At 63.1% G+C, this 57,671-nt stretch carries 47 protein-coding genes, 3 pseudogenes and 1 riboswitch (1 of these 51 running past the window's edge); of the genes and pseudogenes, 26 read left to right on the top strand and 24 right to left on the bottom strand.

Annotation, left to right across the window (positions count from 1 at the left end; translation table 11 throughout):
• Nucleotides 1-382, bottom strand: the beginning of a protein-coding gene (glmU, locus tag NKI10_RS20600; RefSeq protein WP_352444070.1) for a bifunctional UDP-N-acetylglucosamine diphosphorylase/glucosamine-1-phosphate N-acetyltransferase GlmU. The gene continues 992 nt to the left of window position 1, outside the view; only the first 382 of its 1,374 coding nucleotides appear in the window; its start codon is at nt 380-382; its stop codon lies off the left edge, out of view.
• Between the two features lie 792 nt (nt 383-1,174).
• Nucleotides 1,175-1,924, bottom strand: a complete 750-nt coding sequence (locus tag NKI10_RS20595) for a cytochrome c biogenesis CcdA family protein (protein WP_352444071.1) — start codon at nt 1,922-1,924, stop codon at nt 1,175-1,177.
• Nucleotides 1,925-2,142: 218 nt separating this feature from the next.
• On the opposite strand from NKI10_RS20595, the gene NKI10_RS20590 reads away from it, so the two are divergent.
• The 8 genes and pseudogenes from NKI10_RS20590 (at nt 2,143) to rpmG (ending at nt 11,508) form a co-directional block, all read left to right on the top strand.
• A complete protein-coding gene (locus NKI10_RS20590) occupies nt 2,143-2,520 on the top strand; it encodes a COG4315 family predicted lipoprotein (RefSeq protein WP_352444072.1) in 378 nt (125 codons plus the stop codon).
• Between the two features lie 316 nt (nt 2,521-2,836).
• Nucleotides 2,837-5,500 carry a type I DNA topoisomerase gene (gene topA / locus NKI10_RS20585; protein ID WP_352861709.1) on the top strand — a complete coding sequence of 888 codons (2,664 nt, stop codon included), beginning with the start codon at nt 2,837-2,839 and terminating at the stop codon, nt 5,498-5,500.
• Between the two features lie 4 nt (nt 5,501-5,504).
• Nucleotides 5,505-7,811, top strand: coding sequence for a ribonuclease R (rnr, locus tag NKI10_RS20580; protein WP_352861707.1), 2,307 nt, complete (start codon nt 5,505-5,507; stop codon nt 7,809-7,811).
• The gene (locus NKI10_RS20575; protein WP_352861705.1) at nt 7,811-8,263 is read left to right on the top strand and encodes a DUF983 domain-containing protein; all 453 of its coding nucleotides are present in this window, start codon (nt 7,811-7,813) and stop codon (nt 8,261-8,263) included. Before rnr ends, NKI10_RS20575 begins: the two co-directional genes overlap by 1 nt.
• Nucleotides 8,264-8,350: 87 nt before the next feature.
• Nucleotides 8,351-9,091, top strand: a complete 741-nt coding sequence (locus NKI10_RS20570) for an NUDIX hydrolase (RefSeq protein ID WP_352861703.1) — start codon at nt 8,351-8,353, stop codon at nt 9,089-9,091.
• 79 nt (nt 9,092-9,170) lie between these two features.
• Complete coding sequence (locus tag NKI10_RS20565) at nt 9,171-10,346, top strand: MFS transporter (protein WP_352861701.1); 1,176 nt, start codon at nt 9,171-9,173, stop codon at nt 10,344-10,346.
• Between the two features lie 116 nt (nt 10,347-10,462).
• A pseudogene (locus NKI10_RS20560) lies at nt 10,463-10,891 on the top strand (YqfO family protein); the annotation flags it as partial.
• Between the two features lie 449 nt (nt 10,892-11,340).
• The gene (rpmG, locus tag NKI10_RS20555; protein WP_006201775.1) at nt 11,341-11,508 is read left to right on the top strand and encodes a 50S ribosomal protein L33; all 168 of its coding nucleotides are present in this window, start codon (nt 11,341-11,343) and stop codon (nt 11,506-11,508) included.
• A 409-nt stretch (nt 11,509-11,917) separates the two neighbouring features.
• Here rpmG and NKI10_RS20550 read toward each other — a convergent pair whose 3' ends face one another.
• Nucleotides 11,918-13,291, bottom strand: coding sequence for a PleD family two-component system response regulator (locus tag NKI10_RS20550; protein WP_023734458.1), 1,374 nt, complete (start codon nt 13,289-13,291; stop codon nt 11,918-11,920).
• Between the two features lie 31 nt (nt 13,292-13,322).
• Nucleotides 13,323-13,694 (bottom strand): response regulator, encoded by a 372-nt coding sequence (locus NKI10_RS20545; protein WP_023667574.1) that lies wholly within the window; start codon nt 13,692-13,694, stop codon nt 13,323-13,325.
• 239 nt (nt 13,695-13,933) lie between these two features.
• On the opposite strand from NKI10_RS20545, the gene NKI10_RS20540 reads away from it, so the two are divergent.
• Together NKI10_RS20540 and NKI10_RS20535 are read left to right on the top strand one after the other, a co-directional pair.
• Nucleotides 13,934-14,233 (top strand): DUF3572 domain-containing protein, encoded by a 300-nt coding sequence (locus NKI10_RS20540; RefSeq protein WP_023688310.1) that lies wholly within the window; start codon nt 13,934-13,936, stop codon nt 14,231-14,233.
• Nucleotides 14,230-14,883, top strand: coding sequence for a hypothetical protein (locus NKI10_RS20535; protein ID WP_023701190.1), 654 nt, complete (start codon nt 14,230-14,232; stop codon nt 14,881-14,883). Before NKI10_RS20540 ends, NKI10_RS20535 begins: the two co-directional genes overlap by 4 nt.
• Nucleotides 14,884-14,908: 25 nt before the next feature.
• Here NKI10_RS20535 and NKI10_RS20530 read toward each other — a convergent pair whose 3' ends face one another.
• On the bottom strand, nt 14,909-16,438 hold the full coding sequence (locus NKI10_RS20530) for a DUF2125 domain-containing protein (RefSeq protein ID WP_023734459.1): 1,530 nt from the start codon (nt 16,436-16,438) through the stop codon (nt 14,909-14,911).
• A 98-nt stretch (nt 16,439-16,536) separates the two neighbouring features.
• Nucleotides 16,537-17,112 (bottom strand): GNAT family N-acetyltransferase, encoded by a 576-nt coding sequence (locus NKI10_RS20525; RefSeq protein WP_023710630.1) that lies wholly within the window; start codon nt 17,110-17,112, stop codon nt 16,537-16,539.
• A 67-nt stretch (nt 17,113-17,179) separates the two neighbouring features.
• On the opposite strand from NKI10_RS20525, the gene NKI10_RS20520 reads away from it, so the two are divergent.
• Entirely contained in the window at nt 17,180-18,508 is a 1,329-nt protein-coding gene (locus NKI10_RS20520) for a DNA polymerase IV (RefSeq protein WP_352861698.1), read from the top strand.
• Nucleotides 18,509-18,514: 6 nt separating this feature from the next.
• Here the strand turns inward: NKI10_RS20520 and NKI10_RS20515 are convergent, their stop codons facing one another.
• Complete coding sequence (locus NKI10_RS20515; RefSeq protein ID WP_023681578.1) at nt 18,515-19,021, bottom strand: hypothetical protein; 507 nt, start codon at nt 19,019-19,021, stop codon at nt 18,515-18,517.
• A gap of 183 nt (nt 19,022-19,204) precedes the next feature.
• Here NKI10_RS20515 and NKI10_RS20510 point away from each other — a divergent pair, with 183 nt between their 5' ends.
• Nucleotides 19,205-20,086, top strand: a complete 882-nt coding sequence (locus NKI10_RS20510; RefSeq protein WP_023704543.1) for a DMT family transporter — start codon at nt 19,205-19,207, stop codon at nt 20,084-20,086.
• Between the two features lie 12 nt (nt 20,087-20,098).
• Here NKI10_RS20510 and NKI10_RS20505 read toward each other — a convergent pair whose 3' ends face one another.
• The 4 genes from NKI10_RS20505 to NKI10_RS20490 form a co-directional block, all read right to left on the bottom strand.
• The gene (locus NKI10_RS20505) at nt 20,099-20,902 is read right to left on the bottom strand and encodes a potassium channel family protein (protein WP_023695434.1); all 804 of its coding nucleotides are present in this window, start codon (nt 20,900-20,902) and stop codon (nt 20,099-20,101) included.
• Between the two features lie 153 nt (nt 20,903-21,055).
• The gene (locus tag NKI10_RS20500) at nt 21,056-21,454 is read right to left on the bottom strand and encodes a nuclear transport factor 2 family protein (protein ID WP_023667583.1); all 399 of its coding nucleotides are present in this window, start codon (nt 21,452-21,454) and stop codon (nt 21,056-21,058) included.
• A 169-nt stretch (nt 21,455-21,623) separates the two neighbouring features.
• Complete coding sequence (dnaE, locus tag NKI10_RS20495) at nt 21,624-25,151, bottom strand: DNA polymerase III subunit alpha (RefSeq protein WP_023751521.1); 3,528 nt, start codon at nt 25,149-25,151, stop codon at nt 21,624-21,626.
• Nucleotides 25,152-25,404: 253 nt separating this feature from the next.
• On the bottom strand, nt 25,405-27,417 hold the full coding sequence (locus tag NKI10_RS20490) for an acetyl-CoA carboxylase biotin carboxylase subunit (RefSeq protein ID WP_352861696.1): 2,013 nt from the start codon (nt 27,415-27,417) through the stop codon (nt 25,405-25,407).
• Between the two features lie 237 nt (nt 27,418-27,654).
• On the opposite strand from NKI10_RS20490, the gene NKI10_RS20485 reads away from it, so the two are divergent.
• The 6 genes from NKI10_RS20485 (at nt 27,655) to NKI10_RS20460 (ending at nt 32,530) form a co-directional block, all read left to right on the top strand.
• Nucleotides 27,655-28,782, top strand: a complete 1,128-nt coding sequence (locus NKI10_RS20485; protein ID WP_023667586.1) for an S-(hydroxymethyl)glutathione dehydrogenase/class III alcohol dehydrogenase — start codon at nt 27,655-27,657, stop codon at nt 28,780-28,782.
• Between the two features lie 122 nt (nt 28,783-28,904).
• Nucleotides 28,905-29,474: an S-(hydroxymethyl)glutathione synthase gene (gfa, locus tag NKI10_RS20480; RefSeq protein WP_023735314.1), complete on the top strand. Its 570-nt coding sequence runs from the start codon at nt 28,905-28,907 to the stop codon at nt 29,472-29,474.
• Nucleotides 29,475-29,537: 63 nt separating this feature from the next.
• On the top strand, nt 29,538-30,011 hold the full coding sequence (locus tag NKI10_RS20475; protein WP_023735313.1) for a YaiI/YqxD family protein: 474 nt from the start codon (nt 29,538-29,540) through the stop codon (nt 30,009-30,011).
• 21 nt (nt 30,012-30,032) lie between these two features.
• A complete protein-coding gene (locus NKI10_RS20470) occupies nt 30,033-30,725 on the top strand; it encodes a DUF1345 domain-containing protein (RefSeq protein WP_352861693.1) in 693 nt (230 codons plus the stop codon).
• A 136-nt stretch (nt 30,726-30,861) separates the two neighbouring features.
• Nucleotides 30,862-31,737 (top strand): cytochrome b/b6 domain-containing protein, encoded by an 876-nt coding sequence (locus NKI10_RS20465; RefSeq protein ID WP_352861691.1) that lies wholly within the window; start codon nt 30,862-30,864, stop codon nt 31,735-31,737.
• Between the two features lies 1 nt (nt 31,738).
• Nucleotides 31,739-32,530, top strand: a complete 792-nt coding sequence (locus tag NKI10_RS20460; protein WP_023681588.1) for a molybdopterin-binding protein — start codon at nt 31,739-31,741, stop codon at nt 32,528-32,530.
• A gap of 151 nt (nt 32,531-32,681) precedes the next feature.
• Here NKI10_RS20460 and NKI10_RS20455 read toward each other — a convergent pair whose 3' ends face one another.
• Nucleotides 32,682-33,683 (bottom strand): hypothetical protein, encoded by a 1,002-nt coding sequence (locus NKI10_RS20455; protein ID WP_023751525.1) that lies wholly within the window; start codon nt 33,681-33,683, stop codon nt 32,682-32,684.
• 199 nt (nt 33,684-33,882) lie between these two features.
• Nucleotides 33,883-33,969: riboswitch (glycine riboswitch) on the top strand.
• A 149-nt stretch (nt 33,970-34,118) separates the two neighbouring features.
• On the opposite strand from NKI10_RS20455, the gene gcvT reads away from it, so the two are divergent.
• From gcvT to gcvP, 3 genes are read left to right on the top strand one after another with little or no spacing between them, the layout of a single operon-like run.
• A complete protein-coding gene (gene gcvT, locus NKI10_RS20450) occupies nt 34,119-35,219 on the top strand; it encodes a glycine cleavage system aminomethyltransferase GcvT (protein WP_023828674.1) in 1,101 nt (366 codons plus the stop codon).
• A 5-nt stretch (nt 35,220-35,224) separates the two neighbouring features.
• Nucleotides 35,225-35,593, top strand: a complete 369-nt coding sequence (gcvH, locus tag NKI10_RS20445) for a glycine cleavage system protein GcvH (protein ID WP_023725711.1) — start codon at nt 35,225-35,227, stop codon at nt 35,591-35,593.
• Between the two features lie 17 nt (nt 35,594-35,610).
• Nucleotides 35,611-38,421, top strand: a complete 2,811-nt coding sequence (gene gcvP, locus NKI10_RS20440) for an aminomethyl-transferring glycine dehydrogenase (RefSeq protein WP_352861690.1) — start codon at nt 35,611-35,613, stop codon at nt 38,419-38,421.
• A gap of 125 nt (nt 38,422-38,546) precedes the next feature.
• On the opposite strand, the pseudogene NKI10_RS20435 reads toward gcvP, so the two are convergent.
• The 10 genes and pseudogenes from NKI10_RS20435 to cpaB form a co-directional block, all read right to left on the bottom strand.
• Nucleotides 38,547-38,915: pseudogene (locus tag NKI10_RS20435) on the bottom strand (GGDEF domain-containing protein); the annotation flags it as partial.
• Between the two features lie 837 nt (nt 38,916-39,752).
• A complete protein-coding gene (locus NKI10_RS20430; protein WP_352861689.1) occupies nt 39,753-40,223 on the bottom strand; it encodes a hypothetical protein in 471 nt (156 codons plus the stop codon).
• Between the two features lie 71 nt (nt 40,224-40,294).
• Complete coding sequence (locus NKI10_RS20425; RefSeq protein WP_352861687.1) at nt 40,295-41,083, bottom strand: PA3715 family protein; 789 nt, start codon at nt 41,081-41,083, stop codon at nt 40,295-40,297.
• A 230-nt stretch (nt 41,084-41,313) separates the two neighbouring features.
• The gene (locus tag NKI10_RS20420; RefSeq protein ID WP_352861685.1) at nt 41,314-42,279 is read right to left on the bottom strand and encodes a type II secretion system F family protein; all 966 of its coding nucleotides are present in this window, start codon (nt 42,277-42,279) and stop codon (nt 41,314-41,316) included.
• A gap of 1 nt (nt 42,280) precedes the next feature.
• Complete coding sequence (locus tag NKI10_RS20415; RefSeq protein ID WP_352861683.1) at nt 42,281-43,246, bottom strand: type II secretion system F family protein; 966 nt, start codon at nt 43,244-43,246, stop codon at nt 42,281-42,283.
• Between the two features lie 4 nt (nt 43,247-43,250).
• Nucleotides 43,251-44,672, bottom strand: coding sequence for a TadA family conjugal transfer-associated ATPase (locus NKI10_RS20410; protein WP_352861681.1), 1,422 nt, complete (start codon nt 44,670-44,672; stop codon nt 43,251-43,253).
• Nucleotides 44,669-45,883 (bottom strand): CpaE/TadZ family protein, encoded by a 1,215-nt coding sequence (locus NKI10_RS20405; protein ID WP_352861679.1) that lies wholly within the window; start codon nt 45,881-45,883, stop codon nt 44,669-44,671. Before NKI10_RS20405 ends, NKI10_RS20410 begins: the two co-directional genes overlap by 4 nt.
• Before the next feature lie 44 nt (nt 45,884-45,927).
• On the bottom strand, nt 45,928-46,194 hold the full coding sequence (locus tag NKI10_RS20400; protein WP_352861677.1) for a hypothetical protein: 267 nt from the start codon (nt 46,192-46,194) through the stop codon (nt 45,928-45,930).
• A gap of 4 nt (nt 46,195-46,198) precedes the next feature.
• On the bottom strand, nt 46,199-47,599 hold the full coding sequence (locus NKI10_RS20395) for a type II and III secretion system protein family protein (protein WP_031208075.1): 1,401 nt from the start codon (nt 47,597-47,599) through the stop codon (nt 46,199-46,201).
• A 78-nt stretch (nt 47,600-47,677) separates the two neighbouring features.
• Entirely contained in the window at nt 47,678-48,583 is a 906-nt protein-coding gene (cpaB, locus tag NKI10_RS20390) for a Flp pilus assembly protein CpaB (protein ID WP_023681601.1), read from the bottom strand.
• 257 nt (nt 48,584-48,840) lie between these two features.
• Between cpaB and parE the strand changes: the two genes are divergently transcribed.
• Nucleotides 48,841-50,895: a DNA topoisomerase IV subunit B gene (gene parE / locus NKI10_RS20385; RefSeq protein WP_023691142.1), complete on the top strand. Its 2,055-nt coding sequence runs from the start codon at nt 48,841-48,843 to the stop codon at nt 50,893-50,895.
• Nucleotides 50,896-50,997: 102 nt separating this feature from the next.
• Nucleotides 50,998-53,067 carry an FUSC family protein gene (locus NKI10_RS20380; RefSeq protein ID WP_352861674.1) on the top strand — a complete coding sequence of 690 codons (2,070 nt, stop codon included), beginning with the start codon at nt 50,998-51,000 and terminating at the stop codon, nt 53,065-53,067.
• Between the two features lie 4 nt (nt 53,068-53,071).
• Here the strand turns inward: NKI10_RS20380 and NKI10_RS20375 are convergent, their stop codons facing one another.
• Nucleotides 53,072-54,193: a DUF2336 domain-containing protein gene (locus NKI10_RS20375; protein ID WP_023729872.1), complete on the bottom strand. Its 1,122-nt coding sequence runs from the start codon at nt 54,191-54,193 to the stop codon at nt 53,072-53,074.
• 91 nt (nt 54,194-54,284) lie between these two features.
• On the opposite strand from NKI10_RS20375, the gene NKI10_RS20370 reads away from it, so the two are divergent.
• Nucleotides 54,285-54,797, top strand: a complete 513-nt coding sequence (locus NKI10_RS20370) for a MaoC family dehydratase (protein ID WP_502897561.1) — start codon at nt 54,285-54,287, stop codon at nt 54,795-54,797.
• Entirely contained in the window at nt 54,797-55,672 is an 876-nt protein-coding gene (locus NKI10_RS20365) for an HpcH/HpaI aldolase/citrate lyase family protein (RefSeq protein WP_352861671.1), read from the top strand. Before NKI10_RS20370 ends, NKI10_RS20365 begins: the two co-directional genes overlap by 1 nt.
• Here NKI10_RS20365 and NKI10_RS20360 read toward each other — a convergent pair.
• Nucleotides 55,669-57,570, bottom strand: coding sequence for a CASTOR/POLLUX-related putative ion channel (locus tag NKI10_RS20360; RefSeq protein ID WP_352861669.1), 1,902 nt, complete (start codon nt 57,568-57,570; stop codon nt 55,669-55,671). The genes NKI10_RS20365 and NKI10_RS20360 overlap by 4 nt on opposite strands.
• Nucleotides 57,571-57,589: 19 nt before the next feature.
• Here NKI10_RS20360 and NKI10_RS20355 point away from each other — a divergent pair.
• Nucleotides 57,590-57,671, top strand: a pseudogene (locus NKI10_RS20355) (transposase); the annotation flags it as partial.

Genomic DNA, 57,671 nt, shown 5'->3' with positions numbered 1-57,671 from the left:
CGCCATCGGCAAGCTTTTGCCGCGCGGTCACCAGGGCTTCAGCATCGATCAGCGGCGTGTCGCCGAACATCACGAGAATATCGTCATAACCCTTTGATATCGCATCGCGCGCAGCCCGCACGGCATGCGCAGTGCCGAGCCGCTTCTCCTGCACGAAGGTCTCGGCCTTGGGCGCGAATTTCGCCGCCGCCTTGCGCATATCATCGGCGCCATGGCCGATCACCAGCGCCTGGCTGCGGGCGCCGGCGGCCTCGGCCGCTTTCACCACATGGGCGACCATCGGCAGTCCGGCGATCTGGTGCAGCACCTTCGGCGTCGCGCTCTTCATGCGCGTGCCTTCACCGGCGGCGAGGATAACGGACAGGCAGGATCTGGTTTGCATGTTGGGAGTTTCCGAGGACCGAGATTCGTTGCAGTCTTAGCACCGGAGGCATCGCGGTCCAATGCGGCTGAATTTCGGTAGAAACCTAACAAAGACCCTTGGCGGTCGTCAGGTAAGTATGGTCATCCGCAGGAGACAGAAAGTGCTTTGGGGATGAATACCCAGATTTCGTTCCCGCGAGCTGTCAGTTGGGCCTTTCGGTCCGATTTCGACAAACGGCGGCGATTTGAGTTGGAGAATTCGCCTGCTTTTGACGAGATTGTAGAGCGAATATGCAAAGAAGCCGCTTCAAGAAAGATAGATGCGTCTGTAAGGCCCGGGAACCGAGCCGAATTATTCGGGTGTCATCGCGCTGGGTTTTGTTTGCGGGTTAAGCCAACGACCTTTGACATTTTCTTTAATAGCCCCACGGGTTTGCGAGCTCAGTATCTAGTTCATCCTGATCTTGGACAGGCGGCAAACTGCGTGTTGATCGCGGCTCTCAGATTGCAGTTGCTTGATGCCTATAAGAAGGAATCGCTACCGATTGCGCATAAAAATTGGTCAATCGACAACTCCATCGACGCAACATCGGCAAGGATATGGCGATACGAGTTGGTCTCTACCGCACCCAAACACGATCTTAACATCCCAGGGTGGGACGGACATGGATAGTCCGCCCCAATGGGAGAATGCTTAGTTGTAAATGGTGCGTGGATCGACTCGGATGGCCAGGAGGTAGTCATTCCGGAGAAGATCGGACGGCGATTTGAAGTGCACAGAAGCGGATATTCCTAGGGTCAAGCCCAGCACCTACCCCAGCCGGCCCAGCACCGGAAAATTCTCCAGCAGCCAGTAGGACACCGTCTGCACGCCGCCGGTGAGAAAGAACACCCCGGCGACGACCAGCAGCGCGCCGATGACTTTTTCGACGCGGCCGAGATGGACGCGGAACCTGCCGAGGAAGCGCATGAAGGCGCCGGAGAACAGGGCAGCAATCAGGAACGGAATGCCGAGGCCAAGCGAATAGGCGGCAAGCAGAAGAGCGCCCTCGCCCACCGTCTCGCGGCCGCCGGCCAAGGTCAGGATCGGCCCCAGCACCGGGCCGATGCACGGCGTCCAGCCAAAGGCGAAGGCCAGCCCCATGACATAGGCGGCGACCATGCTGGCAGGCTTGCCCTGCGACTGAAAGCGCGCCTCGCGCGACAGAAGTGGTATGCGCAGGATGCCGAGGAAATTCAGCCCCATCAGGATGATCAGCACCCCGGCCGCCATCGCCAGCGGCTCCTGCCAGACGCGCAGCCAGTGGCCGATGGTCGAGGCGCCGGCGCCAAGCGCCACGAACACGGTGGAGAAACCGAGTACGAAGGCGAGCGAGGAATAGATGAGCGCGCCGCGGGCGCCGGCCTTGGCCGTGACGCCGGCACCGCCACCGCGAAAGTCGTCGACCGACACGCCGGCCATGTAGCAGAGATAGGGCGGCACCAGCGGCAGCACGCAAGGCGACAGGAACGAGATCGCCCCCGCTCCGACCGCGCTGACATAGCCGATGTCCAATGGCATTCCAGAACTCCAGATTCCTTGGCGCCGATATAGCGACGCAAAATCGTGTTCGCCAATCACCATCGTGTGGAATTTGGCTACAGATACGATCCGGCCGGACGAATTGTTGTCGGCCAATCCCAAGTTGACCAAGCCGGGGAAGAAATATCCCTCGCCGAACGTTCACAGAGCGAAGCCGCGATTTCTGCGCGCTTCGTCGGATCACCAGGGAGATTTCCATGAAAACGATCACCGTCGGCCTGGCCGCCCTTCTGCTCAGCACCGCCGCATCCTTCGCCGCCGAAGCGTGGAAGGAAGCCGAAGTCGGTGGCACCAAGATCTACACCGATGCCAATGGCATGACGCTCTATACCTATGACAAGGACGAGAAGGGCAAGACCAACTGCTATGACAAATGCGCCACCAACTGGCCGCCGCTGAAGGCCGAGGATGGCGCCAAGGCGGACGACGAATGGACCATCGTCGAACGCACCGACGGCACCAAGATGTGGGCCTATGACGGCAAGCCGGTCTACACCTTCATCAAGGACAAGAAGGCCGGTGACATCACCGGCAACGGCGTCGGCGAAGTCTGGCACATCGTCAAGGCCGACTGATCGTCCGAACCTCTATCCCGCACCCCATCGGCGGGACTCGGCTGGCCGCCGGCTCCAAGCGACCCGGCGACCAGTTCGGCATTTACGGGCAGCACGAACTGGTCGCGGCGCCTTTCCCGGTGGCTCGAAACACGAACCCTCCCAGACAAAAATTTTGTGATCTTCTCCATACACTCTAAGAGTGTATTGCGGCACACGCCTCCGCATTTTGGCCGCTTGCCCTTGACCGATCGCAAAAGCGCGGCCATGTGAGCGACCAATTGAATGCGTCACGCAGCGGAATTCTTCTGCCGCCCCACAGCTGATATGAGACCTCATGGACGTCGTCGTCGTCGAATCGCCGGCCAAGGCAAAGACAATCAACAAGTATCTCGGCAAGAACTTCAAGGTTCTGGCCTCGTTCGGCCATGTCCGCGATCTGCCGGCCAAGGATGGTTCGGTGCGTCCCGACGAGGATTTCGCCATGTCCTGGGCGGTCGACACCGCGTCCGGAAAGCGTCTCACCGACATCGCCAACGCGGTCAAGGATGCCGATGGCCTGATCCTCGCCACCGATCCGGATCGCGAGGGCGAAGCCATTTCCTGGCACGTGCTGGAGGTGCTCAAGCAGAAGCGCGTGTTGAAGGACAAGCCGGTCAGCCGCGTCGTCTTCAATGCCATAACCAAGTCGTCGGTGCTGGAAGCGATGGCCAATCCGCGCCAGATCGATGCACCATTGGTCGATGCCTATCTGGCTCGCCGCGCACTCGATTATCTCGTCGGCTTCACGCTGTCGCCGGTGCTGTGGCGCAAATTGCCGGGCGCCCGTTCGGCCGGCCGCGTCCAGTCGGTGGCGCTGCGCCTGGTCTGCGACCGCGAATCCGAGATCGAGCGCTTCATCCGCGAGGAATACTGGCAGATCGCTGCCCTCCTCGGCACGCCACGTAACGACAGCTTCGAGGCGCGGCTGACCGCGTTCGAGCGCAAGAAGCTGCAGAAGCTCGACATCGCCAGCAAGGCGCAGGCCGACGATATCAAGGGCATGCTCGAAGGCGCGACCTTCAAGGCTCTGTCGGTGGAAGCCAAACCGACAAGGCGCAATCCTGGCCCGCCCTTCACCACTTCGACGCTGCAGCAGGCGGCATCGTCGGGCCTCGGCTTTTCGGCGACGCGCACCATGCAGGTGGCGCAGCGCCTCTATGAAGGCATGGAGATCGGCGGCGAGACCACCGGCCTGATCACCTATATGCGAACCGACGGCGTGCAGATGGCGCCGGAGGCGATCGACGCCGCCCGCGACACCATCGCCAAGGAATTCGGCCCAAGATACCTTCCGGAAAAGCCGCGCCAGTACACAGCCAAGGCCAAGAATGCCCAGGAAGCGCACGAGGCGGTCCGCCCGACCGATTTCATGCGCACGCCGGCTTCGGTCAGGCAGTATCTCGATTCCGACCAGCTGCGGCTTTACGAATTGATCTGGAAGCGCGCCATCGCCAGCCAGATGCAGTCGGCCGAGATCGAGCGTACCACGGTCGAAATCGAGGCGGTCAATGGCGCTCGCACCGCGGAGCTTCGCGCCGTCGGTTCCGTCGTTCGCTTCGACGGCTTCATCGCCGCCTACACCGACCAGAAGGACGACGACGCCGAAGACGAGGAAAACCGTCGTCTGCCCGAGATCCGTGCCGGCGAGCAGCTGGCCCGTCAGGCGATCAATGCCACCCAGCACACCACCGAGCCGCCGCCGCGCTACTCCGAGGCGTCGCTGATCAAGAAGCTGGAAGAGCTCGGCATCGGCCGTCCATCGACCTACACCGCGATCCTGAAGACGTTGGAAGACCGCGACTACGTCACCATCGACAAGCGCCGGCTGGTGCCGCAGGCCAAGGGCCGGCTGCTGTCGGCTTTCCTCGAAAGCTTCTTCGAGCGCTATGTCGAATATGACTTCACGGCCTCACTCGAGGAAAAGCTTGACGAGATTTCCGACGGCAAGCTCGCCTGGAAGGACGTGCTGCGCGACTTCTGGAAAGACTTTTCCGGCGCGGTCGCCGACATCAAGGAACTGCGCGTCACCGACGTGCTCGATGCGCTGAACGAGGAACTGGCGCCGCTGGTGTTCCCCGCGCGGGAGGATGGCTCGAATCCCCGCATCTGCCCGAAATGCGGCTCCGGCAATCTGTCGCTGAAACTCGGCAAGTTCGGCGCCTTCGTCGGCTGCTCCAACTATCCGGAATGTTCCTTTACCCGCCAGCTCGGCGACGCCGCCAACCCGAATGGCGAGAATGGCGGCGGCGAGGATGGCACCAAGGTCCTCGGCAACGATCCCTACACGGCAGAGGAAATCACGCTGCGCTCAGGCCGCTTCGGTCCTTATATCCAGCGCGGCGACGGCAAGGAAGCCAAGCGCTCCAGCCTGCCCAAGGGCTGGACGCCCGACTCGATCGACCATGAAAAGGCCTTGGCGCTGCTGTCGCTGCCGCGCGATATCGGCAAGCATCCTGAATCCGGCAAGATGATCTCCGCCGGGCTTGGCCGCTATGGTCCATTCGTTTTGCATGATGGCACCTATGCCAATGTCGACAGCGTAGAGGATGTGTTCTCGATCGGCCTCAACCGCGCTGTCACCGTGATCGCCGAGAAGCAGCTGAAGGGCAAGGGCGGCCGCAATGGCGGCACCGCGGCGGCGCTGAAGGAACTCGGCGACCATCCCGATGGCGGCGGCAAGATCGTCGTGCGCGATGGCAAATACGGGCCCTATGTCAACTACGGCAAGGTCAACGCGACACTGCCCAAGGGCAAGGATCCGCAGTCGGTGACCGTCGAGGACGCGGTGGCGCTGATTGCCGAGAAGGAAGCCAAGGGCGGCGGCAAGAAGCCGTTCCGCAAGGCGGCAGCCGCCAAGGCCCCCACAGCCAAGAAAACCACTGCCAAGACAACCACTGGCAAGAAAACCACAGCCAAGAAGTCGGCGACCAAGAAGCCGGCGGCGAAGAAAAAGGGATAGCAGCGTGGCGCGCAGGATCACCGGTAGAAGCCACGGCGATCCGCGCACCGCCGACACGAGGGCCAAGGTCAAGGACGACTACAGGCCCTCGCGTGACGAAATCCTGCGCTACATCGCCGAGAACCCCGACCGCGCGGGAAAACGCGACATCGCAAAGGCGTTTGCCTTGCGCGGCGACGACCGCATCTGGCTGAAGGACATTCTGCGCGACCTGCAGGACGAAGGCATCCTGACCAAAGAGCGCAAGCGGCTGGCCCGTGTCGGCGCCCTGCCCCATGTCGCCGTGCTCGACATTTTCGGCCGCGACGGCGACGGTATTCTGCTGGCGCATCCGGCGGAGGCCGTCGGCACCGGCGAACCGCCGGTCATCTCGATCCGCGTCTCCCGCGGCGGCAATGGCCCGCAGCCGGGCATCGGCGACCGTGTGCTGGCCAAGACCTTCCCGACCGACGATGCGACCGGGCCTGCCTATACCGGCCGCGTGATGAAGATTTTCGAGAAGCGCACCGATGCCGTGCTGGGCGTCTTCCGTATCCTGAGGGACGGCACCTTCCGAATCGAGCCGGTCGAACGTCGCCAGCCCGAACTGATCGTCGACAAGGAATTCCAGAACGGCGCCAGGAACGGCGACCTTGTCGAGGTCGAGCCGGCGCGGGCCTCCCGGTATGGTTTGCCGCGCGCAAAAGTGCTGGCTGTGCTGGGCTCGCTGACCAGCGAAAAGGCGGTCTCGATGATCGCCATCCACACGCACGACATTCCGCATATCTTCCCGGCCGACGTCATCGCCGAATCCGAGGCGGTAAAGCCGGCGACGCTTGCTCATCGCGAGGACTGGCGCGACCTGCCGCTGGTGACCATCGACCCGGCCGACGCCAAGGACCATGACGACGCCGTCTTCGCCACGCCCGACCTCGACGAGAAGAACCCCGGCGGCGTGATCGCCACAGTGGCGATCGCCGATGTCGGGGCCTATGTCCGCTATGGCACCGCACTCGATCGCGAGGCGCTGAAACGCGGCAATTCTGTCTATTTCCCCGACCGCGTCGTGCCGATGCTGCCAGAGCGCATCTCCAACGACCTGTGCTCGCTGCGCGAAGGCCAGGACCGTCCCGCGCTTGCCGTGCGCATGATTTTTGCCGCCGATGGCCGCAAGCTGCGTCACACCTTCCACCGCGTCATGATGAAATCGGCGGCAAAGCTCGCCTATCCGCAGGCCCAGGCCGCGATAGACGGCCTTCCTGACGACAAGACCGGCCCGATCCTCGATACGGTGCTGAAGCCGCTGTGGGACGCCTACGCCATCCTGAAGCGCGGCCGCGATGGCCGCCAGCCGCTCGAGCTTGATCTGCCGGAGCGCAAGATCCTGCTCAAGCCGGACGGCACCGTCGACCGCGTCATCGTCCCGGAGCGGCTCGACGCCCACAAGCTGATCGAAGAATTCATGATCCAGGCCAATGTCGCCGCCGCCGAAACGCTGGAAGCGAAGAAGCAGGCGCTGGTCTACCGCGTCCACGATGCGCCGTCGCTGGCCAAGCAGGAATCGCTGCGCGAGTTCCTGCAGACGCTCGGCCTGTCGCTGGCGCGTGGCGCGCAGATGCGGCCCGCCCAGTTCAACGGCATTCTCGAGCGCGTGCGTGGCGCCGACAATGAGGGGCTGGTCAACGAAGTGGTGCTGCGCTCGCAGAGTCAGGCCGAATATTCGCCCAAGAACATCGGCCATTTCGGCCTCAACCTGAAGCGCTACGCGCATTTCACCTCCCCGATCCGCCGCTATGCCGATCTGATCGTGCATCGCGGGCTGATTGCCGCACTTGAGCTCGGCCCCGGCGGGCTGACGCGGGACGAAGAGACGCGGCTGGAAGACGTCGCGGTGCTGATCTCGGGCACCGAGCGCCGCGCCATGGCGGCCGAGCGCGACACCGTCGACCGGCTGATCGCTGCCTACCTCGCCGAGCGCATCGACGACCGCTTCGACGCCCGCATTTCGGGCGTCACCAAATCGGGACTATTTGTCCAATTGCCGCAGTTTGGCGCAGATGGCTTCATCCCGGTGTCAAGTCTGGATGGCGATTACTATATATATGACGAAACCGCGCGATCGCTGTTCGGAGAACGCACCGGCAAGGGCTATCAGCTTGCCGACCGCGTCGAGGTTCGCCTGATCGAGGTGGCGCCTATGGCCGGCGCGATGCGTTTCGAGATGCTGACCGACCCGAAGCCCCTGCCCGGCTCCAAACGGTCGTTTCACAAGGCAAAAGGCCGCGCCCGCGCGTCGCAATCGCGCCCGGGGTCGCGCGGCAGGAGACGATAATGGCAAGCGAAATGGGAATCCAGAAGCAGGTTTTCGGCGGCGAACATCATTCGGGCCGAGTCGCCCGCCCGCTGTGGACGGCGATGAAGCGCGGCGCCCTTGGCCGCTGCCCGCATTGCGGCGAAGGCAGGTTGTTCGCCGGCTTCACCAAAAGCGTCGACAAATGCGCCGCGTGCGGTAAGGAGTTCCACCACCACCGCGCCGACGACCTGCCCGCTTATCTCGTCATCGTCATCGTCGGCCACATCGTTCTCGGCGCCTTCATGGGCGTCGAGGCGACGTCGACGCTCTCCATGTGGCAGCACATCGCCATTTGGGTGCCGTTGACCATCGTGCTGTCGGTCGCTCTGCTGCAACCGGTCAAGGGCGCCGTCATCGGACTGCAATGGGCGCTCTATATGCACGGCTTCGGCGGCGAAAAAGACGGCACCGAGCCGCATCCCGGAACCTAGTTTGCGTCAGGGCAATGTCGCCTGGCGCAACATGCCGACCGTGAAAGGCCACTTTCGTTTGCCAGAAGTTTCCGCTAGGTCCTGCGCATGGAAGGTATGACCAAGGCGGAAGTCAGCAGGATGGACCGTGGCGCAGCCGCCCACAGCGGCCTGCCCATACGCCCGCGCGATGCCGCCACCCTGATCCTGCTCGACCGCGAGGGCGACGAGATTCTGGTGCTGATGGGCCGGCGCCATGCAGGCCACGCCTTCATGCCCGGCAAGTTCGTCTTTCCCGGCGGCCGCACCGATTCGGCCGACAGCCGCATTGCCGCTGCCACCCCATTGCTTCCGGAGGAAGAAGCCAGGCTGACCGCCGGCGTCGGCCGCATCAGCCCGTCGCGGGCCCGTGCCATCGCGCTCTCGGCCATCCGCGAGACTTATGAGGAAGCCGGCCTGCTCATCGGCCGCAAAGGCTCGTTCGCAACCGACAAGCGCGACTGGCAGGGCTTTGTCGAGCACGGCGTCCAGCCTTCGCTGGCGCCGCTGCGCTTCATCGCCCGCGCCATCACCCCGCCCAATCGCGTGCGTCGTTTCGACACCCGCTTCTTCAGCGCCTGGCGCAGCGATGTCGCCGTGGAACTGCCGGGTGGCGGCCCGACCAATGAGCTGGAAGAACTGGTCTGGCTGCCGCTCGCCGAGGCCAGAGAGGCCGATATCCCCGACATCACCCGAACGATCTTGCAGGAGCTGGAGACGCGGCTTGCCGGCGATCCACGCCTGCGACCCGGTGGGTCCGTGCCGTTCTACCGGCTTGTCCGCAACCGCTTCGTTCGCGAAATTCTTTAGAGCAATTCCAGGAAAAGTGTGACGCGGTTTTCCGTCCGGAATTACGCAATATCAAACAGACAGAGTATTCAGGCATCACATGACGGTCGATACCCAGCAAGAGGGCGACGAGCGCGTACATTGGCTACCGATGATCGCCGCGATCTCGTCGATCAGCGTCGTCGGCATCGCCATAGGCCTCGGCATGCCGCTGCTCAGCGTTATTCTCGAGAGCCGCGGCCACTCGGCATCGATGATCGGCCTCAACACCGCGGTCGCCGGCCTCGCCTCGATCGCCGGCGCCCCGCTGGCCACGCCGCTGGCGATGCGCTTCGGCGTCGCCTGGACGATGATCGCCATGATCGCCGCAGGCGCGCTCGCCTTTGTCGGCTTCCACTTCGCGCCGGACTTCTGGATGTGGTTCCCACTACGCATCGTGCTGCACATCGCCCTGACGGTGCTGTTCATCCTGTCGGAATTCTGGATCAGCACCTCGGCGCCGCCGCGCCGGCGCGGCCTGGTGCTCGGCATCTACGCCACAGTGCTGTCGCTCGGCTTCGCCGCCGGGCCATGGATCTTCGCCCATATCGGCAGCACCGGCTTCTTACCGTTTGGCGTCATCATCGTCCTGGTCGCGCTGGCCGCAATCCCGGTGCTGGCCGCACGGAATGAAAGTCCCACAATCGTGGTTGACGGCGAAACCAGCAACTTCCTGCGCTACATCTGGCTGGTGCCGACAGCGACCGCCGCCGTGCTGGTGTTCGGCGCCGTCGAGACCGGCGGCTTTGCGCTGTTCCCCGTCTATGGCAACCGCATCGACTATTCCGAGGCGGATGCAGCCCTCCTGCTCACCATGATCGGTCTCGGCAACGTGCTGTTGCAGATCCCTATCGGCATGATCAGCGACCGCGTCTCAGACCGCCGCTATCTGCTTTTGGCCTGTGCCACCGTCGGACTTGCCGGCACCATCTTCATGCCGTTCTTCGCCGGCAATTGGCACCTGATGGCGGCGCTTCTGTTTGTCTGGGGCGGTGTGGTGGCCGCCATGTACACGATCGGCCTTGCCCATCTGGGCTCGCAGCTCTCCGGCCATGAACTTGCCTCGGCCAACGCCGCCTTCGTGCTCTGCTACGGCGTCGGCATGGTGCTTGGCCCGCAGGCGATCGGCATCGGCATGGATGCCTTCGGGCCCTCCGGCTTCGGCTGGTCGCTCGGCCTGTTCTTTGCCGCCTATATCGCCTTGGTCAGCGCCAGGCTGGTCCGCAAGATCTGGTAGCCTGTCCGTCGCCAGCCTGCGCAATCCTGACGGGATGTCGCCGCTGCTGACAGAACCGTGTCAGGAGACCTCAGCTAAAAGGGTGTCCCAAAAAACCCGAGTTTGAGGATACGGCGATGATCGACAGCGGCTTTGAAACCACATCTCTGCGCATGACGCTTCTGCTGCTTGTCAGCTTCCAGGCCCCGGCAGCCGATGTCGACCGCATCATGGACGCCGTGGTCGCGATCGCGCCGGTGGCAATGGGCAAATACGACCGCAACGCCTATCAAACGGCGCACGGCATCGAACGCTACCGGCCGCTGGAAGGTGCAGCCGCCGGCGTCGAAACCGAACTGCGCCGCCGCCCCGGCACCGTCGAGGTCTCGTTCGAGTTGCCCGACGACCAGGCGCTCGCCGCCCGCGTCGTCGAGGCGATTTTCCAGGCGCATTCCTACCAGGAGCCGGTGATCCGCATCCAGCCGATCCTCGCCAGCCGCTCCAAGGGCCTGGACGACCGCGCCAATCCGAATCGCTGGTGGAACACCACCGGGGACTGGAAGAAAGCGCTTCCAATTAAGGAAGAGCCTAGAAATCCGGCCCCGCTGAGGGGAAGCACCGGCCTTACCTTCTCCCGTTGTGAGGTGAGAAGCGGTCCGTAGCGGACGAAAAGCCAATTGCTTGCTTTTTCGAGATTCGAATGCCCTGAGCCTGCGAAGAGTTGGGCGCGGGTGACCAATCCACCCTGCCGAACCAGCGCCGCTTCGCAGCGTCGCGGCATTCGCCGGCCTATAGCCATGCTGTCCGTCTCATCCTCAGCCTCCATCGGGCCGATGATAAAACCGGACAACTCATGTGCTACCTAATCCGGACAACTCATGTGCTTACGACACAGGCAAGGCGTCGGGCTTGACTTTCCGGGCACGTTCTTTATGTGTCGCGCCAAGTTTCCCGCGTCCAGGTGTTTTCCCCCGCTCCAGCGGCCAAAACCCCACGAACAAAACGGACTGATACAATGGCCAAAGCCGCAAACATCAAGATCAAGCTTCTGTCGACCGCCGACACCGGTTTCTTCTACGTGACCAGCAAGAACAGCCGTACCAAGACCGACAAGCTGTCGTTCCGCAAATACGACCCGGTCGCCAAGAAGCATGTCGAGTTCAAGGAAACCAAGATCAAGTAATCTGGTTTTCATACGCTCTGTCAAAAGCGCCGCCCCTTCGGGCGGCGTTTTTGATTCAAGGCCCCGAAAAGCCAGACCCCTCCGCTGTTTGGCGCGAAGTGCTCATCTCATTTTTTGGCAAAAAAGGGGGCCGGTCGGCGTATGGCAGCGGTACGAGGAGGCCACTATGTGCCAGCGCCGGCCGGCCGACCCCACGGACCCAGGAGATGCGGCGGACCTGAGCATCATGGGGTATTCGGCGAAGCGATGCGGCTGTCTACCCTCGTGCCCGCATCGCCCTTGTTCTTGCACCGCACATTTGCGCAACAATGTTTGAAAATCAATAGTTTCTTAACCAAGCCTGCCGAATCGCTTGGATTAAGGTAAATTCCTAACCCTGTCCGATTGACTGCATAATCGGTGGCCTAGCCTACGCTGCCTTGGCGACGACCCGGTTGCGGCCGCCACTTTTGGCTTCGTAGAGCGCCACGTCGGCACGTTTCATCAACGCCGCGACCGTGTCCCCGCCCTTCAGAACCGATGACACGCCGACGCTGACCGTGACTTCGATCGCCTTGCCTTCAGGGCCGATGGCAAAGGGCAGCTGGGCGATTTCGGCGCGAATGCGCTCGGCAACCTTCTCCGCCACCGCGCCGTCCGTGTCCGGCATCACAACGACGAATTCCTCGCCGCCGAAGCGGCAGGCAAGGTCCATGCCCCTGACGTTCTTGCGCAGCCGCCTTGCGAACTCGCGCAGCACATCGTCGCCGCCATCATGGCCATGCGAGTCATTGACGGTCTTGAAGCGGTCCAGATCGGTGATCATCACAGACAGAGGCCGCCGCCGCGCCACGGCGCGGTCGAACAGCGTCTGCAAATGGCTGTCGAGGTAGCGGCGGTTGTGCAGCCCGGTCAATGCGTCGGTCACCGCCATCTCTATGGTCTGGGTGACGCTGGCGCGCAGCTGGTCATTGTAGCGCTTGCGGCGCACCTGCGTGCGCAGCCGCGCCGTCAGCTCCTGCTGGTCGATCGGCCGCATCAGATAGTCGTTGATGCCGAGTTCGAGGCCTCTGATGATGCGGCCCTCCTCGCCTTCGTCGGCAATCAGGATGATCGGCAGGAAGCGGGTGCGGTCGAGCGAACGCAATTGCGAACACAACCGCAGCGGATCGAAATCGGTAAAACCGGTCGAGATCAGCACGCACTCATAGGGCGCCTCGGCGGCCTGGAAGAAGCCGGCATGCGGATCGGTGGCAATGTCGAGCTCGGCGCTGCCGCGCAGCATGTTCTGGATGCGCTCAACCGACGATTTGCGCTCGTCGATCAACAGCACCTTCGGCGTGGCGTCCTCCGACGCGAAGCTGCGGCTCAACAGCGCCTCGATGCCGATGTTGCGGGTGGTCGATGCGCGCAGCCGCAGCTCGTCGGTCAGCGACTTCAGCCTGACCAGGCTCTTCACCCGCGTCATCAGTTGCAGATCGTTGACCGGCTTGGTGAGAAAGTCGTCGGCGCCTGCCTCGAGGCCGCGCACCCGGTCGGCAACATGGCCCAGCGCGGTCACCATGACCACCGGTATATGCGCGGTCGCCGGATCGCTTTTCAGCCGCTTGCAGACCTCGAACCCGTCCATGCCGGGCATCATCACGTCGAGCAGCACGACATCGACCTTGCCGTTTTCGCAGGCCTCGATCGCGTCCGGCCCGTTGGAGGCCGTCAACACCTCGAAATATTCGGCCAGCAGCCGAACCTCGAGAAGTTTGACATTGGCAGGGATGTCGTCGACGACGAGGATCCGCGCGGTCATGTCACAAGGCTCCGGCTGAAGGCATCAGGCATCAGGCATCACCGAGATAGGATTTGATGGTCTCGATGAAACGCGGCACCGAGATCGGCTTGGAGATGTAGGCCTCGCAACCGCCCTGGCGAATGCGTTCCTCGTCGCCCTTCATGGCGAAGGCGGTGACGGCGATGACCGGAATGGAATGGAGGTCGTCGTCTTCCTTCAGCCATTTCGTCACTTCCAGCCCCGACACTTCGGGCAGCTGGATGTCCATCAGGATCAGGTCGGGCCTGTGCTGGCGCGCCAGATCGAGCGCCTCGAGCCCGTTGCGCGTGCGCACCGTTTCATAACCGCTGGCTTCGATGAGGTCGCGAAAGAGCTTCATATTGAGCTCGTTGTCCTCGACGATCATGACCTTCTTAGGCATCGATTTCCCGTCCCGGCCAGGCTTCTGCCCGAAGCCCTGCCGCTATGCGCCTTTGTCGAAGCACACCAAACCCTCGCTCACTCTTAAGGCAATATGATTGACGAAATGCAAACCCGAAGCGGCAAAAGCCATTCGGATTCCACCTCGAAAACCACATTGGATCGGGGCTGTGGCTTGCCGCAGGCGACGCTTGCGATTACTGCGGAAAAGAGACTCATTTCCGCAACGAGAAAGTAGTGATGGCAAACGCAGCGTCAATGCGCGAGGAAGCGGAAACCATTGCCGTGAAGGCACTGGGCTTCGTCGCCGCCGACCCCGAACTCCTGCCGCGCTTCCTGGCCATCACCGGCATTGAGGCGTCCGCGATCCGCCGCGCCGCGGCCGAACCGGGATTCCTTGCCGGCGTGCTGCAGTTCATCCTCGCCCACGAGCCGACCTTGCTGCGCTTTGCCGAGGAAACCGACACTCCGCCGGCCTCAGTCGGCAAGGCGTTGCGCGCGCTGCCTCTTGGCGGCGACGACCATGAGCATTCGATATGAGCGACGATCCCGAGACGGCACGCCAGATCGCCGAACTTGCAGCCGACGACCGGCCTCTGCTGATCCTCGATGTCGACGATGTCGTGCTCGAATTCATCCGGCCGTTTCCGCATTTCCTGAAATCGCGCGGCTTCGGCCTGACCCTGGCCTCCTTCCGTCTCACCGGCAACATTGCCGAAACGGCGAGCGGCCGGCTGATCGAACAGCCGGAGGTGACGGCACTTCTCGGAGATTTCTTCGATACGCAGGCCGACTGGCAGAGCGTCACCGATGGTGCCGAACAAGCGCTTGCCAGCCTTGGCGACCGCGCCGAGATCGTCCTTTTGACCGCCATGCCGCACCGGCATCGCGCCGCCCGCCGCGCCCATCTCGATGCGCTCGGTCTGCCCTATCCGCTGTTGACCACCGAAATGGCCAAGGGACCGGCGGTGGCGAAACTGCGCGGCAAGAACGGCCGGCCGGTAGCCTTTGTCGACGACCAGCCCGCCAACCTCATCTCGGCACGCAACTCGGTTGCCGACGCCCATCTCTTCCACCTGATGGCCGACAATTCGCTGCGCGCCTTCCTGCCGCCGGTGCCGGACGACATCATCTCCGTCGAGGACTGGCACGAGGCCGCGCCGAAGATCGCGAGCGCGCTCGGGCTTTAAGCCCAAGCGCCTCCAAGCTTGGCGATCAAGGCTGCAGCTTCGCCCCTGCTCCGCCATTGTTGCCCTCGCCAGGGATCGCATCCTGATCGGTGTTGTCTTCCACGACCGGATCCGGCCCCTTCAGCATGGCGCCGTTGACCGTCACCGACCCATCGTGCCTGGCGTTGATCACCCATTCGATACGGCCATCCGGCAGCGTCTTGGCAAATCCCTTGATGGCCAAGGCGCCGGTAAAAGCCTGTGAGGCCTGCGGGTCGGTCTTCGCCGCCTCCTGCAGGCTTGCCACGATCTTGTCGTAGCCGGTCACGTCGATCGTCACGTTGGCATCGGGCTTCTCGCCATCGGGAAACGTCATATCGCCCTCCAGCCCGATTTCGGCACCGCCGCCCTTGACCGTGCTGTGGCCGATGAGGATCTTGGGGCCGTTCGCCAGAAAATCTTTCTTCACGCCGTCGCCGAAATCCGCCGAAAGCGGCGGGTTGTTGTTGAGATCGAAGGCCTCGATAGCCTTCTTGGCCATTGTGTCGAGATCGATGTTGGCCCCACCGAAATTGAGGTCGATGTCGGTGGGCAACAGCGCGACGCTCCAGGCTGGAACAAGATTTTGCGGTACCGAGAGCCCAGACGCTTTGATCCCGTAGCTGATCGTCCCGTTGCGCGAGACACCGTCCATGCCGAAGGCGATGCCGAGTGTTGCTGCGCCGAAACTGCCGATCGGGCTGCCGACGCTGAAATCCTTGAGACTGTAAGCCCCATCAATCCGCTCCCATATCGGCAGCGCGGTCAGAAGATGCGACTTGAGCTCCGCCTGATCGGCTTTCAGTTTCGCCTCGTCCTCATTGGCCACGGCGAAAGCCAACAGGTCCAGAATAGGCTTCGTGCGCAGCCCCTTGCCTTTCGCGTCGACCGAAAATTCGGGCGACTTGACCGTCAGCGGGATTTTCTGCCCGCTGTTGGGGTTGTCGATCGTGATGACCTCTGCAAAATCGGCAATCGTCTGAACCATGCTAAAATCGACACCGCCATTTGCGCCCTTGGTAGCGCTCATTGTGGCGGTTCCAGCACCAGAACTCATCTCCGTGCGCTGCCTGGCGTCCTGCGACGTCATATTCATGCCTTCAAGTGACGACGTGGCGCTGCTGAAAGCCGCCAACTCGGGATCGTAGACACCAACGAACTTCCCGCCCTTGATAGACATCTTCATGCTTTGCGGCCCCTGAGGGCCGTTGAACTCCATCGACCCTTCCGGCGCCAGATTGCCTGAGACATCCCACGCGCCATCGCTGCGTGGTTTGGTCAACAGCGTATAAGGGGTGAGATCGAGCTTCAGGCCATCCTGTTTTGCCAAGAGTTCCACGACGGGCTTGAAATCGAATGCGAGCTTGTAGGCGTCGCCTTCGACTGAGACCTTCAGAAATCCGATCTCGAACGGCTTCTTGCTGAAATAGCGCGCCAGATTGTCGGTAAGCTGCTTGGCGCCCTCGCTGTCGACCGTCTGCCCAAGCGCCGGCGCACTGCAGGCTAGAAGCAAAGCAAATGGCAAAACGCGCTTCATATCGATCCTCCACTTTATTGCAGTCGTCAAAACCGCTTCTACCACTGGTAGGAAAATACCATCACAGCCGCAAGACAAGACCTATGGATTGCTGCCGCCTACAGCACAAGCCGCATCAGCGGCCGGCCGGCCTTGCGTTCGAGGAGCCGCTCGAAGCCGGCCTTTTCGAACACACGCGACGAGCCGACGAACAGCCCGATCGAACGCGAATCGCGCGACACGTCGATCGGACACGCCTCGACCAGCCGCGCCTTGTTCTGGCGGGCAAAAGCGATGCCGCCCTCGACCAGGCGGTGGCTGACGCCCCGGCCGCGCGCGCTGGCGCGGATGAAGAAGCAGGAGATGGCCCAGACGCCGGGATCTACGGCGTCGGTCGGATCGACCGGCGCCGAGCCCCGGCCCCGATTGTTCCATTCGGGCACGTCGGCGCGTGGACCGATCTGCATCCAGCCGACCGCCTGGCCGTCCTCGAAGGCCAAAAGCCCCGGCGGCGGCCCGGCCTCGATACGCGCCTTGATATGATCCTTGTTGCGCTGCTTGTCGCTGGCCCGCCGGACCGCCGGCGCCATCCGGAAATGCGTGCACCAGCAGCCGTAACAGGCGCCCTGCTTGCCGAAAAGATCCTCGAAATCCGCCCATAGGTCAGGCGCCAGCGGCGCTATGGTGGTGCTCATGAGTTCTCTCCCGGCTAACCGCTTGTGGCGGCTTCCGTCCTGACGTACCATTGCATCTGTTCTCTTTATGTTCGCAGCGATGGCGGCCCCTGTCAACAATCCCGAGCAAGGTTTTTGCCGCGACTGCCTGACCTTTCAGCGCAGCGATACCAGGCGCTGTGAGCGTTGCGGCAGCCCTCGACTCACCCGCCATCCCGAGCTCTACCAGCTGCATCTAGCGCATATCGATTGCGACGCCTTCTATGCGGCGATCGAAAAGCGCGACAATCCGGCGCTGAAGGACAAGCCGCTGATCATCGGCGGCGGCAAGCGCGGCGTCGTCTCCACCGCCTGCTACATCGCCCGCATCAAGGGGGTGCGCTCGGCAATGCCGATGTTCAAGGCGCTCGAAGCCTGTCCGGAAGCGGTCGTCATCCCGCCCAATATGGAGAAATACGTCCGCGTCGGCCGCGATGTCCGCGCCTTGATGCAGGCGCTCACGCCGCTGGTCGAACCGCTCTCCATCGATGAGGCGTTTCTCGACCTTGCCGGCACCGAGCGCCTGCACGGCATGCCGCCGGCGGTGGTGCTGGCGCGCTTTGCGCAGACCGTCGAAAAGGAAATCGGCATCACCGTTTCGGCCGGCCTTTCCTACTGCAAGTTCCTGGCCAAGGTTGCCTCCGATTTCCGCAAGCCGCGCGGCTTTTCGGTGATCGGCGAAGCCGAGGCGCTGGGTTTCCTGGCCGAACAGCCGGTGACGCTGATCTGGGGCGTCGGCAAGGCTTTTGCCGCAACGCTCGAACGCGACGGCATCCGCAGCATCGCCCAGTTGCAGCGCATGGAGCGCGCCGATCTTATGCGCCGCTATGGCGTGATGGGCACCCGGCTCTACCATCTCTCGCGCGGCCAGGACGACCGCCGTGTCGATCCCGACCAGGATGCGAAAAGTGTGTCGGCCGAAACCACTTTCGACACCGACATAGCTGAAATGGGCGAACTGGTTCCAGTGCTGAGGGGATTGTCGGAAAAGGTCTCGGCGCGGCTGAAGAAGTCAGGCATTGCCGGGCGCACCGTGGTGCTGAAGCTGAAGACGCAGGATTTCAAGCTGCGTACCCGCAACCGCCAGCTCGGCGACCCGACCCGGCTGGCCGACCGCATTTTCCAGACCGGGCTCGAGCTGTTGCGCAAGGAGGCGGACGGGACAAAGTACCGGCTGCTTGGCATCGGTGTCAGCGATCTCTCGGATGACGAGAAGGCCGATCCGCCCGATCTCGTCGACGTCGGCTCGCGCAAGCGCGCCATGGCCGAAAGCGCCATCGATACGCTGCGCGACAAGTTCGGCAAGAAGGCGGTGGAAACCGGCTACACCTTCGGCAAAGGCCGCAACGCCAACCCGCCGGAGCCGATCGAGGAGTGAGACGGCTTAGATACGCTTGAGATCGATGCGGCTCGTCACCACGTTCTTGCCGGTTTTCGGATCGACGTCGGTAACGGTCAACCGCATTCCGTCGCCGCTGGTTTTCTCGACCGTCAACCGCGCCTTACGATCGCCATTGACCTCCGCCGCCCAGCGAATGCCGAGACTGATCGCGTTGCCAGAACGGCTGCCGGCGAGCTGTGCCGGCCCGGTGCGCGACCCGACATAGACGCCTGTATACTTCGCCCCGCGGGCCTTCAGATTGGCGCTGATGGCGCGCGTCACCACGACAAGACCACGGCAATTGCCGTCAAGCGACAATGAGCTCGAGGTCGCGTCGGAATTGAAGGTGCAGGACACATTCACCGTCGGTGCGTCGGTGGTGACCTTGACTGTCCCCTTGCCGGAGAAATTCCCTTGCAAGGAGCTGAGAAAATTCGCCTCGTCGGCATGGGCCGCGGCGCTTGCAGTTAGCAGGCAGCCGGCTAGCAGAAACCGCGCGAATGATTTCATCGGAATCTCTCCCCCGTTGATGTTTAAGAAACGATGCGTCCAGCAATTGGCCAATACCGGGAACCAACGCCTGCCGTTGCGTCAGGTTCCACTTCCAGCATGGCTGTTTTGCAACGGGTCTGGCCCAGTCGAATGCGTCGCCTAGCGGTTGCGATGGAAGCCCCGGCTTGCGACATAGCGCCTATGGCACCTTCCCCATCGATCCCCAAAGCCGCGTTCTGGATGGCGCTGTCGATCGCCTCGTTCCTGGCGATGTCGGTCGCCGGCCGCGCCACGACCGCGGAGCTCAACGTGTTCCAGGTGCTGGAACTGCGCTCGGTGATCGGCTTTTTCATCCTGCTGCCGCTGGTGATTGTGAGCGGCGGCTTTGCGGCGATGCGCACGCAGCGCCCCGTCGCCCATCTCGCCCGCAATGTCATCCACTATACCGGCCAGGCGGCATGGCTTTACGCATTGACACTGATCCCGCTGGCCGTGCTGATTTCGATCGAATTCACGACGCCGATCTGGACGGCCCTGCTGGCGGTGGCCTTCCTCGGCGAAAGGCTCTCCCGACCCAAGCTGGCGGCGATCGCGCTGGGGCTGATCGGCGTGGTGATCATCGTGCGGCCCGGCGTTGGCGCCGTCGATCCGGGGCACCTGATCGTGCTCGGCGCCGCTGTCTGCTTCGGCATTTCGGTGGTCATGGTCAAGTCGCTGACACGCACCGACAGCGTCGTGCGCATCATCTTCTGGATGCTGATCATCCAGTCGGTAGTCGGCTTGATCCCGGCGCTCTACGAATGGCGCAACCCGCCACTGGAACTCTGGCCGTGGATCGTCCTGATCGCCTTCACCGGCATGTCTTCGCATTTCTGCATGGCCCGCGCACTCGCCTATGCCGACGCGACCGTCATCTCGCCGATGGACTTCTTGCGCGTGCCTTTATCGGCGCTGATCGGCTGGCTGCTCTATAGCGAGCAGATCGACGCCTTCACCGCCGGCGGCGCCCTGCTGATCCTGCTGGGCAACCTGCTCAACCTGCAGCGCAAGGCGCCGCAACCAGCGGAAGTGGCTACGTCATAGCACCGCCGCCAATCAGCTTCCTTCGTCGGGGATGTTGAGGAGATGCCCGCAGGCCTTGCAATGCACGGCGTCCGGTTCGTGCCGCTGCAGGCCGCATTGCGGACAGGGAAAGAGCACCTTGGCCGGTCGGAAGATCGCTGTCGCCAGCCTGACGAACAGCGAGATGCCGATGATCATGGTGACGATTGCGGTCAGCTTGCCGGCAATTCCCGGCAGCACGATGTCGCCGAAACCGGTCGTCGTCACCGTGGCAACGGTGAAATAAAGCGCATCGACATAGTTTTCGAGGCCGGCGCCGGAGCGGAAGAAGAAGGTGTAGACGAAACCGGTGATGACGAAGAGAAACGTCAAAAGGTTGATGACCGCCTGGCTCGCCTCGCGCCATGGCCTTAGCCCGCGCATCTCGAAATGCCGCCACAGCGAGCCGCTGCGCGACAGCGACCACAGCCGCAGGATGCGCAGGAACGCCAGATTTGCCAGCGCCGTCGGCATCAGCAGCGTCAGAAGGATGAAGACATCGACCCAGGATGTCGGCTGTTTCATCAGCCGCAGCATGTCGTTGGAGGCTAACAGCCGGGCAATCAGGTCGGCGGCGACCAATGCGGCGACGGTATAGTCGAGCCACAGGAATGACGGCTTGTCCTGGAGCACCGGCGTGGCAACGAAGAAGGCGATGATGGCGAGGTCGATGATGACCGCCACCAGCTGAAACCGGAACGCCGCCGGCGTGCGTCCGTGATAGAGCTTGCGCAGCCGGTCACGCAGCCGCGCCATCGCTGAGCTTTGCTGCAATCCGTCCTTCTCGGCTGCTTTCATCACCAAGTGCGTAACTGTCCCAGCCGGGGCCGTCTAGAGCATGATCCCAAAAAGTGGGTGCCGGTTTTTGGAAAAGATCATGCTCCAACAAAGGGTTAGATCATGATGAGATTTCAACCAAATCTCATCATGATCTAGTGGCCCCGGTGACCGTCAGCCCTCCACCACCTTGCCGTCCGGCCCGACGAGGCGCCAGGCCGAGGCGGTGTCGTAGACGAACCGCTCCTCCGCAATCCGGTCACCACGCCAGCGCTGCAGGGCCACCTCTTCCAGCCGGCGCACGGTGCCGGCCTTGTCGACACGGTCGAAGGTCCAGCGGATGGCGACATTGTCGCCATCGACCAGGAATGTCTGGACAGGATGGGTGTGCATCTTCTCGATCCGGTCGAGTGCTGCCTGCTCATGCGCCATCAGTGTTTCCTTGCCGCGCCGCGGGACGCCGAGATTTTCCTGCATGGTGGCATCGTCATGGTAGAAGTCGGCGATCGCTTTGACGTGGCTGCCTTCGACCACCTCCTTGAGGAAGGCTTCGACGCGTTCGCGGCTGGGCATGATTGTGCGTTCCTGTGAAGTTTCTGCTCAACGCATGTGGTTCAAAGGAAGGTCAGGTCAACCACGCCCCGCACGCTGGCCCTATCGGCTGCAATGTCAGGCCCAGAGCATCTTTATGCCGTCATGCACTGGCCGACGTCGATGGGATTGCCGTGTATATCAGCGCAGCCTAGACGAGCTCGACTTCGACCACACCCGGCACCGCGCGCATGGCCGACGCGATCTGCGGCGAGATGCGGTAGCGGTTGGGCAATTCGATCTCGATCTCGCCCTGCGCCTCTTCTTTGATGACGATAATGCTTACCTGACTTTCCCCACGCTGGGTAAGCTGCGATTGAATCGCCGACGCAGGCCCGTCATTTCGAACGAAGATGCGCAGCGCCTTCTGGATACGGCTGGCCTCATCCTCCAGCGACTGCACCGTCTGGATGCGCAGATTGACCCCTTCGGGCCTATCCTCGGCCGAAACGGTGATCACCACCGAACGTCCGGGCTCGAGCAGATCGCGATACTGCGCCAACCCTTCCGAAAACAGCACGGCTTCATATTGGCCAGATGTGTCGGAAAAGGCGATGACGCCCATCTTGTTGCCGGTTCGGGTCTTGCGCTCCTGCTTGGTGGTGACGGTGCCGGCGAGCCGGCCCGCGGCGGCACCGCGTTTGACCGCAGCCGAGAACTCGCCCCAGTTCTGCACGCGCATCTTCTGCAGGGCCGCCTTGTACTCGTCGAGCGGATGCGCCGAAAGATAGAAGCCGACGACCTGGAATTCACGGTGCAGCCGGTCGGCGGCAAGCCACGGATCGGTCTGCGGCAAATTGAGCGCCTGCTGCTGCGCGCCGAGCGACGCGCCGAAAATGTCGTGCTGGCCCGAAATGGCATTCTGCTGCGCCAGCGAAGCCAGCCCCATCATCCGTTCGACGCCGGCCATCATCTGGGCGCGGTCGTGGCCGAAGCAGTCGAGCGCGCCGGCCATGATCAGGCTTTCGAAGACGCGCTTGCCGACGATCTTGGGATCGACCCTTTCACAGAAATCGGCGAGATTCTTGAACGGCTTTTCGCCGCGCATGGCGACGATGTGCTCGACCGCAGCGTCGCCGACGCCCTTGAGGGCCGCCAGCGAATAGTAAATGCGGTTCTCGCCGACCTCGAAATTGCGGAAGCTGGTCATCACCGACGGCGCCACCACCTCGATGCCGAGACGCAGCGCATCCTGGCGGAAATCGGCGAGTTTGTCGGTATTGCCCATGTCGAGCGTCATCGACGCCGCCAGGAACTCGACGGGGTAATGCGCCTTGAGATAGGCGGTCTGGTAGGACACGACGGCGTAGGCGGCCGCGTGCGATTTGTTGAAGCCGTAGTCGGCGAACTTGGCCAGAAGGTCGAAGATGAAGTCGGCCTGCGGCTTGCCGACGCCGCGTTCGACCGCACCGGTGACGAAGCGCTCGCGCTGCTTGTCCATTTCGGCGCGGATCTTCTTGCCCATCGCGCGACGCAGCAGATCGGCTTCGCCGAGCGAATAGCCCGACAGTTCCTGCGCGATCTGCATCACCTGTTCCTGGTAGACGATGACGCCTTGCGTCTCCTTCACCAGATGGTCGATCTTGGGATGGATCGATGCCATCTCCTCTTCGCCATGCTTTCTGGCGTTGTAGGTCGGGATGTTCTCCATCGGGCCGGGACGGTAGAGCGCCACCAGCGCGATGATGTCCTCGATGCAGTCGGGCCGCATGCCGATCAGCGCCTTGCGCATGCCGGCACTTTCCACCTGGAACACACCGACCACTTCGCCGCGCGACAGCATGGCGTAGGTTTCAGGATCGTCGAGCGGGATCGTCGCCAGGTCGATCTCGATGCCGCGCCGGCGGATCAGCTTCACCGCCGTCTCCAGCACCGTCAGCGTCTTCAGGCCGAGGAAGTCGAATTTTACCAGCCCGGCCTGCTCGACATATTTCATGTTGAACTGGGTGACCGGCATGTCGGAGCGCGGATCGCGGTACATCGGCACCAGTTCCGACAAGGGCCGGTCGCCGATCACGATGCCGGCGGCGTGCGTCGAAGCGTGGCGGTAGAGCCCTTCCAGCTTTTGCGCCATATCGAGCAGCGTCTGCACGATCGGCTCCTTCTCGGCCTCCTCGGCAAAGCGCGGCTCGTTGGCGATGGCATCCGCCAGCTTGACCGGATTGGCCGGGTTCTGCGGCACCATCTTGGAGAGCTTGTCGACTTGGCCGTAAGGCATTTGCAGCACGCGGCCGACGTCGCGCAGCACCGCGCGCGCCTGCAGCGTACCGAAGGTGATGATTTGTCCCACCTGGTCGCGGCCATATTTCTGCTGGACGTAGCGGATGACCTCTTCGCGCCGATCCTGGCAGAAGTCGATGTCGAAGTCGGGCATCGACACGCGGTCCGGATTGAGGAAGCGCTCGAACAGCAGCGAGAAGCGCAGCGGATCGATATCGGTGATGGTGGTGGAATAAGCGACCAGCGATCCGGCGCCCGAACCACGGCCCGGCCCGACCGGAATGCCTTGCGCCTTCGCCCATTTGATGAAGTCGGCCACGATCAGGAAGTAACCGGGAAATTTCATCTTCTCGATGATGGAGAGCTCGAAATCGAGCCGCTCGCGGTATTGTTCGACCGTGTAGCCGGCGGTGGGTCCATGCGCCGCCAGCCGGGCGTCGAGACCTTCATGGGCCTGCCGGCGCAGTTCATCGGCCTCCGCTTTCAGCGCCACCTCATTGTCGGCGACATCGCCGCCGGTAAAGCGTGGCAGGATCGGATTGCGGGTCTTGGGATAATAGGAACAGCGCAGCGCGATCTCGACGGTGTTGTCGATCGCTTCCGGCAGGTCGGCGAACAGCCGCGCCATATCCGCCTGGCTGCGCAGGAAATTGTCCGAAGTCAGCCGGCGACGGTTGTCGGCGGCAACCACCGAACCCTCGGCAATGGCGATCAGAGCATCATGCGCGTCATAGTCGTCGCGGGCGGCGAAGAACGCCTCATTCGTGGCGACCAGCGGCAGATCATGGATATAGGCAAGGTCGACCGATGATTTCTCGATAGCGCGGTCATAACCGGAAACACGGTCCAGCTCGACATAGAGCCGGTCGCCGAACAGCGCCTTGAGTGCCAGAAGCCGCGTCTCGGCAAGATCTCGGCGATCCTCCTTCAGCGCCCGGCCGATCGGGCCGCGCGGCCCGCCGCTGAGGCAGATCAGGCCATCGCTATGGCCTTCCAGCATTGCTGACGTCAGATGCACGGGCTCGCCCGGCGGCGTCTCCAGATAGACCTGGCTGACCAGCCTGACGAGGTTGCTGTAGCCGGCCTCGGTGGCGGCGAGCAGCACCACGGCGTGCATCTCCGGACCATGGCGGCGGCGGTCGCGCTGCGCGTCGCTGGTCTCGCCGGAAAAGGCGAGATCGATCTGGCAACCGATAATCGGCTGGATGCCTTCCTTCACCGCCTTCTGGGCAAATTCCAGCGCGCCGAACAGATTGTTTGTGTCGGTGACTGCGATTGCCGGGCACTCGTCCTTGACGGCATGACCGACAACGGCGGCGACCTGCAAGGCGCCCTCGAGCAGCGAATACGCCGAATGCACCCGCAGATGGATGAACGGCCGCGCCGGCGCCTCCGGGCGCGCAGCAGCGAGCGCTGCTTCGCGCCTCAGGGGATCGCGTGGAAGTTTGTCATCCGCCATGATGTTTCAAATTGCTCGAAGGGCTTTGAGTCGATGGAGATGTATTGTCCCGGACCGGGCGATGCCAGTCCAGCACAAATGACCACCGACCACAGGCTTCCGTACCCAGCCGCACGGCTCAGCGATTGTTTCGAAATTCGAGTCATATGATGGTGGTTCCGAGAACCGGAGCGCAGCGGCCATTGGTCCGTGAGCACGGGAAGCGCAGAAACCACCTTCAGATGGCCGCCGGAGTAGAATTTCCAAACAATCTCTAGGCGAACTCCATGATCACCGCATCGACAGCCAGGCTGTCACCCGGCTTGGCGTTGAGCTTCGACACGACAAGATCGCGGTCGGCGCGCAGCACGTTTTCCATCTTCATCGCCTCGACCACGGCCAGCGTCTCGCCGGCCTTGACCTCATGCCCCTCGGCAACCGCGATCGACACGACCAGGCCCGGCATCGGGCAAAGCAGCATCTTGGACGTGTCCGGCGCCACCTTCTCCGGCATCAGCCTTTCCAGTTCAGCCGTGCGCGGCAGCATGGCGCGCGCCGTTACCGATATGCCTTTCCAGGCAATGCGCAGGCCGTTCGGCGCCGGCCTGATCTGCGCCGTGACCTTGCGGGCACCGACAGTGCCGCGCCAGATGAGGTCGCCCGGCCGCCAGTCGGACGCCACCGTCAGCGCCTTGCCGCCATCGACCGACAGATCGATTTCCATCGGAATGGAGATCATGCCTTCCAGGATCGAAGCTTGGAGATAGTCCTCACCGAGCTTCACCACCCAGTCGCGCTTGAGCGTGCCTGAATGCGGCGCCAGACGGCCGCCCAGCCGGTCGAGCCTGTCGCGGCGCAGAAGCTCGACCGCCGTGGCGATCGCGGCCAGCACTGCCTTTTCGTCATCGTCCGGAACGATCGGTGCGAAACCGTCAGGATATTCCTCGGCGATGAAGCCCGTCGATATCCGCCCCTCGCGCCAGCGCGGATGCTGCATCAGCGCCGCCAGGAACGGAATGTTGTGCTCGATGCCGTCGACGACGAAACTGTCCAGAGCTTCCGACATGGCGTCGATTGCCGCCAGCCGCGTCGGCGCCCAGGTGCAGAGCTTTGCCACCATCGGGTCATAGAACATCGAAATCTCGGAGCCTTCGGTCACGCCGGTGTCGTTGCGGATGACGATGTCGCCGAACGTGCCCTCCTCCGGCGGCCGGTAGCGCGTCAGCCGGCCGATCGACGGCAGGAAATTGCGGTAGGGATCCTCGGCATAGAGCCGGCTTTCCACCGCCCAGCCCTTCAGCTTGACGTCACTTTGCTTGATGCCGAGCTTTTCGCCGGCGGCAATGCGGATCATCTGCTCGACCAGATCGATGCCGGTGATGAGCTCCGTCACCGGATGCTCGACCTGCAATCGTGTATTCATTTCAAGGAAATAGAAGTTCTTTTCAGCATCGACGATGAACTCGACGGTGCCGGCACTCTGATAGTCGACCGCCTTGGCCAACGCCACGGCCTGTTCGCCCATCGCCTTGCGCGTCTTGGCATCGAGGAATGGCGACGGCGCCTCTTCCGCGACCTTCTGGTTGCGGCGCTGGATCGAGCATTCGCGCTCGCCGAGATAAAGCGCGGTGCCATGCGCGTCGGCCAGCACCTGGATTTCGATATGGCGCGGATCGACGACGAACTTTTCGATGAAGACGCGGTCGTCGCCGAACGAGCTTTTGGCCTCCGAACGCGCCCGGTCAAAACCGTCGCGCACTTCCGATTGGCTCCAGGCGATGCGCATGCCCTTGCCGCCGCCGCCGGCCGAGGCCTTGATCATCACGGGATAACCGATCTCGCCGGCGATCTTTTCGGCATGGTCGGCATTTTCGATGACACCAAGCCAGCCGGGAACCGTCGACACCTCAGCGGCCTTGGCGAACTTCTTCGATTCGATCTTGTCGCCCATCGCCTTGATAGCCTTGGGTTTCGGACCGATGAAGACAATGCCCTCAGCCTCAAGCGCTTCGCAGAAGGCGGCCCGCTCCGACAGAAAACCGTAGCCGGGATGCACGGCCTGCGCGCCCGTCTCCTTGCAGGCAGCGATGATCTTTTCAGGCAGAAGATAGCTTTGCGCGGCAGGCGATGGCCCGATATGCACGGCTTCGTCGGCCATTTCGACGTGCACGGCGTCGCGATCGGCGTCGGAATAGACCGCTACCGTGGCAATCCCCATCCTGCGCGCCGTCTTGATGACGCGGCAAGCAATCTCGCCGCGATTGGCGATCAGGATTTTCGTGAACATCGAAGGCGTTTCCTCGGTCTTTCGTCCTTCTTATGGGCTTCGGCAGCCGGGCTCAAGCACCGCCGGCAGCGCACCCATCAAGACACTCCCTGCCCGCCAGGCCCGTGCCGAGGGGCGAAGGTTGGGCTCGCCGACGACTGGGCCAAGATTTGCGCCATATTTGGTCGCCAAATCGTGTTGAAACAGTATAAAAACCCTGAAAGCCTGAAGACCAATCGCCTTGGGAGGAATTGCCTGATGAAAACCCGCGCCGCTGTCGCTGTCGCCGCCGGAAAGCCGTTGGAAATCATGGAGGTCGACCTCGACGGACCGCGCGAAGGCGAGGTGCTGGTCGAGATCAAGGCGACCGGCATCTGCCACACCGACGAGTTCACTTTGTCGGGCGCCGATCCCGAAGGTCTGTTTCCGGCAATCCTCGGCCATGAAGGCGCTGGCGTTGTCGTCGATGTCGGCAAGGGCGTCACCTCGGTCAAGAAGGGCGACCACGTCATCCCGCTCTACACGCCGGAATGCCGGCAGTGCCCGTCCTGCCTGTCGCGCAAGACCAATTTGTGCACCGCCATCCGCGCCACGCAGGGCCAGGGCCTGATGCCGGACGGCTCGTCGCGCTTCTCGATCGGCAAGGACAAGATCTTCCACTATATGGGCTGTTCGACCTTCTCCAATTTCACCGTTTTGCCCGAGATCGCCGTCGCCAAGGTCAACCCGGACGCGCCCTTCGACAAGATCTGCTACATTGGTTGCGGCGTCACCACCGGCATCGGCGCGGTCATCAACACCGCGAAGGTCGAGCAAGGCGCGACTGCTGTCGTCTTTGGTCTCGGTGGCATCGGCCTCAACGTCATCCAGGGCCTGAAACTCGCCGGCGCCGACATGATCATCGGTGTCGACCTCAACAACGACAAGAAGGCATGGGGCGAGCGCTTCGGCATGACGCATTTCGTCAATCCGAAGGAGATCGACGGCGACATCGTTCCTCACCTCGTCAACCTGACCAAGCGCGGCGCCGACCAGATCGGCGGCGCCGACTACACATTCGACTGCACCGGCAACACCAAGGTGATGCGCCAGGCGCTGGAAGCCTCGCATCGCGGCTGGGGCAAGTCGGTTATCATCGGCGTGGCCGGCGCCGGCCAGGAGATTTCGACCCGGCCGTTCCAGCTGGTCACCGGCCGCACCTGGATGGGCACCGCCTTCGGCGGCGCGCGCGGCCGCACCGACGTGCCGAAAATCGTCGACTGGTACATGGACGGCAAGATCCAGATCGACCCGATGATCACCCATTTGCTGAAGCTTGAGGACATCAACAAGGGTTTTGATCTCATGCATGAGGGCAAGTCGATCAGGAGCGTCGTCGTTTACTAAGTGCGATCAGCAAAAGTGGCGCCCGGTTTTGCGTCCGATCGCACACCAAACGGAGGAAGAACAAGCCGCCGACCGAAGGGCCAGCGACTGAAGTTGCACAGGTTCAACAAGGGAGGAAGACAATGCCTGAGAAACTGCATCCCAAAATCGACAATGGCTTGCCAAAGGAGAGCGCAAGCTTTGCCGGCGGCACGCTTGTCTGCGCCTGCACCAGCAAGCCGGTGAAGGTGAAGGTCAAGGGCCAGATCGCGCACAACCATGCCTGCGGCTGCACCAAATGCTGGAAGCCTGACGGCGCGGTGTTCTCGGTCGTGGCGGTCGCCGGCACGGGCGACGTCACTGTCACCGAGAATGGCGACAAGCTGAAAGTGGTCGATCCCTCGGCACTCATCCAGCGTCACGCCTGCACCGGCTGCGGCGTCCACATGCACGGGCCGGTCGAGCGCGACCATCCGTTCAAGGGCCTGTCCTTCATCCATCCCGAACGCTTCGAGGAAGACGGCTGGTCGCCGCCAGGCTTCACCGCCTTCGTGTCGTCGATCATCGAATCCGGTGTTGCCCCCAAGCGCATGGACGGCATTCGCGGCCAGTTGAAGTCGATCGGGCTTGAACCCTATGACTGCCTCAACCCCGGCTTGATGGACTATATCGCCACCTGGACGGCGAAGAAGTCGGGCGCACTACCGGCCTGACAGTACGAGATTTCTGCCATGGGGCCGGGTAACATGCCGGCCCCATGTTCGTTTGGAGAGACAATGCCCGCACCCGCTATCTACGTAGACGCCGACGCCTGCCCGGTGAAAGCCGAGGTCGAGAAGGTCGCCGAGCGCCATGGCGTGGTCGTCACCTACGTCTCCAATGGCGGGCTGCGTCCGTCGCGCGATCCTATGATCCGCAACGTCGTCGTCTCTAAAAGCGCCGATGCCGCTGACGATTGGATCGTCGAGAACGCAAAACCCAACGACATCGTGATCACCGCCGACATCCCGCTTGCCGCTCGCACCGTGGCGCTCGGCGCGCATGTGCTTGGGCCAACCGGCCGGCCGTTCACGCCGGAGACCATCGGCATGGCGGTTGCAATGCGCGATTTGAAGCAGCATCTGCGCGAAACCGGCGAGAGCAAGGGCTACAATGCCAGCTTTGCGCCACAGCATCGCTCGCGTTTCCTGGGTGAGCTCGACCGTATCTTGCGGCGGGCTCTGAAATCCGTCACACCCGACCAGACGTGAAGCATCATCCGAGGTCGGGCTATGGCCGACACATCGCCGAATAACCCCTTGCAGCGGCACAAGCAGTTCTTTGTGTCGCTAGCCGTCGGTCTGGTCGTATTTGCCGCGGTATTGCCTTTGATTGGATCGCTCCCCGTCTCCACGCGGCTTGCTTATTCGATTTCGATTGCCGCCGATGCGTTCTTCGTCGTCTTCATCGCGCTCGTCATCGCCAAGATGCCGCTGCTGTCCGGCCGCTATCTCAGCAAGAACGCGCGCGAACTGGACCTCCCAGTGCTGGGCATCTTTGCCATCACGCTCGGCATCGTCGCCATGGCCATTGTCCTGCTGTTCCTTTTGATCAATCACAAGGATCGCGACCCCATCGAACTCGGCTTCGCCATGCTGTCGATCCCGCTTGGCTGGTTCACCATCCATGCCATGGCCGCCCTCCACTATGCGCATGTCTACTGGATGGACGGCGACGCGATCGATGCCGAAACCAAGAAGAAGATACCGGTCGGCGGCCTCGATTTTCCCGGCAGCAAACGGCCGGACGGTTGGGACTTTCTCTATTTCGCGACGGTGATCGGCATGACCGCGCAGACCGCCGACACCGCGATCACGACCTCGCATATGCGCCGCGTGGTGCTTGTCCATTCGATCCTGTCGTTCTTCTTCAACGCCGTCATCGTCGCCGCCGTCGTCAATCTCGCGGTGAGCCTCGGCAATTGAGTATCCGTGCCCGCGATAAACCCGTGCCCGTAATAAAAACGTGACCGCATGAAACATCGCTTTCGATAGCGACGTATTGGGAGGACAAGGACGAGCGCGGCCATCCCAGGATCGCGCAGCCGGAGGCGAGGAAAAGATGGAAACCATTACCATGAGTCAGCCCGGCGCAGGCGTCGATGCCGCCTCCACGAAGGATGCGACGCTGATCTACCGGCAATCGCGCTGGACCCGCCTGACGCACTGGCTGTGGGCGATCTCGCTGTTCTTCATGCTTTTGTCCGGCCTGCAGATCTTCAATGCCCGGCCGCAGCTCTACATCGGCAAGCAATCCGGCTTCGAGTACAACAACACCGTCTTTGCCATCGGCGCCGAAAACACCGCCACCGGCCCGCGCGGCTATACCGAAATCTTCGGCCATCGCTTCGACACCACAGGCGTGCTCGGCTGGTCGGGCCCGGCCGGGCAGCAAACGTCGCGTGCCTTCCCGTCCTGGGCGACAATCCCGTCCTATTACGATCTCGGCACCGCCCGCGTCGTGCATTTCTTCTTCGCCTGGATACTGACAACCACCTTGGTCGTCTGGCTGGTCGCCAGCCTGGTCAACGGCCATCTGCGCCGCGATCTGGCGCCGCGCCTTGACGATCTCAAGCGGCTGCCGCAGGACATCATCGAGCACGCCAAGCTCAGGTTCCACCACACACGCGAATACAACACGCTGCAGAAAATGGCCTATGGCGGCGTACTGTTCGTGCTGTTGCCTCTCATGATCATCACCGGCCTTGCCATGTCGCCGAGCATGAACTCGGTGCTGCCCTGGCTCAACGAACTGCTCGGCGGAAGGCAGACGGCGCGCACCATCCATTTCACGGTGATGGTGCTGCTGGTCGGCTTTTTCATCGTCCATATAATGATGATCCTCGCCGCCGGCCCGATCAACGAACTGCGCTCGATCATCACCGGCTGGTACCGCACCGATCCGCCAAGGCATGGCGACACCGAGAGGAGTGCGTGAGATGGCCAAATTCCAGATCAGCCGCCGAAAGTTCCTGACGGGCGCCGGCCTCGGCGTTTCCGGCATCATGTTGTCGGGCTGCGATGCCTTCGACAGCCAGCTCGGCATGGGCGACGGCCTGCGCAGTTTCCTCGAAAACGCCAATGGCCTGACCTACCGCGCGCAACGCTGGCTTGCCGGCCGCGATGCTCTGGCGCCGGAATTCACCGAGGCCGACATCCGCCAGCCGCAGCGGCCGAACGGCGTCACCGCGCCCGACGATGACACCTACAAGGGCCTGCTCGCCAACAATTTCGCCGACTGGCGGCTGGAGGTAACGGGCCTGGTCGAAAAGCCGCTGTCGCTCAGCCGCGAGCAGTTGGAGAACATGCCGAGCCGCACGCAGATCACCCGCCACGACTGTGTCGAAGGCTGGAGCTGCATCGCCAAATGGACCGGCACCCCGCTGTCGCTGGTGCTCGACCAGGCTGTGGTCAAGCCGCAGGCCCGCTATGTCATGTTCCACTGCCTCGATACGATCGATCGCAGCCTCTCCGGGGAAATCAAATATTACGGCACCATCGACCTGATCGATGCCCGCCACCCGCAGACGATCCTCGCCTACGGCCTCAACGGCAAGCCGCTGCCGGTCGAAAACGGCGCGCCGCTGCGCGTGCGCGTCGAACGACAGCTCGGCTACAAGATGCCGAAGTATCTCTACAAGATCGAGCTCGTCGACAGTTTTGCCAATATCGGCGGCGGCCGCGGCGGCTATTGGGAAGACAATGGCTATGACTGGTATGGCGGGATTTGATGGCCTCGCATTCTGACCGAGCACGATCTGACTCCGACCGAACCGAGCTTGCCTGAGGAAGCCGGTTTCGATCGCGTGGCCGAACTTGGCGATTGGCCTGAAGACACTCCAATATCGTCCTCTGCAAAACGGTCGCAGAAAACGGCGCGGCTTAAGCAACCTTGTCGAGCAGTGGCTTGAGCGCCGGATGTATCTCCGGCGAGGCGAGTTTGATCAGCGTCAGCAGCGCGCGTTCATTGTCACGCAGCGGGCGGTCGGTGCCGATGCGATCGGCCAGCCATTTCGCCTCGCTGGCGTCGATCGTCTCGGCGCGGCGCGCGAGTGCCTCGGCGGCACGGTTCTTCGACTCCCATTCGGCCTCGATATCGCCGGGCGAACGATAGGCTTCCATGATGCCGGCCAGTCCGCCCGACACCATGCGGCTGAAGAAGCCACCAATTTCGGGCTCGACCTGGTCCAAGAAACTGTCACGACGCAGCGCCACATCGCGCGTCGGCGCTTCGTAGCCGGCCGAACACATGACGAAATTGGCGAGCGCCTTGACGAACAGGTCGTTCCAGGACGGGTCGTTGTGGGTCGCTGCGGTCTGCTCGTTGATCTGGAACAGCACCTCGGCCTCAACCCGTGTGATGGCGATGTTACCGTCGCCGCCATAGGCATGGAGAATGCGGCGCAACAGATCGACCTCTGCCTTGGCGACCAGCCCGGGAACCAGCGCGCCGCCGAGCATCAGTGGTCCCTTGCCGTCGACCACCGCGTTGGCGACCTGCTCGAGCGCATAGGCGGAGAGCCGGCCGGGCGATGATTTCGCCCTTTCCAGCACATGCACCAGCAGCTCCAGTTCGGTCACACTGTCGACCATTCCGTCGCGCGAGATGGTCTGGATCAGCCAACCGGCATTGTCTTCAGAGATATAGCCTGCCGGCTTTTCCTGGTGGACGATGTAGTCGGTAACGGCCTCGACGAAGAATTCAGGCCATTGCGGACATTTGTCCGTCGCTGTCGCATCGAGCGCGAACAGTGCTTCAGCCTCGCCGCGCGTCACCACGCCGTCGGCGAACACTTCGCGACGCAGCATGACGACATCTTCCGCCGTGATGCGGTCCTTCGAGGCCAGCCCCGCCACCGGCGCGCTCCCGATCCGTTCGCCCATCTGTCAATCCCCATCCGCCGTGCCCAACGCAATTGCCGGCCAAACCGTCAGCCCAGAATATCGCCATTGTCTTGAAAAACCGGCAAACGGCGTGGTTAGCGAAGACTGTAAAGACGCCGCGCTTTACGTGTCGCTGGCAGGTGACAAGGTGTCGCCGACAAGCTATGGATGGCGCGTCGAGGGCTTAAGTTTTGAGTCCTACCTGTTTGCGGGAGAGAGCAGCGCGAGCTGCCGCCGAAGGGGAAATCGCCCGAAATCTCTCAGGCAAAAGAACCGTAGACGGGAAAGACACTCTGGAAAGTCGGGGCTTGCCCCCGCGCCGAAGGTGTAAGCGTCGCCGACAGAGTTCCGGTTGCGCGAGTCTCTCAGGCTTCAGACAGAGGGGCACGGACTGGTCGCCAGCAGCGGCCGATTGCGTGCGACTCTGGAGATGACATGACGGGCGACGACACCAAACACCTTCCTCTCGAAGATCTGCACACCGCCGCCGGCGCACGCTTTGGCGCCTTTGCGGGCTGGTCGATGCCGCTGACCTTTCCGGCCGGCGTGATGAAGGAGCACCTTCACACCCGCGAACATGCCGGCCTGTTCGACATTTCGCATATGAAGCTGTTCGAGATCAGCGGACCGGGCGCTGCGGCACTGCTCAACCGCGCCAGTCCGCTCGATGCCGGCGCGCTTGAGATTTCACAGTCCAAATATACCTTCTTCCTCAACGAGGCCGCCGGGATCATCGACGATCTGATCGTCACCCGGCTCGGCGCCGAGCGCTTCATGGTGGTCGCCAACGCCGGGAATGCGGTCGAGGACGAGAAGCATTTGCGTGCGCTGGCGACCGATTTCGACGTGAAGGTCGATGCGCTCGATCGCGTCTTCCTGGCGATCCAGGGGCCCGAAGCCTGGGCTGCCTTGTCCCGCGCCGGCATCGAGACCGGCTCGCTCTTGTTCATGCATGGCATCGAGCCGAAGCAAAACTGGTTCATGAGCCGCTCCGGCTACACCGGCGAGGACGGCTTCGAGATCGGCCTGCCGGAGGCGGATGCGCGCGCTCTGGCCACGAAACTGATCGAGGACGAGCGTGTGTTGTGGATCGGCCTTGCTGCCCGCGACTCGCTGCGGTTGGAGGCCGGCCTGTGCCTGCACGGCCAGGACATCACGCCGGAGATCGATCCGGCGAGTGCCGGCCTGATGTGGGCGATCCCCAAAGATCTCCGCGCCGGCGGGTCCTTCATCGGCGCCGATGCGCTGCGGTCCATCCTGGAGCGCGGGCCGTCGCAAAAGCGCGTCGGCCTGAAGCCGGACGGCCGCCAGCCGGTGCGCGCCGGCGCTGCTTTGTTCGATGCCGACGGCGATCCGGCCGGCTACGTGACATCAGGCGGCTTCGGCCCGTCGGCCGGCCATCCCGTCGCCATGGGCTATGTGTCAACGGCCTTGGCCAAGCCGGGCACGAAACTGTTCGCCGACGTTCGCGGGACGAAAATCCCGGTCGATATCAGTTCCTTGCCCTTCACTCCTCATCGCTACCGCAAAGGATAATTCCGATGGCAAAAACCTATTTCACACAAGATCACGAATGGCTGAGCGTCGAGGGAGGCATCGCCACCGTCGGGATAACCGACTATGCGCAGGAACAGCTTGGCGATCTCGTCTTCGTCGAACTGCCTCAAATCGGCACCAAACTCAGTAAGGGCGACACCGCCGTGGTCGTCGAATCCGTCAAGGCGGCATCCGATGTTTATGCGCCGGTTGATGGCGAGATCACCGACGCCAACGGCGCGCTGTCCTCGGACCCGTCGCTGGTCAACTCCGCTGCGACCGGCGACGGCTGGCTGTGGAAGATGATGCTCGCCGACGAAGGCCAACTCGCAGGCCTCATGGATGAGGCCGCCTACAAAGCCCATATCGGTTGATATCAGGACCTATTGCCATGAGCGCAGCACTTACCCCCTTCTCGGCCCGCCACATCGGTCCTGATGTAAACGATGTCAGAGCCATGCTTGCCGTGATCGGCGTTCCCTCTGTCGAGACGCTGATCAGCCAGGCTGTGCCGCAGTCGATCCGCCTCGATCTGCCGCTGACCCTTCCCGCGCCGGCGAGCGAAGCCGAAGCGCTGGCCGAATTGTCGGCGATCATGGCAAAAAACACGGTGCTGAAGAGCTTCATCGGCGCCGGCTATCACGGCGTCCACGTGCCGCCGGTCATCCAGCGCAACCTGTTCGAGAACTCGGCCTGGTACACCGCCTATACGCCCTACCAGGCCGAGATCAGCCAGGGCCGCCTGGAAATGCTGTTCAACTTCCAGACCCTGGTCACCGAATTGACCGGCCTGCCGGTGGCTTCGGCTTCCCTGCTCGACGAAGCGACGGCGGTGGCCGAAGCGGTCGGCATCGCGCTGCGCCATCATCGCGACAAGCGCACCAAGGTAGCGCTGGCCGGCACGCCGCATCCGCAGACGCTGGACGTCGTGCGCACCCGCGCCGAGCCGCTCGGCATCGAGATCGATGGCGAGACCATCGACGACAACACCGCCGCCCTGCTGGTCTCCTGGCCGGACACGTTTGGCGTCTATGGCGACCACAAGGCGGCGATCGAGAAGGCTCGCGCCACCGGCGCCGTGGTCGTCTTCATCGCCGATCCGCTTGGTCTCACGCTGACCGACGCGCCGGCCAGGCTTGGCGCCGACATCGCCGTCGGCGCGATGCAGCGCTTTGGCGTGCCGATGGGCTTTGGCGGCCCGCACGCCGCCTATTGCGCCGTCTCCGACAAGCTGACCCGGCTGATGCCCGGCCGCCTCGTCGGGCAGTCGATAGACAGCAAAGGCCGTCCCGGCTATCGCCTCGCCCTGCAGACGCGCGAACAGCATATCCGCCGCGACAAGGCGACCTCCAACATCTGCACCGCGCAGGCGCTGCTTGCCAACATGGCGACCGCCTATGCGATCTGGCACGGCCCCACTGGTTTGCAGGCGATCGCAGCGCGCATCCATGAGCTCGCCAACCGCCTCGCAGCAGGCCTGAAAACCGCTGGTGTTTCCGTGCTCGGCTCAAGCCGTTTCGACACGGTGACGGCCAAAGTGAAGGGCAAGGCAGCTTCGATCGCCGCTGCCGCTGAAAAAGGTGGCCGGCTGCTGCGCGTCATCGATGCCGACCGCATCAGCATCGCCTTCGACGAAACCTCGACCGAGGCGGATGTCGAGGCTATCGCCGCCCTGTTCGGCGCCAAGTCCGGCGCTACTGAGGCCGGCGCGATGCCCGGCAAGCCGCGCGGCAAGGAGTTTCTGACCCAGCCGGTTTTCCGCGAAAACCACTCCGAGACCGACATGATGCGCCTGCTGCGCAGGCTAGCCGACAAGGATTTGGCGCTCGACCGCACCATGATCCCGTTGGGCTCCTGCACCATGAAGCTCAACGCGGCGGCCGAAATGATGCCGGTCAGCTGGCCTGTTGTCGCCAACCTCCATCCCTTCGCGCCGGCCAGCCATTCGGCCGGCTATCGCGCCATGGTCGGCGAGCTGGAAGGCTGGCTGGCGGAGATCACCGGCTTCGACGCCGTCAGCCTGCAGCCCAATGCCGGCAGCCAAGGCGAATATGCCGGCCTGCTCGCCATCCGCGCCTATCACCGTTCGCGTGGCGAAGGCCATCGCACCATCTGCCTGATCCCCCAGTCCGCGCATGGCACCAATCCCGCGAGTGCGGCGATGGCCGGCATGAGCGTCGTCGTCGTGCGTTGCCTGGAGGACGGCAATATCGACATGGACGATATGCGGGCCAAGGCCAACGAGCATTCGAAGAATCTCGCAGCCCTGATGTTCACCTATCCCTCGACGCACGGCGTCTACGAAGAAGGCGCGCGCCACCTGTGCGCTCTCATTCACGAGCATGGCGGCCAGGTCTATTTCGACGGCGCCAACCTTAACGCCCTGGTTGCTTTGGCGCGGCCCGCCGATATCGGCGCCGATGTCTGCCACATGAACCTGCACAAGACCTTCTGCATCCCGCATGGCGGCGGCGGTCCGGGCGTCGGTCCGATCGGCGTCAGGGCGCATCTGAAACCCTATCTGCCGGGTCATGTCACCGAAGGTTCGGCGCATGCCGTGTCCGCTGCCCCGTTCGGCAGCGCTTCCATCCTGCCGATCACCTGGATGTACATCCGCATGATGGGCGCCGCCGGCCTGAAGCAGGCGACGGAGACGGCGATCATCTCGGCCAATTATGTGGCGACGCGGCTCGCGCCGCACTTCCCGCTTCTCTACAAGGGCAGGCACGATCGCATCGCGCATGAATGCATCCTCGACACGCGCGTGCTCAAGGAGAGCGCTGGCATCAGCGTCGACGATATCGCCAAGCGGCTGATCGATTACGGTTTTCACGCGCCGACCATGTCGTTCCCTGTCGCCGGCACGCTGATGGTCGAGCCGACCGAATCCGAGCCCAAGCGCGAACTCGACCGGTTCTGCGAGGCGATGATCGCCATTGCCGGCGAGGCAGCGAAAGTGGCGAAGGGTGAATGGCCGCTCGAGGACAACCCGCTGGTCAATGCCCCGCACACGGCGGCCGAAACCCTTGCCGGCCAGTGGACCCACCCCTATTCGCGGCTGGAAGCGGCCTACCCCGCCGACGATGTCGATACAGCGGCCAAATACTGGCCGCCGGTCTCGCGCATCGACAATGTCGCCGGCGACCGCAACCTCGTCTGCTCCTGCCCGCCGCTGTCGGAATATCTCGGCGCCGCCGAATAACACTCTGGCCTGTCAGGCTGAGCGCAGGGCCGGTCCGTCGGCTTTGCCGTTGAGGACAAGCACGCGATTCGCCCGGCGTTCTTGGCCGCGTAGAGCGCCCGGTCGGCCTCGGCCAGCACTTCATCCAGGCTGCTGCCGTCTTCCTTGCCAAAGCCAATGCCGCCGCTGACGCTGCTGCGCAACGGCCCGCGCGGCGTCGGCACCACTTCCGTGTCGAAGGCGACGCCGATCCTGCTGGCGAAATCGTAGGCCTTGTCTTCGGTCATCCGAGACATGACCAACGCGAACTCCTCGCCGCCCAGCCGGAAGGCGTCGACGCCAACCCTGTCATACTTCTTGATGACTGCGGCGAAACGGCAGAGCACCCGATCGCCGACGGGATGGCCATAGACATCGTTGGTTCGCTTGAAGTGGTCGAGGTCGAACATGGCGACCGACATGAACGGGCCGAAGACGCGCTCGCGATAGAGCGAGTTCAAAGCCCGCCGGTTCATCAGACCGGTCAACGGGTCGGTCAGGGTCTCGGCCTTCAGTTCGATCTGTGCCTGCAGATGATGCAGCGACAGCGTCAGCGCGCCGAGAGCCGTCATGCAGGCGACCGCCACGACCGAATTCAACCGCTCGGCCCAATTGTCGGGTGCGACGCCGAGCACCCACTGGCCCCAGAAGCACGGCGCCGCAGAGCCCGAAGGATACGCCGCAGACGCCGCTTAGCGCCGAAACGACCAGCAGAATGCCGCGATCCTGACCGCCCTTGATCCAGAACATCACCCCGATCGAGGCGAGCAGCACTGTTACCGTCGTATAGGTGAGGATGAAGCCGACACCATCGAAACCGAGATAGGTCACGCCGGCGCAGACAGCGATCGCGAGCATGGCCGGCAGGACAGCGCGGCTGTAATTGCGCACACCAAGATATTGCATGGCCGAAAGTGAAAGCGCCAGGAAACCGAGGCTGAGCAGCGCCAACGCTGCCTGACAAAGCAACGGACTGGGCTCCCTCGTGTAGCGCCAGAAGACGATGACGTGGGCGACAAGGACGAGAATGCCGCACGCAACCGTCAGCACGAAGCGTGGACGCGGCGCCGTGAACCAGATCACAAACATGGTGACGCTCAGGCATGTGCCCGACAGCGCAGCCGCCAGCAATAGCGAACTGAAATCCAGCATGGATGAGCGGCAACCTTTGGGATCTTCGATTTGTGGCGCATCATAGGCATGCAACCGGCCGGAGATACCGTTTTCGGCCGGTTTTCAAAGCAACCTGCCGACAGGGTTTACAAAGCGTCGACTGCCGTCCCGCGAAGCTCGGCACGCGAGTGTCCCTAGTCTCAGTCCTTGTTGAGCAGCGCCAGATTGGCGTTGATCACGCTCGGGTCGGCCATGCCGGCCCTTGCTTCCATGAGCAGCGCTCTCGCCTTCTTCTTGTTGCCGCGCAGCAGCTGCGAATAGCCCATATTGTTGACAATCTGCGGCTTGCGCCCGGCAACCTTCAAAAGCTGGTCGTAGGCGCGGTCGGCGAAGTCGAAGCGGCCGAGTTCGTCATAGGAGGCGGCAAGCCCCATCCATCCCTCGGCACTGTCGGCCTTCAGTTCCACGGCCTTGCGGAAATGCTGTTCGGCAAGGCCGTAATTGGCCTCGCGGAACTGCGCCTTGCCTTGCGCAAGGTCGGAGGTGCTGACGTCTTTTGCCACCGGTTGGATCGACGTAGTCTTGGTCTTATCGACGTTCTCAGTCGTACAGCCGCTGACCATCAAGACGGCCGCTAGCGCGGCCATTGCCGTGAAAATTCTGTGACGCATGCCCCTGGCCCCAATCGCCCGATTTACCGGGTCGTTCTTCAGGAGGCAGACTACAACAGGGCAATTAAACTTCAGTGCTGAAACGCCCCTAAAATTTGGTTTCGGGCACACCAGCCATTAACCAGCCGAGGGTCCGGCTCCATCGACTTGAGCCCCGCCGGAAACTGATAGCGGCTGCCGTCATAGCGCAGCCGGTAGGTTCGTTTCATGGACCTTCCGGGATGGGACTGGCACTCGCCATTCTTGTCGACAGACGGATTGTCGGTGTCCAACCGCTCGAACACTGTGATGTCGTGATAGCCGTGATGTCTCGCCGGGCTCATCGCCAGGCTGACCCGGCTGGATTGAAAGGATCCTGCGCAATTGGTGTCGCCTTCGCCGCCAAAGCCGGCCACGATGATGCCGTCGAGGACCAGGCGCAGATCACCGCCGTCAAGGGCATAGAGCCGGAGGTCGGTTTCGCTGAAGGGATTGGGCCGCGAATGGCTCGCCATTTGGATGCGCAGGCCAAAGCCGGTGACACCGGGCGCCAGGCCATAGCGGCCGGTATCGAATTCGACCTTGTTGATGGCGATGGCATCATCGGTCATCAGCCCGGGCTGGAGCAGGCGCTGGCGCACCTGCCGGGTCTTCCTGTCGACGACCAGAAGGTCGACATCGCCGACATGCCCGTCGTCGCTGGATTGGCTGCTGTCGATGAGCGGCACCGCGACCAGCAACAGATCGTCATGGGCAGGCCATATCTTGCAGACGAGGCCAAACGGCGTATCCGGGAGCGTCACGGCGATGCTGGTATGGGGTTCGAGCGTGAACGAGGCGCCGTCTGCGCTCTTTTGGGCCCTGGGATAGGCCTGTTGCACCAGGGCGGCAGCATCGCCGCAATCGTCGGCCGCGGCCGCCGCCGGCGACAGACTGGTGGCGGCCAGGCCGAGGAAAGCGGTGCACAAGACTATTCGCATGAACGGCTCACTCATTTTGCTTTGCGGATTTTGCCGAAGGAGAGCGACCGAACCGGCCGGGTTTCGACATCCAGATGAAGCGTAGTTGGAGTGAGTAACCGCAAGAAGCCGCCGGGCAATCCCCTACGTATCTACTGAACCGCCGTCATTTTGACGATGATCGGGATGACGGCGATCATCAGCACCACCGGCAGGATGCACACCACCACCGGCACCGACATCTTGGCCGGCAAGGCATGTGCCTTCTCCTCGGCCAGCGACATGCGCTTGTGGCGCATTTCATCGGAGAACACGCGCAGCGCCCCGGCAAGGCTGGTGCCGAGTTCCTTCGACTGCTGCAAAAGCGTGGCGAAGGAGCGCACCTCATCCAGGCTGAGGCGGTCGGCGAGCGCCTTCAAGGCATCGTCGAGGCTGCGGCCCGCCCTGAGTTCCAGCGACACCAGCTGCAGGTTTTGGCTCAGCGACGGATAGTTCTTGGCCAGTTCCTTCGAGACCCGCTCGATGCCTGCCTCCATGCTCATGCCCGCATCGGAGCAGACGATCATCAAATCCATGAAGTCGGGAAAGCCGTTGCGGTATTCGCGCATCTTTTCCCGCACCTTCTGGCTGAGCACCAGGCCGGGCACGAAATAGCCGGCGGCTCCCGACAGGATGATGAAGGTCCAGCGGCTGGTCGCGGTGGAATCGGCGCTGCCCATCCAATGGTTGACCAGGAACGCGCCGATCGTTGCGCCCACCAGGCAGGCGAAGCGGATCAGGAAGAATGTGCCGATCGCGCGCGGCTCCATATAGCCCGCCTGGATCAGCTTCATACGCAACCGGGCGACATTTTCCGGATCGCTCTTGGCGTAGAATTCCTGCGCCCGCTTCACCGCCTTCTCGCGCACGACGCTCTGGTTCTTCTTCGGCGCCGCCTCGGCCTGTTGGGGAGTCTTGCTGTCGTCGATCTTGAGCCGGCGCTTGAGATCGTTGCGGTCGCCTTTGGCTACCACGAGCGGCCATGCCACCGCGCTGCCACCCAACACCAGCAGCAGCGCGGCTACCGGCATCAGCGACGTCGGCGCCAGCGATGCAAGAAACTGGATCATCTGCTCCATCTCAGAACCGGAAGTTCGACATCTTGAACATGATGATGTTACCCAGCATCAGCCATGTCACGGAACCGCCCAGCAGATACCACGTCTTCGGTACATCCCAGACGCTCTGATAGAATTGCGGCATCATCACCATGATGGTGGCGAACAGCAGTGCCGGCACCGCCGTCAGGATATAGGCCGACATACGACCCTCAGTCGAAATGGCGCGCACCTTGCGGCGCAGCTTGCCGCGTTCGCGGATCGTCGTCGACAGCCCGTCGAGGATCTCGCGCAGATTGCCGCCCGAACTCGTCTGGATGGAAACCGCGGTGACGAACAGCGGCAGATCCTCTTGGCCGACGCGGTCGAACAGTGAATTCAGCGCAGAAACCAGGTCGGAACCATAAGTCACCTCGTCGGAGATAACGCCGAATTCGGTGCCGATCGGATCGGACATCTCGCGCGACACCATCGAGATCGCCACCGGAACCGGATGCCCGGCCTTCAAGCCGCGCGTGATCAATTCCAGCGCCTCCGGCAACTGCACGCCGAAACGCTTCACCCGCCGGGCACGCTTGGAACGCAGCACAATTACCGGCAGCAGCGCTGTCAGCACCACAAACAGCAAAATGGCGAGCAACAGCGGCAGGCCGTACCAGAGCGCGACGAGCATCATCGCCAGCGCCACGCCCGTCGTCATCGTCAGGAATTTCGGCAAGGGCATCACCATGCCAGACTGCGTGCGCAGCGCGCGAAAACGGTTGGGCGAGAAGAATGACGTGCCGGAATCGAGGCCGCGTTCCTTGCGCAGCTGGATCAGCACCTGTTCCTGGCTGATCTTGTTTTCCTGCAGCTTCATGCGCCGGTTGATAGCCAGGCGCTTGTCGCTGCGGCCGGCATAGAGCAGATAGCAGCCTTCGGCGATCATGATGCCGGTCAGCGCTGCCGCGGCATAGACGACATAGATCGGGCTGAAATTCTCGAACACCCGGCTACTCCTGCGGCCGGCCGGGTTCGAAATATTTGCCGGGGAATTCAATGCCCATATTGCGCAGGTCCTCGAGGAAACGCGGGCGAATGCCGGTCGCCTCGTAGTGACCGAGGATCTTGCCGTCGGCTTCCATGCCGGTGCGCACGAAGCGGAATATCTCCTGCATCTGGATGACGTCGCCTTCCATGCCGGTCACCTCGGCGACGCTGGTCACCTTGCGCTTGCCGTCCGACAGTCGCGTCAGCTGGACGATAAGGTCGAGCGCGCTGGCGATCTGGCTGCGGATCGACTGCACCGTCATCGGCATGCCGGTCATGCCCAGCATCTGCTCGAGGCGCGAAATGGCGTCGCGCGGCGTGTTGGCGTGGATGGTCGCCATCGAGCCTTCATGGCCGGTGTTCATCGCCTGCAGCATGTCGAAGGCCTCCTCGCCGCGGCACTCGCCGAGGATGACGCGGTCAGGGCGCATGCGCAGCGCGTTCTTGACCAGGTCGCGCTGCTTCAGCTCGCCATGACCTTCGATGTTGGCGGGGCGCGTTTCCATGCGCGCGACATGCGGCTGCTGCAGCTGCAGTTCGGCCGCGTCCTCGATGGTGATCAACCGTTCGTCTTCCGGAATAAAGGCTGACAATGCGTTGAGCATCGTCGTCTTGCCGGTGCCGGTACCGCCCGAGATGATGGTCGTTTTGCGGGCGTGGACTGCAGCCGCCAGCACCTCGGCCATGTTCTGGGTGATGGCGCCGAACTCGACCAGCTTGTGCAGGCCGAGCTTGTTCTTTGAAAACTTGCGGATCGACACCAGCGGCCCGTCGACGGCGACCGGGCGAATGGCGGCGTTGAAGCGCGAGCCGTCGAGCATGCGGGCATCGACCATCGGCTGCGATTCGTCGACCCGGCGGCCGACGGCGGCGACGATCTTGTTGACGATGCGCAACAGGTGCGCCTCGTCCTTGAACGGGATATGGACCTGCTGCAGCTTGCCCCGTTTTTCGACGAAGCAGTTCTGGTGGCCGTTGATCAGGATGTCGTTGATGTCGGGGTCCTTGAGCAGCGGTTCCAGCGGGCCGAGGCCGACCATCTCATCGACGATGTCATCGACCAGCGCTTCAAGTTCGACGGTGTTGATCGCCATACGCTCCTGGCGGGTCTTTTCCGACACGAACTCCTGCACCTGCCGGCGCATCTCATCCCTGGGCAGGCGCTCCAGCGCGACCAGGTTGATTTCCTCGAGCAGTAGCCGGTGGATGCGCACGCGGGCATCGAGCACCTTGTTGGCGCTTTTTCCCGGTGTTGTCTCCGGCTTCGGCGGCAAGGCCTTGCGGTTCGTCGGGATGACCACGGCGTGATGCGCGACCGGCGCCGCCTCGGCCGGCTTCAGCGCGCGGACGTCACGGTTCTGCAGGGTCGAGAAGCGGCTGGTCATCCGGCTTTCCTCTTCAGGAGGCCCCTGCCGATGCCGAACAGCGAGCGCGATTTCTCCGGCGTCACCACGGCTTCTTCCGGCAGGATGATCCTCTTCAGATCGTTGACGACATTGGCGTTCGGGTCGATCTCATGCAGCGGCACGCCGCGGTCGACCGCTTCTCGCACAAGCCGGTAATTGTTGGAGATGCCGCCGACGAAATGCTCGCCCAGGATTTCCTGGACATCCGCCTGCTTGATGCCGTTGTCGAACATCTTCTGCTCGAAACGGTTGACGATCACGTTCGGCTTCACTTCCTTGCCGGCCGTCTCGTAGACCGCCTGGATCAGCCGCTGCGTGTGGCGCAGGCATGGCACCGTCATTTCGGCGACGATGTAGAGCTTGTTGGAGCCGAGCAGCACCGTCTCCGTCCACGGAAACCAGGTGCGCGGCATGTCGATGACGACGTTATCGAAATAGGCCGAGACGAGATCGAGCATGCGCACCACGACATCGGTCTTGAACGAGCGCATTTCCGACGGATGCGTGGGCGCCGCCAGCACGCAGAGCCCGCTCGCATGCTTGGACAGCATCACATCCAGCAGCTGACGGTCGAGGCGCTCGGGCTGGTTCTCGATTTCGGTGATGTCGAAGCGCGGCTCGAGGTCGAGATATTCGGCGCAGGCGCCTTGCTGGAAGTTGAGGTCGACCACGCAGGTCGACGCGCCGCGCGTCACCGAATGATGCAGCTGGAAGGCGGTCTGCAGCGCCAGCGTCGTGGTGCCGACGCCGCCGGCGGCCGGCATGAAGGTATAGATCTGCGACTCGGTGTTTTCCTCGCGCCCCGGCCCTTGCAGCGCGCGCACGACCGACCGCACCAGATCGGCGGTGGTGATCGGCTTGACCAGGAAATCGGCGACCTGGAGCTGCACCAGGATACGCACCGCGGCTGCGTTGAATTCCTGGGTGACGACGACCACCGGAACGCGGCCTTCGAGCCGGCGCATGATGCGCTGCAGCGACTCGATCTCTTCCAGCTTTGCCGCATCCATGTCGACGATGAGCGCGCCGAAATCGGCTTCCTGGACCTCGCCGCGCAGTTCGGAAATGTTCTTCTCGACGGTCGAAAGCTGGATCACCTCCGAAGCCGCGAACGCGGTGCGCGTATCCTGCACAAAGGTCCGGTCGCTGGACACCAGCAGGATTTTCTTGGTCTTTATGCCGCTTGCCATTTTGTCAGCCTGTCAGGTCATTCCCGGTCAAATCACCGGGCAAATCAATCGGTTGTCGCTGTCGGTTGCACTGCCTTGGCGGCAGCAGCCTGGTCGGCGGCGTTGACCGCGGCGTCACTGCGTTGCGCCGGCACCAGCAGCCTGGTGTTCTGGACGCCGTATTTCCAGGGATCGACCATCTGCATGGCCGTATTGGCGGCCTGTGCGTTGCCGGCGGCAATCGTCGGTCCCTCGGAGCGGACATAGTCGTCGCTGGTGCAGCCGCCGGCGAGGCCGGCGATCAGCAGGGCGATGCATGATTCCACGCGCATGGCTTCAATCCTTCGGCAGGTCGAGGAAATGCCCGACGGTGGTGACCGCGGCCGGCTGTGCCGTACTGCCGCTGGCCATTGCCACTGCACGATTGGCTTCGGACGATTTCACTTCCTCGGTGTTGTTGAGGAAATAGTCGACATTGCTGGCCGGCTGCGTGCCGTCGGTCGGCTCGAGCAGCTTCTTCGACGGATCGACCGGCTTGACCAGATAGGGGGTGACGATGATCACCAGATCGGTCTCGCGCCGCTGATAGGATTTGGAGGAGAACAGCGAGCCGAGCACCGGCAGCTTGCCGAGTCCGGGAAGACGCGATGTGGTAATGTCGTTCTGTGACTGCAGCAGGCCGGCGATCATGAAGCTCTGGCCATTCTTCAGGTCGACGGATGTTTTGGCGCGGCGCACGATAAAGCCCGGGACCGAGATATTGCCGATATTGTAGGAGGCCGAAGCGTCGATCGAGGACACTTCCGGCGCGATGTCGAGGCTCACCAGCCCGTCCTTGAGAACCGTCGGCGTGAAGTCGAGGCTGACGCCGTATTTCTTGTAGCTGACGGAAATCTTGCCATTGTCCTCGGAGACCGGGATCGGGAACTCGCCGCCGGCGAGGAAGCTTGCCGTCTGGCCCGAGCGGGCGATCAGGTTCGGCTCGGCCAGCCGCCTGGCGAGACCACGTTCCTCCAGCGCCTTGATGGCGACGTCGATCGACAGGCCGTTGGACAGCAGCCGGCCGATGATCTCGCCATTGCCGGCTCCCGGCACCGTGCCAGGATCGAGGGTGACGTCGCGCCCGCCAATGCCGTAAGCGAAATTGGCGCTGTATTTGGCGCCGAGATCCTGTCCGGCCTGGCGATTGATCTCGACGAAGCGGACGTTGAGCTGAACCTGCTGCGAGGACGAGATGTTGACCGAATTGATCACTTCCTCATTGCCGGAGAAGCGGCTGGCGATCTTGCTTGCCTTCTCGGCGGCGACCGCGTCATCGGCCTCGCCCGACAGCACGACGCGGCCATTGGCCGAGCCGACCTTGATCTTGGCGTCCGGCACGCTGGCGCGAATGGTGCTGGCCAGCTGGTCGGTGTCCAGCGTCACCTCGATATCTACGGTGCCGACCAGCTGCTTGTTCTCGTCGAACAGCGCGATGCCGGTGGTGCCGAGATTGTTGCCCAGCACATAGAAGGATTTGTCGGTCAGCGGATTGACGTTGGCGATCTCCGGATCGCCGATCACGATCTGGTAGAAGGCGGCATTGGTCATGACCGTCTTCGGCTTGCCCTTGGCCACCTTGATCGACGCATTCGTTGTCGACGAGACATGGACGATATCGTTGTCGGCCTTGGCTGGCGCGCTGAGGCCGAGCATTACGGCCGCGGCAAGGCAAGCCCCCACCGCAAGCGCCCGCATTGGGCGCAGCCCTTTCGTCGTCTGAAATGCATGAAGTCCCGACATCTGTCCCGTCCCTCGCCCGGTCCCCACCGGCAGTTATTGCTGGTCCCGCGCAGGAACCTGGTATTCTTCGACCTGCGTGCCGCGCGTCACGATGATCGTCTTGAATTTCGGCTTCTCAGGCTCCTTGGTCGCGGCAGTGAACAGCGCGCCGGCAGCGGCCTGGACGCCGGAGGCGACCGATCCGCCGAAGGACGAGATGGTGGTGACGCCGTCCTTGGCGGCCCCTCCGTCTGCGGCCGAGCGGAGCGACAGCGACAAGGTGCCGACGGTGCGGGCAAGCGCCACTTTCTGCGCGCCTTCGGTCGTCACCTCGATGGTGACGGAATTGGCGATCTGCGGTGTGGTCTGGCGCTCGTCGGCGCCCTGCCCCACCGTCAGCACCTTGGCGTCGGAGACGACAATCTCGGAGGTAACGGTCGATCCGGCAGCGCCCTGCGCGTTCTTGGCCACTTCCTGGATTTCGCCCGCATCGCGTGTCAGCACCACGTCGACCCGGTCGCCCGGCATGACGAAGCCGCCGACACCGGCGATCTCGTCGGTGCGGATTGTCACCGCCCGCATGCCGGGCGTCATCATGTTGGATAGCGTCGCGCGGCCGTTCGGCCCCGACAATTTGCTGATCAGCACCGGCTCGTTGATCTCGATCGGCGACAATACCACGCGGCTGCCTTCGGCGAGCAATGCATTGACTGTGGTGAATGCGCCCTGCGGCACCGAATCCTCGGACCATGGGATTTCGCTGAGCTGCGCCCGGTCAAGCTCCATGCCGTAACGCAGCGGCGCGTTGGCCACCACGATGGTCTTGAAGACGACCTTGGGGACGGCGGGCGCCGGGATCGACGCCGTTTTCTCTTCGGCATCGGCCTTGGCCTGGCTTTTCACCCAGAAATCCGCGGCAAAGATTGAAATCGCGCCGAAGACGGCAGCGATGCCAATCATCGTTATGGCCTTGCCCCTCACAACCAACCCCTGACATTCGTGGTCTTTTGTTTTGTTGAGGCGACGCTAGGCCGCTTTGTTAAAGATTCAGGAATCGCGCCCGCTCCGCACGGACCTATTTCCGCCAGCTTGGTTATCGAAAGGTTTTAGGATAAGAAGGGTTTAATCCCCGAACGTAACAGGAACTTCCGTCGCTTGGCGCCGAAAAGCGTGGCAGTATCGACGGGTGATTCGCGGCACCGGATTCTATGGTAGGCATGGACGACAACAACGATCTTTTCGGCAATCTGGAAAAGCAGCCCCAACCGGCTCGGACACCTTCGCGCCCGGCCGACCCGCTGGTGCAGGCCACGAAGCGTCCTGCCGCGACCAAGGACGGCAGCGAGGGCTATAGCGCCGCCGACATCGAGGTGCTGGAGGGGCTGGAGCCGGTGCGGCGCCGTCCCGGCATGTATATTGGCGGCACCGACGACAAGGCGATGCACCATCTGTTTGCCGAGGTCATCGATAATTCGATGGACGAGGCGGTCGCCGGCCATGCTACCTTCATCGATGTCGAGCTGTCGGCCGACGGGTTTCTGACCGTTACCGACAATGGCCGCGGCATTCCGGTCGATCCGCATCCGAAATTCAAGAAGCCGGCGCTCGAAGTCATCATGACGACGCTGCATTCGGGCGGCAAGTTCGATAGCAAGGTCTATGAGACCTCCGGCGGTCTGCACGGTGTTGGCGTCTCGGTCGTAAATGCGCTGTCGGACCATCTCGAAGTCGAAGTCGCGCGCGGTCGCCAGCTTTACCGCCAAAGGTTCTCGCGCGGCGTTCCGGTGAGCGGGCTGGAGCAGCTCGGCGAAGTGCACAACCGGCGCGGCACCAAAATCCGCTTCCATCCCGACGAGCAGATTTTCGGCAAGGGCGCCGCCTTCGAGCCGGCGCGGCTCTATCGCATGACCCGCTCGAAAGCCTATCTGTTCGGCGGCGTCGAGATCCGCTGGAGCTGCGACCCATCGCTGATCAAGGAAAAGGACCAGACGCCCGCCAAGGCGGAGTTCCATTTCCCCGGCGGCTTGAAGGACTATCTCAAGGCATCGCTTGGCGACGACTTCCAGGTGACCCGCGAGATCTTCGCCGGCAAGAGCGAAAAACAGGGCGGCCACGGCTCGCTGGAATGGGCGGTGACCTGGTTCGGCGGTGACGGCTTCGTCAACTCCTACTGCAACACAATCCCGACCGGCGAAGGCGGCACGCATGAGGCCGGCTTTCGCAATGTGCTGACGCGCGGGCTTCGGGCCTATGCCGACCTGGTCGGCAACAAGCGCGCCTCGATCGTCACCTCCGAAGACGTGATGATCTCGGCGGCAGGCATGCTGTCGGTGTTTATTCGCGAGCCGGAATTCGTCGGCCAGACCAAGGACAGGCTGGCAACGATCGAAGCCATTCGCATTGTCGAGACCGCCATCCGCGATCCCTTCGACCACTGGCTGGCCGACAATCCGCAGGAAGCCTCCAAGCTGCTGGAATGGGTGATTGCGCGCGCCGACGAGCGGGTGCGCCGGCGCCAGGAAAAGGAAGTGTCGCGCAAGAGCGCGGTGCGCAAGCTGCGCCTTCCCGGCAAGCTCGCCGACTGCACGCAGAATGCCGCCGCGGGCGCCGAACTGTTCATCGTCGAAGGCGACTCGGCCGGCGGCTCGGCCAAGCAGGCGCGCGACCGCGCCAGCCAGGCGGTGCTGCCGCTGCGCGGAAAAATCCTCAACGTCGCCAGCGCCGGCAACGACAAGCTAGCCGCCAACCAGCAGATTTCGGACCTGATTCAGGCGCTCGGCTGCGGCACGCGCTCGAAATACCGCGACGAGGATTTGCGCTACGACCGCGTGATCATCATGACCGACGCCGACGTCGACGGCGCTCACATAGCCTCGCTGCTGATCACCTTCTTCTACCAGGAAATGCCGAACCTGGTGAATGGCGGCCATCTCTATCTGGCGGTGCCGCCGCTCTATTCGATCCGGCAAGGCGGCAAGGTTGCCTATGCCAGGGACGATGCGCACAAGGACGAGCTGTTGCGCACCGAATTCACCGGCCGCGCCAAAGTCGAGATCGGCCGTTTCAAGGGCTTGGGCGAAATGATGGCCGCGCAGTTGAAGGAAACCACCATGGACCCGAGGAAGCGCACGCTGCTCAGGGTCGATGTCATCGACGCCGTGGCGGCAACCAAGGATGCTGTCGACGCGCTGATGGGCACCAAGCCGGAAGCCCGCTTCCGCTTCATCCAGGAACGCGCCGAATTCGCCGCAACGGAAGTGCTGGATATCTGAGCGCCGGCCGACTCTTCGTTTTGACGCAGTTCCGGGCGGAAAACCGTTTCACACTTTTCCTCGAATTGCTCTAGCCTGCGCTTCCGATACGGAGACCAGCTTGTGATCTGGGCGCGGCTGAAGAGCTACTTCGAAACCAGTTTGGCGGGCCTGACGCAGCCGACGCGCTCGGATTGGATTTTCGCCCTGCGCACGGTTTCGGCCGGTCTGATCGCGCTTCTCGCTGCTTACGCGCTAAAACTCGACCACCCGCAATGGGCGATGATGACGGTCTTCATCGTCGCCCAGCCGGTCGCCGGCATGGTGCTGGCGAAAGGTTTTTACCGGCTGCTCGGCACGCTGGCCGGTGGACTTGCGGCGATCGGCATCACCTCGGTTTTCGGCACCAATCCCTGGCTGCTGGTCACGGCGCTGTCCGTCTGGATTGGGCTGTGCACGCTGGTTTCGTCGCTGCTGCGCAATCCGGAAGCCTATGGCGCCGCACTTGCCGGCTATACCGCGATGATCATTGGGCTGCCGGCTTTCGGCCAGCCGCACGTGGTCGTCGATCTCGCTGTCGCGCGCTGCGCCGAGATCGTGCTCGGCATCGTCTGCGCCGGCCTGACCAGCCGGCTGATCCTGCCCAAGCTGGCCGCTGACGCCATCATCTCCAGGCTGAAGCGCAGCATCCTCGACCTTGCAACCTATGCAGGCGGCGCTTTTTCCGGTGGCGACCCGGCGACGCTGGCCGGCCTGCACCGCAAGCTGATCACCGACGCCCAGATGCTGGCCGAGATGCGCGCCTATGCCCGGCTCGAAGCACCGAGCTTCGCCACCCGCGCCCATCCGGTCCGCCTAACCATCGGTCAGCTTCTCTCGGCGCTGTCGGCGGCGCGCGCGCTGCATTCGCATGCCGCGCCGAAAAACGCAGCGCTCATTCCGGTACGCTCCGAACTGCAGTCGTTGGTCAGCGAGCTGGCAGCGACGCCCGAGGCGCTGGACGACACGTCGCCCTGGGTGACGCGGCTCGACGCGATTGCCGGCAAGGCCCGGCAAATGCCCGACGCCTCGACCGATCAGGGCGACGACAGGGTCGGCACCATAACCCGCCTCACCATCGCCGCCGATTTCGCCGAAGCCTTCAAGCAGGTGCTGCGCGGCCTCGACGCCCTGCGCGCACCGGTGACGGGCCCCAGCCGGAGCAACAGGCAGCCGCCTGCGCTGGTGGTGCACCGCGATTATCCCGGGGCTTCGCGCAATGCCATACGCGCCGGCCTTGCCACGTTGGCGGTCGCCGCCTTCTGGCTGACGACGAAATGGTCCGACGCGGCCGGCACTGTCATCCTCGTTGCCGTCGTCTCCAGTCTTTTCGCCTCGCGGCCTGACCCGGTGCGGGTGTCCTGGGGCTTCTTCAAGGGAACGCTGCTGGCTTTGCCCTTTGCCTTCCTTGTCGGCCAGGTCGCGCTGCCTGCTTTGCCCGGCTTCGGCTGGTTCACGCTGTTTGTCGTGCCGATCCTGGTACCGACGGCGCTGGGCATGGCCAATCCGCGCACCGTCGGCGTGGCGACGGCCTTTGCCATCAATTTCCTCGCCTTCCTCAGCCCGCATCAAGCGATGACCTATGCCCCAGGCCCGTTTTTCGCCGGCTCGGCGTCGGTGCTGGTCGGCATCCTGCTGGCGATCGGCGTCTTCATCGTGGTGCTGCCGGTGGATCCATGGCGCGCGGCCAACCGCATCGTGCGGGCCATGCGCGAGGATCTGGCGCGGCTGTGTCTGCACGAGCGGGTACCGCGGCGTTCGGCCTTCGAGAGTCTGGCCTATGACCGCATCAACCAGCTGATGCCGCTCTTGCAGAATGCCGGCAGGAAAGGCGATGCGATCCTGGGCGGCGGGGTCGCCGCCGTTACCGTCGGCCTCGAAATCCTGCGCCTGCGCGCCGCGCAGCAGAGCCCGTCCACTCCTACCGACACCGCGCTCTCGATCGCCAATTTCCTGCGCGGCCTCGCGCGTGAACTGCTCTTTCGCGCAACGGGCGATCCACAGACAGCAACTGTCACTGTGGCCCGGCAATATGCAGCCAGCCTTTCAGAGCGCAGCGGCGGTGCGGATATGCTGCAGATCGCAGCCTCGCTGCGCATCATCACCGCCGCGATCGAGGATTTCCCGGATTTCTTCACCAGGGACCGTGGCTAGGGCGTCAGGCCGCGGCTATCGCCAGCGCATGCCCGCGCGCGTTTTCCCGCAGCGCGTCGAGATGGATCGACTTGACCAGGCCGGCGAGATCGCCCTCAGTGGATTGACCTCCGAGTTCCTTCAGCATCAGCCAGCTGACTTCCTGCACGCCGGCGAGGCGCTTGCCGTTGGCGACTTCGCGCCAGATCTTGAGCGCGCGCAGGATGATGCCATGGGTGGAAGCGGCAAGGCCGGCGCTGCGGAACAGCGCCTGCAACGCAACGTCCTGGCCGCCGGCGAGCAAGGCCCGCACCCGCTGCTCCGACTGCTGGCTGAGCGTGACCAGGGCCGAGCCGAAAAAGTCGACCTTGCCGTGGGCAATGGTGCGGATGATGAAACTTGCGGTCAGGTCGCCGCGCAGGCGCAGATGTTCGATGAGTGCCGCATGTTCCTCCGCGCGCGTGCCTTCGACCAGCCGCACCGAAGCCTTGACGCAAGCATCGCGCGTGACGCGCTCGGCTCTGGCCGCCCCCATCAGCGCCATCACCAGCGGCGAAGCCTTCAGCGTTTCGCCGAGCTTGACCAGTAGCATGTGCCGGCAGTCGGCCGGCAGCCGCACATCCGTGACCATTGCCTCGCGCAAATGAGCGATATGGCCATGCCGCTCGGCGATGCGGCGGAAGGAGAGCGAGGCTATGTCGGCGCCGTCATTGGCGAGCAGCGCCGCACACGCTTCCGGTTCGCCGATCTCGGCGATCGCCGCGGCAACCGCCATCGAAACGACCGGCCGGTCGGCGATCAGTTTTTGCGTCGCCTTGTGCCCGGCCGCGACGCGGTCGATCAGGTCGGCGTCCGTCAGCAGCGGGGAGCGCGCCAGCACCAGGGCTGCCACTTCCGGCTGATCGGAGGCAAGCGCGCTGATGATCTGCAGCGGCGCGTGATGGCTCATCGACAGCGCTTCGGCCATAGCCAGCCGCACCTTCGACGAGGCGTCGTCGAGCAGCAGCGTCAGCGCCGCTTCGGCCGCGCAACGGTCTTCGAAAGGCAGGTCGGAATTGACGTAGGCGCGGGCCAGCGCGCTCGCCGCCGCGGCGCGCTCCGAAACTCTCGCGGTGTAGATCCATTTGAGAAAATGCGAGACAACCATACTGCCTGCTACGCCCCTTGCCGGAAAGCTTCCGGCCCCAGGAATGACCCTAGGCAGAAATGGTTTACGAACGGTTCACCATGTTTATTAACTGGCTTGCGGGCGGCATGGGCAGCGCCTATCAACCGTCAGGCAGCGGAGGAGAAAAACGATGCCCGGGCTTTATCTCGAAGAGTTCGTCGTCGGACATGTCTTTCGGCACACGCTGCGCAAGACCGTCACCGAAAGCGATAACATGCTGTTCTCGGTGATGACGCTGAACCCGCAGCCGCTGCACATCGACTTCGACTTCGCCGCCAAGAGCGAATGGGGCAGACCGCTGGTCAATTCGCTGTTCACGCTCGGCCTGATGATCGGCATTTCCGTCAATGACATCACCGTCGGCACCACAATTGCCAATCTCGGCATGAAGGAGACGGTGTTTCCGCACCCGGTCTTCCACGGCGACACCATCCGTGTCGAAACGACGGTGATCTCAGTCAGGGACTCGAAATCGAAGCCGGACCGCGGCATCGTCGAGTTCGAGCATCACGCCTACAATCAGAACGATGTGCTCGTTGCCAAATGCACGCGCCAGGCGATGATGATGAAAAAGGCGGCCTGATGCGCTCGCTGCTGTTTGTTCCCGGTGATTCCGAAAAGAAGCTGGACAAAGGCTTTGGCGCCGGCGCCGACGTGGTCATCGTCGATCTCGAGGATTCCGTGGCGCCACAAAACAAGGCGGCGGCACGCGACATCGCGGCACGCTTTATCGCCGGCAACAGGCAGCAGACAAGCTCCGCCATCTATATCAGAGTCAACGATCTCTCGACCGGATTGACCGACGATGATCTGGCCGCGCTGGTTCCTGCAAAGCCCGACGGCATCATGCTGCCGAAGTCGAACAGCGGCCAGGATGTGCAGCAACTCTCGGCAAAGCTCAGGGTACACGAGGCCGAAAACGGATTGCCGGACGGCGGCATAAAAATCCTGCCGATCATCACCGAGACCGCTGCCGGCGTGCTGGCGGCCGCGACCTACACCGGGGCAAGCGCCCGGCTTGCCGGCCTCACCTGGGGCGCTGAGGATCTGTCGGCGGCGATCGGCGCGCGCGCGTCGCGCGACGAGAACGGCCGCTACACCGATGTCTTCCGCTTCGCCCGCACGATGACCATCCTTGCCGCCGGCGCAGCCGAAGTCGCGGCGATCGACACAGTCTTCCCCGGCTTTCGCGACATGGCCACCTTCGAAGCCGAATGCACGGAGGCCGAGCGTGACGGCTTTACCGGCAAGATGGCGATCCATCCGGCGCAAGTGCCGGTCATCAACGCCGCCTTCACGCCATCGGCGCAGGCAGTGCAACGCTCGCAGGCCATCGTCTCCGCCTTCGAGGCGGCCGGCAATCCCGGCGTGGTCGGCATTGACGGCAAGATGTATGACCGGCCGCATCTCAGGCTCGCCGAACGGCTTCTGGCGCGCGCCAAGGTCGCCGGGGTTTAGTCCCGCGCCAGCACGATGACCCGGTCCTCAGGCAGGTAGGCCAGCGCTTGCGACTTCAGCGGGTTGACTGTGACGCCGCCCAGAGCCCGCTCATCACTCTGCGCGGCGCGAACGCGCCGGTGCCCGATGGCGATCTCTCCGCGCAACCGCGCCGATTCCGCGATCGTCCAGAACGTCACCGGCTGGTCGATGGCGACATAGTCGCCGACCGGACGCATGTAGATTTCAGAGCCCTCCTCGTCGAGCAGGTCATCGAAGATCGCGGCGAGATGCTGGTTCTCCGATGCCTGCGCCAGCATCAGGCTGACCAGCCGGTTGCTGACGACGAAGTCATCGGCCTTGGTCACCGCCGCCAGCTCGCGGTTGCGCACGTCGATCATCTCGCTGACGATCGAGATGTGCGTGCCGGCATCCTCTGCGATTTTGCGCAGATGCAGCAGCGTCACCAGCGTGCGCGTATCGGCGGGCTGCGCTGCCATGGTCTCGCTGTAGCCGAGGACGAGCACGTGGTCGTAGGAAGGCACGTCCAGGCTTGCCAGTTCTGTGCTGCTCGACGTGTCGGTGATGCGGCAGGAAACCGACAGATTGTCCCCGACGACCGGCAGGCCGGCAACTTCCTGCTCGAGGCCTGGCGTATCGGCGGCGATGGTCAGGATCGAACCCGGCGCGACGTAGCGCGACAGTTCATAGGTGATGATCGGACCGCGCCGGTTCCAGCCAAGGATCAGCGTGCTCTCCGGCTTCGCCTCAATGGGCTGATGGCGAAGAATCGCCGCGGTATCGATCTTGGCCGCCGCGCTTCCCAGCTTGATGGCCGCATCGTCCTCGGCAATGATGATGGCGCGCATGTCCTTGCCGATCACCAGCTCCGGTGGCGGGTTGAGGTTGACGCGCCCCTTTTCGTCGCAGAGCCCGATCAGCGCGCAATGCTCATACGCCATCGCCGCCTCGCCGAAGGTCTTGCCGGTGAGATCAGGCTGCTCGGTGGTGTAGATCTCGCAGCCGTCGAAATCGAGCAGCTCCGAATAAACGCCGCTGAGACCCGACTGCCGGCTCGAATGCACGACGATGCGCGAGATCAGCTGGTCGGCCAGGACAAGCTGCACCTCCGCCCCGCCGACGACGCGGGCGACCTCGGCGTTCTTTCCGTCGCGGATCTCGGCGGCGATGTTATAGGGCGCCGTGCGCCGGTTCGGGTCGTTGGCCAGCGCCAGCACCGTCTTGATGACCTGCGAATCCGGATCGTCGCCGTCCGGCGACAGCACGATGATCGAGCGCGAGGTCTGCGGGTTGACGATGGCCAGATCGTAGAGGTCGGTCGGGTCGCCGCTGCGGCAGATGATGCGTGTATTGCCCAGTCTGCCGACCTTGGCGGCGATCTCGTCCTCCATTGCGACCTTGTCCATATTGGCCATGACGACAATGCGCGGATGGCGGCGGCTGGCATTGGCAATGACGAGTTCGGAGATGACGTCGAAGATCGACGGCGACCAGTTGAGGATGATGGTGTGGTCGCTCTCCAGCACCCGCGAACGGCCCTTGCGCAATTCATCGAGCTTGCTGTCGACGCCGGCGCTGAGCACGCCGATGAGGGCCGACACGACGAAGATGCCGGCGAGCGTGACAAAGAGCATGACGAGACGAAAGGCCCAGCCGGTGTCGCCGCCCATCGTGCCGGAATCGAGGGTGCGCATCAGCGATTCCCAGAATGCTTCGAAGAAGTTCAGTGGTTCGCCGCCCTCCGGCGCGATGCGGGTCACCGCAAGAAAAGCCGCGGCGGCGATGATGATCAGCAGCGAAGCGACGGCGAGCCAGCCGATCAGCGCGATCGGCCCGGCCGCCATGCTCTTGTCAAACCCATAGCGCAGCCGGGTTCGCAGCGAGTCTCGTTTCTTCATCTCGCCGGCGACCCCCGCGCGCGGCCTCAAGGGCGTCGAGTTGGTTGTGTCCGACGATCACGCCGGCCTGGTGGCAGCGATCGGCGAGGTGATCCCCGAAG

Origin of the sequence: Mesorhizobium sp. M0802, assembly GCF_040320115.1 — a bacterium.
Classification (GTDB): Bacteria; Pseudomonadota; Alphaproteobacteria; order Rhizobiales; family Rhizobiaceae; genus Mesorhizobium.
The sequence above is the reverse complement of the archived record's forward strand: the minus strand, read 5'-3'. Positions and strand labels throughout refer to the sequence as shown.

Bases quoted from the DNA above. Each gene is read 5' to 3' on its own strand.
- NKI10_RS20595 (WP_352444071.1), bottom strand. From the start codon at position 1,924: ATGCCATTGGACATCGGCTATGTCAGCGCGGTCGGAGCGGGGGCGATC.
- NKI10_RS20590 (WP_352444072.1), top strand. From the start codon at position 2,143: ATGAAAACGATCACCGTCGGCCTGGCCGCCCTTCTGCTCAGCACCGCC.
- topA (WP_352861709.1), top strand. From the start codon at position 2,837: ATGGACGTCGTCGTCGTCGAATCGCCGGCCAAGGCAAAGACAATCAAC.
- NKI10_RS20575 (WP_352861705.1), top strand. From the start codon at position 7,811: ATGGCAAGCGAAATGGGAATCCAGAAGCAGGTTTTCGGCGGCGAACAT.
- NKI10_RS20570 (WP_352861703.1), top strand. From the start codon at position 8,351: ATGGAAGGTATGACCAAGGCGGAAGTCAGCAGGATGGACCGTGGCGCA.
- NKI10_RS20565 (WP_352861701.1), top strand. From the start codon at position 9,171: ATGACGGTCGATACCCAGCAAGAGGGCGACGAGCGCGTACATTGGCTA.
- rpmG (WP_006201775.1), top strand. From the start codon at position 11,341: ATGGCCAAAGCCGCAAACATCAAGATCAAGCTTCTGTCGACCGCCGAC.
- NKI10_RS20550 (WP_023734458.1), bottom strand. From the start codon at position 13,291: ATGACCGCGCGGATCCTCGTCGTCGACGACATCCCTGCCAATGTCAAA.
- NKI10_RS20545 (WP_023667574.1), bottom strand. From the start codon at position 13,694: ATGCCTAAGAAGGTCATGATCGTCGAGGACAACGAGCTCAATATGAAG.
- NKI10_RS20540 (WP_023688310.1), top strand. From the start codon at position 13,934: ATGGCAAACGCAGCGTCAATGCGCGAGGAAGCGGAAACCATTGCCGTG.
- NKI10_RS20535 (WP_023701190.1), top strand. From the start codon at position 14,230: ATGAGCGACGATCCCGAGACGGCACGCCAGATCGCCGAACTTGCAGCC.
- NKI10_RS20530 (WP_023734459.1), bottom strand. From the start codon at position 16,438: ATGAAGCGCGTTTTGCCATTTGCTTTGCTTCTAGCCTGCAGTGCGCCG.
- NKI10_RS20525 (WP_023710630.1), bottom strand. From the start codon at position 17,112: ATGAGCACCACCATAGCGCCGCTGGCGCCTGACCTATGGGCGGATTTC.
- NKI10_RS20520 (WP_352861698.1), top strand. From the start codon at position 17,180: ATGTTCGCAGCGATGGCGGCCCCTGTCAACAATCCCGAGCAAGGTTTT.
- NKI10_RS20515 (WP_023681578.1), bottom strand. From the start codon at position 19,021: ATGAAATCATTCGCGCGGTTTCTGCTAGCCGGCTGCCTGCTAACTGCA.
- NKI10_RS20510 (WP_023704543.1), top strand. From the start codon at position 19,205: ATGGCACCTTCCCCATCGATCCCCAAAGCCGCGTTCTGGATGGCGCTG.
- NKI10_RS20505 (WP_023695434.1), bottom strand. From the start codon at position 20,902: ATGAAAGCAGCCGAGAAGGACGGATTGCAGCAAAGCTCAGCGATGGCG.
- NKI10_RS20500 (WP_023667583.1), bottom strand. From the start codon at position 21,454: ATGCCCAGCCGCGAACGCGTCGAAGCCTTCCTCAAGGAGGTGGTCGAA.
- dnaE (WP_023751521.1), bottom strand. From the start codon at position 25,151: ATGGCGGATGACAAACTTCCACGCGATCCCCTGAGGCGCGAAGCAGCG.
- NKI10_RS20490 (WP_352861696.1), bottom strand. From the start codon at position 27,417: ATGTTCACGAAAATCCTGATCGCCAATCGCGGCGAGATTGCTTGCCGC.
- NKI10_RS20485 (WP_023667586.1), top strand. From the start codon at position 27,655: ATGAAAACCCGCGCCGCTGTCGCTGTCGCCGCCGGAAAGCCGTTGGAA.
- gfa (WP_023735314.1), top strand. From the start codon at position 28,905: ATGCCTGAGAAACTGCATCCCAAAATCGACAATGGCTTGCCAAAGGAG.
- NKI10_RS20475 (WP_023735313.1), top strand. From the start codon at position 29,538: ATGCCCGCACCCGCTATCTACGTAGACGCCGACGCCTGCCCGGTGAAA.
- NKI10_RS20470 (WP_352861693.1), top strand. From the start codon at position 30,033: ATGGCCGACACATCGCCGAATAACCCCTTGCAGCGGCACAAGCAGTTC.
- NKI10_RS20465 (WP_352861691.1), top strand. From the start codon at position 30,862: ATGGAAACCATTACCATGAGTCAGCCCGGCGCAGGCGTCGATGCCGCC.
- NKI10_RS20460 (WP_023681588.1), top strand. From the start codon at position 31,739: ATGGCCAAATTCCAGATCAGCCGCCGAAAGTTCCTGACGGGCGCCGGC.
- NKI10_RS20455 (WP_023751525.1), bottom strand. From the start codon at position 33,683: ATGGGCGAACGGATCGGGAGCGCGCCGGTGGCGGGGCTGGCCTCGAAG.
- gcvT (WP_023828674.1), top strand. From the start codon at position 34,119: ATGACGGGCGACGACACCAAACACCTTCCTCTCGAAGATCTGCACACC.
- gcvH (WP_023725711.1), top strand. From the start codon at position 35,225: ATGGCAAAAACCTATTTCACACAAGATCACGAATGGCTGAGCGTCGAG.
- gcvP (WP_352861690.1), top strand. From the start codon at position 35,611: ATGAGCGCAGCACTTACCCCCTTCTCGGCCCGCCACATCGGTCCTGAT.
- NKI10_RS20430 (WP_352861689.1), bottom strand. From the start codon at position 40,223: ATGCGTCACAGAATTTTCACGGCAATGGCCGCGCTAGCGGCCGTCTTG.
- NKI10_RS20420 (WP_352861685.1), bottom strand. From the start codon at position 42,279: ATGGAGCAGATGATCCAGTTTCTTGCATCGCTGGCGCCGACGTCGCTG.
- NKI10_RS20410 (WP_352861681.1), bottom strand. From the start codon at position 44,672: ATGACCAGCCGCTTCTCGACCCTGCAGAACCGTGACGTCCGCGCGCTG.
- NKI10_RS20405 (WP_352861679.1), bottom strand. From the start codon at position 45,883: ATGGCAAGCGGCATAAAGACCAAGAAAATCCTGCTGGTGTCCAGCGAC.
- NKI10_RS20400 (WP_352861677.1), bottom strand. From the start codon at position 46,194: ATGCGCGTGGAATCATGCATCGCCCTGCTGATCGCCGGCCTCGCCGGC.
- NKI10_RS20395 (WP_031208075.1), bottom strand. From the start codon at position 47,599: ATGCGGGCGCTTGCGGTGGGGGCTTGCCTTGCCGCGGCCGTAATGCTC.
- cpaB (WP_023681601.1), bottom strand. From the start codon at position 48,583: ATGATTGGCATCGCTGCCGTCTTCGGCGCGATTTCAATCTTTGCCGCG.
- parE (WP_023691142.1), top strand. From the start codon at position 48,841: ATGGACGACAACAACGATCTTTTCGGCAATCTGGAAAAGCAGCCCCAA.
- NKI10_RS20375 (WP_023729872.1), bottom strand. From the start codon at position 54,193: ATGGTTGTCTCGCATTTTCTCAAATGGATCTACACCGCGAGAGTTTCG.
- NKI10_RS20365 (WP_352861671.1), top strand. From the start codon at position 54,797: ATGCGCTCGCTGCTGTTTGTTCCCGGTGATTCCGAAAAGAAGCTGGAC.
- NKI10_RS20360 (WP_352861669.1), bottom strand. From the start codon at position 57,570: ATGAAGAAACGAGACTCGCTGCGAACCCGGCTGCGCTATGGGTTTGAC.